The organism is Serratia sp. LS-1 (genome assembly GCF_003719595.1).
GTDB classification, from domain to species: Bacteria; Pseudomonadota; Gammaproteobacteria; order Enterobacterales; family Enterobacteriaceae; genus Serratia; species Serratia ureilytica.
The window spans coordinates 5,059,263-5,115,122 of record NZ_CP033504.1 but is presented as its reverse complement, the minus strand read 5'-3'; the positions used below and the strand labels follow the sequence as shown (position 1 = coordinate 5,115,122).

General features: G+C 62.5%; 57 protein-coding genes and 3 tRNA genes (2 of these 60 running past the window's edge). 13 read left to right on the top strand and 47 right to left on the bottom strand.

The window, feature by feature from the left end:
* Positions 1–30, bottom strand: partial view of a LysR family transcriptional regulator gene (locus EDY99_RS24380; protein ID WP_123062151.1) — the start only. The gene continues 882 nt to the left of window position 1, outside the view; 30 of the gene's 912 nt are visible here — the first part of the coding sequence; it begins with the start codon at positions 28–30; its stop codon lies off the left edge, out of view.
* A 97-nt stretch (positions 31–127) separates the two neighbouring features.
* Between EDY99_RS24380 and EDY99_RS24375 the strand changes: the two genes are divergently transcribed.
* Positions 128–1,129, top strand: coding sequence for a zinc-binding alcohol dehydrogenase family protein (locus EDY99_RS24375; RefSeq protein WP_033641800.1), 1,002 nt, complete (start codon positions 128–130; stop codon positions 1,127–1,129).
* 31 nt (positions 1,130–1,160) lie between these two features.
* Here the strand turns inward: EDY99_RS24375 and EDY99_RS24370 are convergent, their stop codons facing one another.
* The 4 genes from EDY99_RS24370 to serB form a co-directional block, all read right to left on the bottom strand.
* A complete protein-coding gene (locus EDY99_RS24370) occupies positions 1,161–2,594 on the bottom strand; it encodes a glycosyltransferase family 39 protein (RefSeq protein WP_123062150.1) in 1,434 nt (477 codons plus the stop codon).
* 133 nt (positions 2,595–2,727) lie between these two features.
* Entirely contained in the window at positions 2,728–4,002 is a 1,275-nt protein-coding gene (gene nadR / locus EDY99_RS24365; protein WP_033641798.1) for a multifunctional transcriptional regulator/nicotinamide-nucleotide adenylyltransferase/ribosylnicotinamide kinase NadR, read from the bottom strand.
* A gap of 58 nt (positions 4,003–4,060) precedes the next feature.
* Entirely contained in the window at positions 4,061–5,446 is a 1,386-nt protein-coding gene (radA, locus tag EDY99_RS24360; protein ID WP_004933048.1) for a DNA repair protein RadA, read from the bottom strand.
* Between the two features lie 19 nt (positions 5,447–5,465).
* Positions 5,466–6,443 carry a phosphoserine phosphatase gene (serB, locus tag EDY99_RS24355; protein ID WP_042783658.1) on the bottom strand — a complete coding sequence of 326 codons (978 nt, stop codon included), beginning with the start codon at positions 6,441–6,443 and terminating at the stop codon, positions 5,466–5,468.
* A gap of 110 nt (positions 6,444–6,553) precedes the next feature.
* Between serB and EDY99_RS24350 the strand changes: the two genes are divergently transcribed.
* A complete protein-coding gene (locus EDY99_RS24350) occupies positions 6,554–7,228 on the top strand; it encodes a YtjB family periplasmic protein (RefSeq protein WP_033651703.1) in 675 nt (224 codons plus the stop codon).
* A gap of 169 nt (positions 7,229–7,397) precedes the next feature.
* Here EDY99_RS24350 and deoD read toward each other — a convergent pair whose 3' ends face one another.
* The 13 genes from deoD to EDY99_RS24285 all read right to left on the bottom strand — a co-directional run bounded on the left by deoD (position 7,398) and on the right by EDY99_RS24285 (position 19,899).
* The gene (deoD, locus tag EDY99_RS24345) at positions 7,398–8,129 is read right to left on the bottom strand and encodes a purine-nucleoside phosphorylase (RefSeq protein WP_004933059.1); all 732 of its coding nucleotides are present in this window, start codon (positions 8,127–8,129) and stop codon (positions 7,398–7,400) included.
* Positions 8,130–8,295: 166 nt separating this feature from the next.
* Complete coding sequence (deoB, locus tag EDY99_RS24340) at positions 8,296–9,519, bottom strand: phosphopentomutase (RefSeq protein WP_123062149.1); 1,224 nt, start codon at positions 9,517–9,519, stop codon at positions 8,296–8,298.
* Between the two features lie 193 nt (positions 9,520–9,712).
* On the bottom strand, positions 9,713–11,038 hold the full coding sequence (deoA, locus tag EDY99_RS24335) for a thymidine phosphorylase (protein WP_033651704.1): 1,326 nt from the start codon (positions 11,036–11,038) through the stop codon (positions 9,713–9,715).
* A 66-nt stretch (positions 11,039–11,104) separates the two neighbouring features.
* Positions 11,105–11,884 (bottom strand): deoxyribose-phosphate aldolase, encoded by a 780-nt coding sequence (gene deoC / locus EDY99_RS24330; RefSeq protein WP_123062148.1) that lies wholly within the window; start codon positions 11,882–11,884, stop codon positions 11,105–11,107.
* 370 nt (positions 11,885–12,254) lie between these two features.
* Positions 12,255–13,532 (bottom strand): NupC/NupG family nucleoside CNT transporter, encoded by a 1,278-nt coding sequence (locus EDY99_RS24325; RefSeq protein WP_004933076.1) that lies wholly within the window; start codon positions 13,530–13,532, stop codon positions 12,255–12,257.
* A 184-nt stretch (positions 13,533–13,716) separates the two neighbouring features.
* The gene (locus EDY99_RS24320) at positions 13,717–14,499 is read right to left on the bottom strand and encodes a TatD family hydrolase (protein ID WP_123062147.1); all 783 of its coding nucleotides are present in this window, start codon (positions 14,497–14,499) and stop codon (positions 13,717–13,719) included.
* Positions 14,496–15,614 (bottom strand): patatin family protein, encoded by a 1,119-nt coding sequence (locus EDY99_RS24315; protein ID WP_033651706.1) that lies wholly within the window; start codon positions 15,612–15,614, stop codon positions 14,496–14,498. Before EDY99_RS24315 ends, EDY99_RS24320 begins: the two co-directional genes overlap by 4 nt.
* Positions 15,615–15,624: 10 nt before the next feature.
* Entirely contained in the window at positions 15,625–15,810 is a 186-nt protein-coding gene (locus EDY99_RS24310; RefSeq protein WP_004933086.1) for a hypothetical protein, read from the bottom strand.
* Between the two features lie 68 nt (positions 15,811–15,878).
* Positions 15,879–16,040 (bottom strand): DUF1328 domain-containing protein, encoded by a 162-nt coding sequence (locus EDY99_RS24305; RefSeq protein WP_004933089.1) that lies wholly within the window; start codon positions 16,038–16,040, stop codon positions 15,879–15,881.
* A 161-nt stretch (positions 16,041–16,201) separates the two neighbouring features.
* On the bottom strand, positions 16,202–16,816 hold the full coding sequence (gene osmY, locus EDY99_RS24300) for a molecular chaperone OsmY (protein WP_033641790.1): 615 nt from the start codon (positions 16,814–16,816) through the stop codon (positions 16,202–16,204).
* Positions 16,817–17,332: 516 nt separating this feature from the next.
* On the bottom strand, positions 17,333–18,922 hold the full coding sequence (gene prfC / locus EDY99_RS24295) for a peptide chain release factor 3 (RefSeq protein WP_033641789.1): 1,590 nt from the start codon (positions 18,920–18,922) through the stop codon (positions 17,333–17,335).
* A 151-nt stretch (positions 18,923–19,073) separates the two neighbouring features.
* Entirely contained in the window at positions 19,074–19,517 is a 444-nt protein-coding gene (gene rimI, locus EDY99_RS24290) for a ribosomal protein S18-alanine N-acetyltransferase (RefSeq protein ID WP_033641788.1), read from the bottom strand.
* Entirely contained in the window at positions 19,462–19,899 is a 438-nt protein-coding gene (locus tag EDY99_RS24285; RefSeq protein ID WP_033641787.1) for a DNA polymerase III subunit psi, read from the bottom strand. The genes rimI and EDY99_RS24285 overlap by 56 nt, the downstream gene beginning before the upstream one ends.
* A 146-nt stretch (positions 19,900–20,045) precedes the next feature.
* On the opposite strand from EDY99_RS24285, the gene rsmC reads away from it, so the two are divergent.
* Positions 20,046–21,086 carry a 16S rRNA (guanine(1207)-N(2))-methyltransferase RsmC gene (gene rsmC, locus EDY99_RS24280; RefSeq protein ID WP_122004215.1) on the top strand — a complete coding sequence of 347 codons (1,041 nt, stop codon included), beginning with the start codon at positions 20,046–20,048 and terminating at the stop codon, positions 21,084–21,086.
* Positions 21,087–21,137: 51 nt separating this feature from the next.
* Here rsmC and EDY99_RS24275 read toward each other — a convergent pair whose 3' ends face one another.
* Complete coding sequence (locus EDY99_RS24275; protein WP_047025178.1) at positions 21,138–22,130, bottom strand: aldo/keto reductase; 993 nt, start codon at positions 22,128–22,130, stop codon at positions 21,138–21,140.
* 118 nt (positions 22,131–22,248) lie between these two features.
* Between EDY99_RS24275 and EDY99_RS24270 the strand changes: the two genes are divergently transcribed.
* From EDY99_RS24270 to EDY99_RS24255, 4 genes are all read left to right on the top strand, one after another.
* Positions 22,249–23,193 (top strand): LysR family transcriptional regulator, encoded by a 945-nt coding sequence (locus EDY99_RS24270; protein WP_089195449.1) that lies wholly within the window; start codon positions 22,249–22,251, stop codon positions 23,191–23,193.
* Between the two features lie 72 nt (positions 23,194–23,265).
* Positions 23,266–23,352: transfer RNA gene (locus EDY99_RS24265), tRNA-Leu, on the top strand.
* 36 nt (positions 23,353–23,388) lie between these two features.
* Positions 23,389–23,475, top strand: a tRNA-Leu gene (locus EDY99_RS24260).
* Positions 23,476–23,517: 42 nt separating this feature from the next.
* Positions 23,518–23,604: transfer RNA gene (locus EDY99_RS24255), tRNA-Leu, on the top strand.
* Positions 23,605–23,693: 89 nt separating this feature from the next.
* On the opposite strand, the gene EDY99_RS24250 is transcribed toward EDY99_RS24255, so the two are convergent.
* Positions 23,694–23,978 (bottom strand): DUF1435 domain-containing protein, encoded by a 285-nt coding sequence (locus tag EDY99_RS24250; protein WP_116286794.1) that lies wholly within the window; start codon positions 23,976–23,978, stop codon positions 23,694–23,696.
* A gap of 259 nt (positions 23,979–24,237) precedes the next feature.
* Between EDY99_RS24250 and EDY99_RS24245 the strand changes: the two genes are divergently transcribed.
* Positions 24,238–25,317, top strand: coding sequence for a GGDEF domain-containing protein (locus tag EDY99_RS24245; RefSeq protein WP_123062146.1), 1,080 nt, complete (start codon positions 24,238–24,240; stop codon positions 25,315–25,317).
* A gap of 45 nt (positions 25,318–25,362) precedes the next feature.
* On the opposite strand, the gene EDY99_RS24240 is transcribed toward EDY99_RS24245, so the two are convergent.
* A complete protein-coding gene (locus EDY99_RS24240; RefSeq protein ID WP_123062145.1) occupies positions 25,363–25,959 on the bottom strand; it encodes a TetR/AcrR family transcriptional regulator in 597 nt (198 codons plus the stop codon).
* Positions 25,960–26,095: 136 nt separating this feature from the next.
* Here EDY99_RS24240 and EDY99_RS24235 point away from each other — a divergent pair, with 136 nt between their 5' ends.
* Complete coding sequence (locus tag EDY99_RS24235; protein ID WP_060659973.1) at positions 26,096–27,292, top strand: MFS transporter; 1,197 nt, start codon at positions 26,096–26,098, stop codon at positions 27,290–27,292.
* 10 nt (positions 27,293–27,302) lie between these two features.
* On the opposite strand, the gene EDY99_RS24230 is transcribed toward EDY99_RS24235, so the two are convergent.
* Positions 27,303–28,214 carry a LysR family transcriptional regulator gene (locus EDY99_RS24230; RefSeq protein ID WP_033651358.1) on the bottom strand — a complete coding sequence of 304 codons (912 nt, stop codon included), beginning with the start codon at positions 28,212–28,214 and terminating at the stop codon, positions 27,303–27,305.
* Between the two features lie 108 nt (positions 28,215–28,322).
* Between EDY99_RS24230 and EDY99_RS24225 the strand changes: the two genes are divergently transcribed.
* On the top strand, positions 28,323–29,525 hold the full coding sequence (locus EDY99_RS24225; RefSeq protein WP_123062144.1) for an MFS transporter: 1,203 nt from the start codon (positions 28,323–28,325) through the stop codon (positions 29,523–29,525).
* A gap of 1 nt (position 29,526) precedes the next feature.
* On the opposite strand, the gene fucP is transcribed toward EDY99_RS24225, so the two are convergent.
* The 7 genes from fucP to EDY99_RS24190 are packed head-to-tail and all read right to left on the bottom strand — an operon-like array spanning position 29,527 to position 35,688.
* Positions 29,527–30,756, bottom strand: coding sequence for an L-fucose:H+ symporter permease (gene fucP, locus EDY99_RS24220; protein WP_116286731.1), 1,230 nt, complete (start codon positions 30,754–30,756; stop codon positions 29,527–29,529).
* A 40-nt stretch (positions 30,757–30,796) separates the two neighbouring features.
* Complete coding sequence (locus EDY99_RS24215) at positions 30,797–31,156, bottom strand: L-rhamnose mutarotase (RefSeq protein WP_096242793.1); 360 nt, start codon at positions 31,154–31,156, stop codon at positions 30,797–30,799.
* Positions 31,153–31,929, bottom strand: a complete 777-nt coding sequence (locus EDY99_RS24210) for an SDR family oxidoreductase (protein WP_116286732.1) — start codon at positions 31,927–31,929, stop codon at positions 31,153–31,155. The genes EDY99_RS24215 and EDY99_RS24210 overlap by 4 nt, the downstream gene beginning before the upstream one ends.
* Positions 31,907–32,770 carry an amidohydrolase gene (locus EDY99_RS24205; RefSeq protein ID WP_060659977.1) on the bottom strand — a complete coding sequence of 288 codons (864 nt, stop codon included), beginning with the start codon at positions 32,768–32,770 and terminating at the stop codon, positions 31,907–31,909. The genes EDY99_RS24210 and EDY99_RS24205 overlap by 23 nt, the downstream gene beginning before the upstream one ends.
* Positions 32,771–32,784: 14 nt before the next feature.
* Positions 32,785–34,062, bottom strand: coding sequence for an L-fuconate dehydratase (locus tag EDY99_RS24200; RefSeq protein ID WP_123062143.1), 1,278 nt, complete (start codon positions 34,060–34,062; stop codon positions 32,785–32,787).
* Between the two features lie 14 nt (positions 34,063–34,076).
* On the bottom strand, positions 34,077–34,922 hold the full coding sequence (locus tag EDY99_RS24195) for a fumarylacetoacetate hydrolase family protein (RefSeq protein ID WP_049202360.1): 846 nt from the start codon (positions 34,920–34,922) through the stop codon (positions 34,077–34,079).
* A gap of 25 nt (positions 34,923–34,947) precedes the next feature.
* The gene (locus EDY99_RS24190; RefSeq protein ID WP_033641771.1) at positions 34,948–35,688 is read right to left on the bottom strand and encodes an SDR family oxidoreductase; all 741 of its coding nucleotides are present in this window, start codon (positions 35,686–35,688) and stop codon (positions 34,948–34,950) included.
* A 236-nt stretch (positions 35,689–35,924) separates the two neighbouring features.
* Between EDY99_RS24190 and EDY99_RS24185 the strand changes: the two genes are divergently transcribed.
* Entirely contained in the window at positions 35,925–36,683 is a 759-nt protein-coding gene (locus EDY99_RS24185) for a FadR/GntR family transcriptional regulator (protein WP_033641770.1), read from the top strand.
* Positions 36,684–36,808: 125 nt separating this feature from the next.
* Entirely contained in the window at positions 36,809–37,951 is a 1,143-nt protein-coding gene (gene ampH, locus EDY99_RS24180) for a D-alanyl-D-alanine-carboxypeptidase/endopeptidase AmpH (RefSeq protein WP_033651366.1), read from the top strand.
* Positions 37,952–37,984: 33 nt separating this feature from the next.
* Here the strand turns inward: ampH and hpaC are convergent, their stop codons facing one another.
* The 11 genes from hpaC to EDY99_RS24125 all read right to left on the bottom strand — a co-directional run bounded on the left by hpaC (position 37,985) and on the right by EDY99_RS24125 (position 48,644).
* Positions 37,985–38,500, bottom strand: coding sequence for a 4-hydroxyphenylacetate 3-monooxygenase, reductase component (gene hpaC, locus EDY99_RS24175; protein WP_016929186.1), 516 nt, complete (start codon positions 38,498–38,500; stop codon positions 37,985–37,987).
* Between the two features lie 16 nt (positions 38,501–38,516).
* The gene (gene hpaB, locus EDY99_RS24170; protein ID WP_043136111.1) at positions 38,517–40,079 is read right to left on the bottom strand and encodes a 4-hydroxyphenylacetate 3-monooxygenase, oxygenase component; all 1,563 of its coding nucleotides are present in this window, start codon (positions 40,077–40,079) and stop codon (positions 38,517–38,519) included.
* Between the two features lie 178 nt (positions 40,080–40,257).
* Positions 40,258–41,154: a 4-hydroxyphenylacetate catabolism regulatory protein HpaA gene (gene hpaA, locus EDY99_RS24165; protein WP_004933161.1), complete on the bottom strand. Its 897-nt coding sequence runs from the start codon at positions 41,152–41,154 to the stop codon at positions 40,258–40,260.
* 34 nt (positions 41,155–41,188) lie between these two features.
* On the bottom strand, positions 41,189–42,559 hold the full coding sequence (gene hpaX / locus EDY99_RS24160) for a 4-hydroxyphenylacetate permease (protein WP_116286734.1): 1,371 nt from the start codon (positions 42,557–42,559) through the stop codon (positions 41,189–41,191).
* Positions 42,560–42,562: 3 nt separating this feature from the next.
* Positions 42,563–43,357: a 4-hydroxy-2-oxoheptanedioate aldolase gene (hpaI, locus tag EDY99_RS24155; protein WP_033641769.1), complete on the bottom strand. Its 795-nt coding sequence runs from the start codon at positions 43,355–43,357 to the stop codon at positions 42,563–42,565.
* Positions 43,358–43,433: 76 nt separating this feature from the next.
* The gene (hpaH, locus tag EDY99_RS24150) at positions 43,434–44,237 is read right to left on the bottom strand and encodes a 2-oxo-hept-4-ene-1,7-dioate hydratase (protein WP_004933170.1); all 804 of its coding nucleotides are present in this window, start codon (positions 44,235–44,237) and stop codon (positions 43,434–43,436) included.
* 14 nt (positions 44,238–44,251) lie between these two features.
* Positions 44,252–44,638 carry a 5-carboxymethyl-2-hydroxymuconate Delta-isomerase gene (locus EDY99_RS24145; protein ID WP_004933172.1) on the bottom strand — a complete coding sequence of 129 codons (387 nt, stop codon included), beginning with the start codon at positions 44,636–44,638 and terminating at the stop codon, positions 44,252–44,254.
* Between the two features lie 50 nt (positions 44,639–44,688).
* The gene (gene hpaD / locus EDY99_RS24140) at positions 44,689–45,762 is read right to left on the bottom strand and encodes a 3,4-dihydroxyphenylacetate 2,3-dioxygenase (RefSeq protein WP_087762955.1); all 1,074 of its coding nucleotides are present in this window, start codon (positions 45,760–45,762) and stop codon (positions 44,689–44,691) included.
* A gap of 37 nt (positions 45,763–45,799) precedes the next feature.
* Positions 45,800–47,254 carry a 5-carboxymethyl-2-hydroxymuconate semialdehyde dehydrogenase gene (gene hpaE / locus EDY99_RS24135; protein ID WP_046688192.1) on the bottom strand — a complete coding sequence of 485 codons (1,455 nt, stop codon included), beginning with the start codon at positions 47,252–47,254 and terminating at the stop codon, positions 45,800–45,802.
* Positions 47,251–48,015, bottom strand: coding sequence for a fumarylacetoacetate hydrolase family protein (locus EDY99_RS24130; protein WP_049202355.1), 765 nt, complete (start codon positions 48,013–48,015; stop codon positions 47,251–47,253). The genes hpaE and EDY99_RS24130 overlap by 4 nt, the downstream gene beginning before the upstream one ends.
* On the bottom strand, positions 48,012–48,644 hold the full coding sequence (locus EDY99_RS24125) for a fumarylacetoacetate hydrolase family protein (protein ID WP_047572761.1): 633 nt from the start codon (positions 48,642–48,644) through the stop codon (positions 48,012–48,014). Before EDY99_RS24125 ends, EDY99_RS24130 begins: the two co-directional genes overlap by 4 nt.
* Before the next feature lie 328 nt (positions 48,645–48,972).
* Here EDY99_RS24125 and hpaR point away from each other — a divergent pair, with 328 nt between their 5' ends.
* Positions 48,973–49,425, top strand: coding sequence for a homoprotocatechuate degradation operon regulator HpaR (gene hpaR / locus EDY99_RS24120; protein WP_042783637.1), 453 nt, complete (start codon positions 48,973–48,975; stop codon positions 49,423–49,425).
* Between the two features lie 93 nt (positions 49,426–49,518).
* Here the strand turns inward: hpaR and EDY99_RS24115 are convergent, their stop codons facing one another.
* The 7 genes from EDY99_RS24115 to EDY99_RS24085 all read right to left on the bottom strand — a co-directional run.
* Positions 49,519–50,310 carry an SDR family oxidoreductase gene (locus EDY99_RS24115; protein WP_123062142.1) on the bottom strand — a complete coding sequence of 264 codons (792 nt, stop codon included), beginning with the start codon at positions 50,308–50,310 and terminating at the stop codon, positions 49,519–49,521.
* A gap of 4 nt (positions 50,311–50,314) precedes the next feature.
* Positions 50,315–51,112, bottom strand: a complete 798-nt coding sequence (locus tag EDY99_RS24110; RefSeq protein WP_089192546.1) for a molybdenum cofactor biosynthesis F family protein — start codon at positions 51,110–51,112, stop codon at positions 50,315–50,317.
* Between the two features lie 10 nt (positions 51,113–51,122).
* Positions 51,123–51,905: an SDR family NAD(P)-dependent oxidoreductase gene (locus EDY99_RS24105; RefSeq protein ID WP_043136148.1), complete on the bottom strand. Its 783-nt coding sequence runs from the start codon at positions 51,903–51,905 to the stop codon at positions 51,123–51,125.
* Positions 51,898–52,488, bottom strand: coding sequence for a DUF3156 family protein (locus tag EDY99_RS24100; RefSeq protein ID WP_089197653.1), 591 nt, complete (start codon positions 52,486–52,488; stop codon positions 51,898–51,900). Before EDY99_RS24100 ends, EDY99_RS24105 begins: the two co-directional genes overlap by 8 nt.
* The gene (locus EDY99_RS24095) at positions 52,463–53,956 is read right to left on the bottom strand and encodes an APC family permease (protein WP_089197652.1); all 1,494 of its coding nucleotides are present in this window, start codon (positions 53,954–53,956) and stop codon (positions 52,463–52,465) included. Before EDY99_RS24095 ends, EDY99_RS24100 begins: the two co-directional genes overlap by 26 nt.
* Positions 53,957–54,085: 129 nt before the next feature.
* Positions 54,086–55,270 (bottom strand): anaerobic sulfatase maturase, encoded by a 1,185-nt coding sequence (locus EDY99_RS24090; RefSeq protein WP_047572777.1) that lies wholly within the window; start codon positions 55,268–55,270, stop codon positions 54,086–54,088.
* On the bottom strand, positions 55,267–55,860 hold the final stretch of the coding sequence (locus EDY99_RS24085) for an arylsulfatase (RefSeq protein WP_089197651.1). It continues 1,119 nt past the right edge of the window; only the last 594 of its 1,713 coding nucleotides appear in the window; its start codon lies off the right edge, out of view — the gene reads right to left on this strand; it ends in the stop codon at positions 55,267–55,269. The genes EDY99_RS24090 and EDY99_RS24085 overlap by 4 nt, the downstream gene beginning before the upstream one ends.

Sequence of the window (55,860 nt, the reverse complement as noted above, 5' to 3'; positions counted from 1 at the left end):
CGCCATGTCCTGCAGCTGTTTGAACTCCATTGTTCACCTCTGACGAACACTCAGTTAGATATTGTCCATCTTATCACCCCACTGCCGCGGGTCTACACTGGGGACATCATTTGAAAGGAGCACAATCATGTCGATAAAAGCCATTGCCGTAGACCCGCAGAACCCCGCCGGTTTCATCGAAATCTCACCGGAGATGCCGGTGCCCGGCCAGTACGATCTGCTGGTGGAAGTGAAAGCGGCCTCGGTCAACCCGGTGGATACCAAAGTGCACGCCGGTCTGCAGAAAAGCGGCCTGCAGCAGCCGCGCGTCCTCGGCTGGGACGCCAGCGGCGTCGTGCTGGACGTGGGCAGCGGTGTCAGCGGCTTCAAGCCCGGCGATGAAGTGTGGTACGCCGGCGATATCACCCGGCCCGGCAGCAACAGCAGCCACCAACTGATCGACTCTCGCATCGCCGCGCACAAACCGCGCAGCCTGAACTGGGCGGAGTCCGCCGCCATGCCGCTCACCGCCCTCACCGCCTGGGAGGCGCTGTTCGAGCACCTGAACATTCAGGATGCGCCGGAGCACAAGACGCTGCTGATCATCGGCGGCGCCGGCGGGGTCGGCTCGCTGGCCATTCCGCTGGCCGCGCTGCGCAGCAAGGTGAAAGTGATCGCCACCGCGTCCAGGCCGGAATCCGCCGCCTGGTGCCGCGAGCGGGGCGCCGACCTGGTGGTGGACTACCGCGATTTGAAGGGCAACCTGGCGCAACACGGCATCGAGCAGGTGGATTACATCCTCTGTCTGAACGATACCGACGGCCACTGGCCGGCGATGGCCGAACTGATCGCGCCGCTCGGCCATATCTGCACCATCGTCGAGAACGCGCAGCCGTTGGATCAAAACGCGCTGAAGCTGAAAAGCGCCGCGCTGCACTGGGAATTCATGTTCACCCGCAGCATGTTCACCACCCCGGACATCGCGCAGCAAGGCCGGATCCTGCAGCAGGTGGCGCAACTGCTGGACGACGGCAAACTGAGCACCACGCTGAGCGAAACCCTGCACGGGCTGTCGGTAGACACGCTGACCGCCGCGCACCAACAGCTGCTCGGCGGCCATATGCAAGGCAAGCTGGTTATCGCTTACTGAGTTCGCATCGCGGCGGTGCTCTGCGCCGCCGTTACTGCGGGCGAACGAAGCCGACGCACAGCACCTGCTCGTCGCTCTGCGGATCGGCGCGGAAGGTCAGCGTCTGCTGCCAGTCGAGGCGCATCTTCGGCCAGTGGGCCAGTTCGCCGCCGAAGTCGCTGTGTGCGCAGTCTTCACCCAACCGACCGAACAAGGCGACGCCATGCCGCGCAATCTGCGGATAGCTGATGTTGACGTTGTAGATGTTCGGCCGCGTATGATTGGACCAGCGCGTAATGGTTTGCGGCCGGGAACCGGCATACACCGTCATCCACTGCGACAGGTATTCGCCGCCGACATAACGCAGACTGACGCCATACCGCTCCTGCCACAGCTGCTCCACTCCAGCGCTGAACGCCTTGATGCCCACCATTTTCTGACCGGCATTGCGCACGTTGCCCAGCATCACCGCGGCATACCCCAGATAGACCGCCAGCGCCACGCACATCAGCCCAATAGTCGCCGCCCGCAGCGAACGCACCGGCGGCTGACGCACGCAGCCGACCAGCAGCGCGGGGGCCAGCATGAAGAACGGCTGCAGCCACTCGGTCAAGCGGCCGCCGACGTTGAAGGAGAACCAGAAGGTGATGATGCCGAGCGGCAGCAGGTAGATCCACAGCAGCACCCGCATCGGCAAGGCTTTCGGCCAGGCCAGCACCGCCCCGCTGCGGCGCAGGATCCACCACAGCACCAGCGACGGATAGAACACCAGTAGCAGCGACTGCAGCATGTCGAGATTGAGCTGCATCTTGATCTGCGAATCCACCCACTTAAAGGCGGCGAAGTCGTGGTTCCACAGCCAGAATACGTTCGGCAACACCAGCGCCAGCCAGATCGCCACCGCCAGATAGAACTGCGGTTGGCGATAGCTGCGACGGATCTGCGGCACGAACAGCGTCGACAGCGCCGCGAAATAGACGAAGGCGAAGGTCGAATACTTCGCCATCATCGCCAGACCGGCGGCCAACGCGAAGGCCGGCCACCAGTTGGCCGAACGGGAAATCGCCATGTGGAAGAACAGCGCCATCCACGGCCACAGCATCACCAACAGGTAGTTGTCGTTGTAGGGAATGATGTCGAAATTGATGATGCCGGACAGGTTGAGCGTCAGCAGCGCCATCCAGGCCAGCGAAGTGCTGCCGCTCAGGCGTCGCGCCAACAGCCAGACGCCCAACATGCCGATGGCGATGGCGATGAAGTGCCCGCCGTACCAGTAAACGTTCAGCGGCAGCCACGACAGCCAGATCGCCGGCTGCATCGCCGCACCGACCAACCAAGGATTTTTCGGTGAGCCCCACTCGCCGTTGAGGCCCCAATTGAGCGCCTCGACGGCGTCGTAAGGCAGGGTAGGATCGAGATGAACGGTCAGCAGCGTCCAGGCTGCGGCATAGCAGATCAACCAGAGAGCGAGTAAGCGATAAGACATGTCTTCTTCTGAGCGTTATTGTAAAGAAAACCTTAACGTAGTCGCTACCGAATGAACCATGTTTAAACAGGCCTTTAAATGTGCGTCCGTGCGGCCGTTTCTGCCGCGCGATCGCACATTACGCTAATTTTTCTCAGCCTGCGGCGTGGCGCTGGGCGGGCGCATTCGCCAGCCGGCCGGCGTCCGCCGCCAGCAGCTGTTGCACCAGCTCGACACAGCGCAGGAAGCGCTCTTCGTAATCGCTAGACTCAACGTGCACGTACTCGATGTTGTTGGCGCGCAGCATCTCCTCCAGCAGGCGCTGGAACGCCAGGCGATCGGCGGTGCTGCCGAGACTGCGCAGGCCGTCCGCCACCCACGGCGTGTTGTTTTCCAGCAGGATCACCAGATCGAAGCGGTATTCGTCGATCAGCGCCTGCACGAAGGGATGCTCACGCCCTTCGTACTTTTTGCAAAACGCCTGGGTGGTGACGAAATCGGTATCGATAAACGCCACCTTGTTGGCGTACTTGACCGCGAAATCCACGTATTGCGCCTGCCCGAGGGCAATTTTGTCGTAGTCGGAGTACTGCAGCGCCATCTCGTCGCCGCCCAGGTGCGAGAACACGTAATCGCGGCCATATTCCCAGGCGCTGGTGGTGTTGAAGATGTTGGCCAGCTTGTTGACCAGCGTCGATTTGCCGCTCGACTCGCCGCCGAGGATCGCCACGGTGCGCACGAAGAACGGTTTCACCTCGGTCGGGATGTAATCCCAATAACGGAACGGATCCTGACGGATCTGATTGCCGCTGATGTTCATGAACGACCGTTCGGGATCGACCAAAATGGTTTCGATGCCCAGATGCTCGCGGTAGCGCGGCGCATCCTGCGCTTCGCTGGAATAGATGAAGCTCGGCACGATGCCTTTCTGTTCCATAAAGGCCTTCATGCCGTCGCTCCACACGTTCCAGCCGTGCGGGTACGGTTCGATGCCCTGCTCGTCGAACGAGTGGATATGGATGTTTTTCTGGTACTTGAAGGTCTGCAGCAGCCAGCGCAGGCGATCGCTGACCGTCGGCTGTTGCGACATCGAACTGTTCTCGAACAGCTCACGGTCGCGCGGCTCGTCGTGGCACAAGATAACGTGCAGCTCATCCACCTGGCTGCAGGCGCGCTGGATCAGATAGATGTGGCCGGTATGCAGCGGGTAAAATTTACCAAACACCACGCCGACTTTGACCTCTTTGCGCGGGAACTCAAGCCCGAGAAAACGGTGCAGCGCCTCGAGCTTTTGCGCGCTCGGGCTTTTGATCTTGTCGTTCAACAGCTGGCTGAGATAGCCTTTGGTCATGCCGCTGGCATCCGCCACCTGCTGCAACGTGCAGCCCTTTTGCTTGATGGACGTCTTCAGGTAATCAAATTGCGGCATGGCCACCTCCGTTTAATATGCTAAACAAAATAGCATATCTTTCTCGCCGTCGGCGACATTAATAAAACCCTTCCAGCACGTCCAGCGCGTCCGCCAGCTTCTTGACCCCGAACACCTGCATATTGGCCGGCGGCTTTTTCGGCATATTGCCGTGCGGCACGATGGCGCGTTTGAAACCGTGCTTGGCCGCTTCGGCGATCCGCTCCTGGCCGCTCGGCACCGGACGGATCTCACCCGCCAACCCCACTTCGCCGAACACCACCAAATCGTTCGGCAGCGGCCGATCGCGCAGGCTTGAGACCAGCGACATCAGCAGCGCCAGATCGGCGCTGGTCTCGCTGACCTTCACCCCGCCGACCACGTTGACGAACACGTCCTGATCCGACATCTGCAGCCCGCCGTGCCGGTGCAGCACCGCCAGCAGGATCGCCAACCGGTTCTGCTCCAGCCCCACCGCCACGCGGCGCGGGTTGGACATCATCGAATGATCCACCAGCGCCTGGATCTCCACCAGCAGCGGCCGGGTGCCTTCCCACACCACCATCACCGAACTGCCGGAGGTAACTTCGTCGCCGCGGCTGAGGAAGATAGCCGAAGGGTTGCTCACTTCGCGCAGCCCCTGTTCGGTCATGGCGAACACCCCCAGCTCGTTGACCGCGCCGAAGCGGTTCTTGTGGCTGCGCAGGGTGCGGAAGCGGGAATCGGCGTCGCCGTCCAGCAGCACCGAACAGTCGATGCAGTGTTCCAGCACTTTCGGCCCGGCCAGCGAGCCGTCTTTGGTGACGTGGCCGACCATCACGATCGCCACGCCGCGCGTCTTGGCGAAGCGCGTCAGATAGGCGGCGGTTTCCCGCACCTGCGCCACGCTGCCCGGCGAAGACTGAATGTCCGCCATGTGCATCACCTGAATCGAGTCGATCACCATCAGCTTCGGCTGTTCCTGCTCGGCGATCAGGCAGATCTGCTCGATGCTGGTTTCCGACAGCATGTTCAGGCCGCCGGTCGGCAGCCCCAGACGGTGGGCGCGCATCGCCACCTGCTGCAGCGATTCCTCGCCGGTGACGTACAGGGTTTTCATCTGTTCGGACAGTTTGCACAGCACCTGCAGCAACAGGGTGCTCTTGCCGGCGCCGGGGTTGCCGCCGATCAGAATCGCGCTGCCGGGCACCACGCCGCCGCCCAGCACGCGATCGAACTCGAGAAAGCCGGTGGTGAAGCGCGGCAGCGCCTCAAGGCTGATTTCCGACAGCTTCTGCACTTTGCTGACGCCGGCGTCGCCGGCATAGCCGCTGAGGCGATCGTTGCGCGCCGCAGCGGGCGACGCGGCCAAACGCACTTCCGTGATGGTGTTCCAGGCATGGCAGGCGCTGCACTGCCCCTGCCAACGCGGATAGTCCGCCCCGCACTCATTGCACACAAATGCCCGTTTTGCCGCTTTTGCCACGTCTTACCTCAATCTTTCGTTATCGCACTTCGTGTTTCAGGCTGCCGGTGAGAATACACAGCACGCCCATCAAATCCGCATGCCGGATCGCCACCTGCGCTTTTTCATACACTTTCGGTTTGGCGTGGTAGGCGATGCCCAGCCCCGCCGCCTGCATCATTTTCAAATCGTTGGCGCCGTCGCCGATGGCCACGGTCTGCGCCAGCGGGATCTCCAGCTTCTCCGCCAGCCGCAGCAGCGTATCGGCTTTGAACTGCGCGTCCACCACCGGCCCCAGCACTTCGCCGGTCAGCTTGCCGTCGCGGATCTCCAGCTCGTTGGCCGCCGCCGCCACCAGCCGCAGCCGGTTGCGCAGGTATTCGGCGTAGTAGGTGAAGCCGCCGGAGGCGATCGCCACATGCCAGCCCATCGCCTGCAGCTTGCCCACCAGGCTGGTCAGCCCCGGCATCAGCGGCAGCTCGTCGCGCACCTGCTTAAGGATGTTGGCGTCGGCCCCTTTCAGCGTACCGACGCGCTGGCGCAGGCTGGCGGTAAAGTCCAGCTCGCCGCGCATCGCGCGTTCGGTCACTTCCGCCACCTGCTCGCCGACGCCCGCCAGCTTGGCGATCTCATCGATGCACTCGATCTCGATCGCCGTTGAATCCATGTCCATCACCAGCAGCCCCGGCGTGCGCAGGTGCGGGATTTTGCCGAGCGGCGCCACATCCAGCCCGCTCTCCGCCGCCAGCAGCTTGGCGCGCGGCGTCAAGGTGCCCGCCAGCCGCACCACCTGATAGTCGTCCACGCCCCAGGCGGTGACGATCACCATCGCCGCGCCCAGCTTGCGTTGGAATTGGGTAATGCGCGCCTTGTCCAGCGCCCTGCCATATAACAGCCACCCGGTATTGCCCGCCCGGTAGTCCAGCGGCATCACTTCGTCGCCGCTGAGCGAAAGGGGAAGACCCGGCCATTGAGAGATCTCCGCCGGAAGATCGCAATAGGTCAGACTGTTTGACATCATTGACTCCTGAATGGACAAAAACGCTGCATGATAAAACGACGCATCAAGCTATCCTATCGCCAGCGGTTCTGGCAACATAAAGTGTCCCCGATGCCCAAGGAACCTGCATGGCTCGCGCTAAACTGAAATTTCGCCTGCACCGCACCGCTATTATCCTGATTTGCCTGGCTTTGCTGGTGCTGCTGATGCAGGGCGCCTCTTATTTTAGCCTGAGTCACCAAATGGCGCGATCCGAGCAGGTGGAAGAGCTGGCGCAGACGCTGACCAAACAGGTCGCCTACAGCCTGGCGCCGCTGCTGGACGACGACGGCAACAATCCGCGCATCGACGCCATCCTCAAGCAGCTCACCGATCACAGCCGCATTCTCGACGTCAGCGTGTATCAGCTGGACGGCACGCTGGTCTCCCACGCCGGGGAACAGATAAGTATACGCGATCGCCTGTCGCTCGACGGCAAACGCGCCGGCAGCTACTTCAACCACCAGTTGGTCGAATCCATTCAGGGCAAAGACGGCCCGATCGGCTTTATCCGCATCACCCTCGACACCCACGTACTGGCGACCGAATCCAAGCAGGTGGACAACACCACCAACCTGCTGCGCCTGATGATCCTGCTGGCGCTGGCGATCGGCATCATTCTGGCGCGTACCCTGCTGCAACACCGCCGCAGCCGCTGGCAGCAGTCGCCCTACCTGTTGACCGCCAACACACCACTGGAAGAAGGCAATACGGTGGAAGACGATGCGCCGGAGAAAAAACAGGAAGCGCCTAAGCAGGGGTAATTCAGGCCAAGCGTTGAATGCGTTCGTGCCGTTTTCTTGTCCTTTCGGTGAATAGATTGTCCGTAACAACGGGATCCACATCCAATTGAAAGGTAAAGCGTTAGCCAAAAACGGCCATGCGGAGTGAATGGATTGACGGGCGGGCGCCATGACGACGCCCGCCGCGGTATTACGCTTTGTCGCCCAGCAGCACGGATTCCAGCGCGATAACGATCATTTCGTTAAAGGTGGTCTGGCGTTCCGCCGCCGTGGTCGCTTCGTGACGCAGGATGTGGTCGGACACGGTGCAGATGGTCAGCGCCTTACAGCCGAACTCTTCGTACAGCTCCGCCGCCACGCCGTAGATGCCGGCCGCTTCCATTTCCACGCCCAGGATGCCGTACTTCTTCATCACCTGGAACATATCCGGATCCGGGGTGTAGAACAGATCGGCGGAGAAGATGTTGCCCACGCGCGCCGGGATGCCCTGCGCCGCCGCCGCGTCGACCGCGTTGCGCACCATGTCGAAGTCGGCGATCGCCGCGTAGTCGTTGTCCTTGAAGCGCAGACGGTTCACCTTGGAGTCGGTGCACGCGCCCATGCCGATCACCACGTCGCGCAGTTTGATATCGTCACGCACCGCGCCGCAGGACCCCACGCGAATGATCTTCTTCACGCCGAATTCGGCGATCAGCTCGCGCGCGTAGATGGAGCAGGACGGAATGCCCATGCCGTGGCCCATTACGGAGATGCGGCGGCCTTTGTAGGTGCCGGTGAAGCCCAACATGCCGCGCACGTTGTTCACTTCCACCGCGCCTTCCAGGAAGGTTTCGGCGATGTATTTTGCGCGCAGCGGGTCGCCCGGCATCAGTACTACGTCAGCGAAATCACCCATCTCAGCATTAATGTGCGGCGTAGCCATAATTTTCTTCCTTTAGAAATCTTATTTAATAGAAACGTCAAACATCCAAGCCTTGAATGTCGAGTTGCAGCCAGGCAGCTGGCGGGGGAATCCCCAGGAGCTTACTTGAGTAAGCGACTGGGGTTCACGCGTGAAGCTAACAACGCTGCGGCTTGAAAGACAGGGCTTAGAACAGGGTCTTACCGTAATCCATCGGCGACAGGCCAAAGTAATTGGCGACGGTCTGGCCGATGTCGGCGAAGGTCTCGCGGTGGCCCAGCGAACCCGGTTTCACTTTCGGGCCGTAAACCAGCACCGGAATGTGCTCGCGGGTGTGGTCGGTGCCGCTCCAGGTCGGATCGCAGCCGTGGTCAGCGGTGAAGATGATGATGTCTTCGTCTTTCACCAGCTTCAGCAGTTCCGGCAGGCGGCGGTCGAACAGCTCCAGCGCGGCGGCGTAGCCCGCCACGTCGCGACGGTGACCGTAGGAGGAGTCGAAGTCCACGAAGTTGGTGAACACGATGGTGTTGTCGCCGGCCTTTTCCATTTCGATCAGGGTCGCGTCTAACAGCGCGTCGATGCCGGTCGCCTTCACCTTCTTGGTGATGCCGACGTTGGCATAGATGTCGGCGATTTTACCGATCGACACCACTTCGCCGCCCTTCTCGTCCACCAGCTTTTTCAGCACGGTCGGCGCCGGCGGCTCTACCGCCAGATCGTGGCGATTGCCGGTGCGCTGGAAGTGGCCCGGCTTGTCGCCGACGAACGGACGCGCGATCACGCGGCCGATGTTGTAACCGCCTTCGGTCAGCTCTTCACGCGCGATTTCGCACAGCTCATACAGGCGCTCCAGGCCGAAGGTCTCTTCGTGACAGGCGATCTGGAATACCGAGTCGGCGGAGGTGTAGAAAATCGGCTTGCCGGTTTTCATGTGCTCTTCACCCAACTGATCGAGGATCACGGTGCCGGATGAGTGGCAGTTGCCCAGGTAGCCCGGCAGATTGGCGCGCTCCACCAGCTTATCCAGCAGCGCCTGCGGGAAGCTGTTGTGCTCGTCCTTGAAGTAGCCCCAGTCGAACAGCACCGGCACGCCGGCGATTTCCCAGTGGCCAGACGGCGTGTCTTTACCGGAAGAGAGCTCGCTGGCGTAGCCGTAGGCGCCGATGATGTCGGCGTTGCGATCCAGCCCCTGCGGGAAGTTGCCGGTCGACTCTTCCGCCGCTTTGCCGAGGCCCAGACGGCTCAGGTTAGGCAGCGTCAGCGGGCCCTGACGGCCCACGTTGGCCTCACCGCGCGCGCAAACCTCGGCGATGTGGCCCAGGGTGTCGGAACCCTGATCGCCAAAACGTTCGGCGTCTTCGCTGGCGCCGATGCCGAAGGAGTCCAATACCATAATAAATGTGCGTTTCATCTGTGCTCTCCTGCGTGTTCTCACGCTATTGCGACCGCAAAACTGCAATCGCCCTTATTCTCTAAATTTATACCCAATGGATTTCAAGTTGTAGCTAGGCGGCTAGCGCGTGTATCCCCAGGAGCTTACTCAAGTAAGTGACTGGGGTGCACGCGTGCAGCCAACAACGCTACGGCTTGAAAGACGAGGGTCATCACGCTTGAGTGATGCGCTTATACACCACCGGCGTCGCTTCCGGCGCCTTGTCGCTCAGCGTCATTGCGCTGCGCACCGCATCGGCCGCCTGCTGCCAGCTCTCTTCATCGTTGGCGTGGATCATCGCCAGCGGCTGCTGGGAATCCGCCGTATCGCCCAGGCGCGCCATCTCGGTCAGGCCAACGCTGTAATCGATGGCGTCGCTCGCCCGACGGCGGCCGCCGCCCAACGACACCACCGCCATGCCCAGCGCACGGGTATCCATGGCGCTGATGATGCCCGGCTTTTCAGCATACACCGGCTTGCTCAGCGTTGCCGCCGGCAGATAGCTATCGTAGCGTTCGACGAAGTCTATCGGCCCCTGCTGCGCCGCCACCATGCGGCCAAACACCTCCGCCGCCTTGCCGTTATCCAGCACAGCCTGCAGCTTGGCGCGCGCGTCGGCCTCGTCTTTCGCCAGGCCGCCGGACAACAGCATCTCTACGCTCAGCGCCAGCGTCACTTCCAGCAGGCGCGGGTTGCGGTATTCGCCGGTCAGGAAGCGCACCGCTTCGCGCACTTCCACCGCGTTGCCGGCGCTGGAAGCCAGCACCTGATTCATGTCGGTCAGCAGCGCGGTGGTCTTGCAGCCCGCGCCGTTGGCCACGCCGACGATCGCCTGCGCCAAATCTTGCGACAGGGCATAGGTCGGCATAAAGGCGCCGGAGCCGACCTTCACGTCCATCACCAGCGCATCCAACCCTTCCGCCAGCTTCTTGGCCAGAATGGAGGCGGTGATCAGCGGGATAGAATCCACGGTGGCGGTGATATCGCGGGTGGCGTAAAAACGCTTGTCCGCCGGCGCCAGCGAGCTGGTCTGGCCGATGATCGCCACGCCGACGTCCTGAATGATTTTGCGGAAGGCGTTATCGTCCGGGAAAATATTGAAGCCCGGAATGGCTTCCAGTTTGTCCAGCGTGCCGCCGGTATGCCCCAGGCCGCGGCCGGAGATCATCGGCACATAGCCGCCGCAGGCCGCCACCATCGGGCCGAGCATCAGCGAAGTCACGTCGCCCACGCCGCCGGTCGAGTGCTTGTCGACGATCGGGCCGTTCAGCGCCAAACTCTTCCAGTCCAGCACGGTGCCGGAATCGCGCATCGCCATGGTGAGCGCCACGCGCTCCGGCATGCTCATGTCATGGAAATAAATGGTCATCGCCAGCGCGGCGATCTGCCCTTCCGACACCACATTGTCGCGAATGCCGTTGATGAAAAAGCGGATTTCCGCTTCGCTTAACGGCTGGCCGTCGCGTTTTTTACGAATAATTTCTTGAGCCAGGAACAAGGCATCCCCCTGTGTCGCCGAGAGTCGGTGCAGACGGGCGCGCCTGGCGCCCGCCAACGATATCGATCAGTAGCCGCCGCCGGCGGTCTGGGTTTGGTGGCCCAGCGCGGCCAGCAAGCTGGCCAGCAGGCTGGAAGCGCCAAAGCGGAAATGCCGCGCGTCGGCCCACCCTTCGCCCAGAATACGATCGGCAAGTTGCAGATAATGCAGCGCGTCTTCCGCGGTGCGCACGCCGCCGGCCGGCTTGAAGCCCACCGTCTTCGCCACGCCCATATCGCGGATCACTGACATCATCAGCTCGGCGCTCTCCAGGGTGGCGTTGACCGGCACCTTGCCGGTGGAGGTCTTGATAAAGTCGGCGCCGGCCTTGATGGCGATCTCGGACGCCTTGCGGATCAGATCGGCCTGCTTCAGCTCACCGGTTTCGATGATCACTTTCAGCAGCACGTTGGCCGCCTGGCAAGCCTGTTTGCACTGTTTCACCAGCTCGAAACCGACCTGTTCGTTGCCGGCGATCAGCGCGCGGTAAGGGAACACCACGTCCACTTCATCCGCCCCATAGGCGATGGCCGCGCGGGTTTCCGCCAGCGCGATGTCGATATCGTCGTTGCCATGCGGGAAGTTGGTCACGGTGGCGATACGGATGTCCGGCGTGCCTTGCTCGCGCAGCGCCTTACGCGCCACCGGGACAAAACGCGGGTAGATGCAGATGGCCGCCGTGTGGCCGGCCGGGCTGTTGGCCTGACGACAGAGGGCGATCACTTTCTCGTCGGTGTCATCATCGTTCAGCGTGGTTAAATCCATCAAGTTCAGCGCACGTTGCGCTGCTGCGGTTAATTCGGTCATAAAACTCTCCAACTGAGTACCTGGGTGTTGGCGAGCGGACTTGGTTCCATGAAGATAGCGCAGGGGAACGGCGTTCCCGCGGCGGCAACTGAGATCCTTCTCACCGCACATGGCCACCCGCCTTGCGGCCGGCCAGTAATAGCTATTTGAACACGAATGCCGGGGGCGATTCGCGTTCATCGTCACACTATATGAAATAGCACTGTAACAGACCGGAATTATATGTGAAGAACATCACAAAATAACGCGATATCGTTCACAAATTCGCTAAAGAAGCGGCTGAAGATCGCGGATGCGGCAAGCACCCGCGTTGCTTAGAGTATAGGCGGAGTCCCGCGATCGGTCGCGCCGACGCGGGCTCAGCGAGGGCTTACAGCGCCAGGAAGAAGCCGGCGATGGTGGCACTCATCAGGTTGGACAGCGTGCCCGCCGCCACGGCCTTCAGACCGAAACGCGCGATGTCATGGCGACGGTTGGGTGCCATGCTGCCCAAACCGCCCAGCAGGATCGCCACCGAGGAGAGGTTGGCAAAACCGCACAGCGCAAAGGAGATGATCGCCTTGGTGTGCGTTGACAGCACCTGCAGGCCTTCCGCCGCCACCACATCGTCCGGACGCAGATAGGCGCCGAAGTTCATATAGGCGACAAACTCGTTGACGATGATCTTCTGGCCGATAAACGAACCGGCGGTCATCGCTTCACTCCACGGCACGCCAATCAGGAAGGCGATCGGCGAGAACACCCAGCCGAGGATCAGCTCGAGCGACAGCTGCGGGTAATCGAACCAGCCGCCGATGCCGCCGAGAATGCCGTTGAGCAAGGCGATCAGCGCGATAAACGCCAGCAGCATCGCGCCGACGTTCAGCGCCAGCTGCATGCCGGAAGCCGCGCCGGAAGCCGCCGCATCGATCACGTTGGCAGGACGATCCTCTTCGGCGATCAGTTTCATCGCATCGTCTTTATCGTGGGTCTGCTCGGTTTCCGGCACCATCAGCTTGGCGAACAGCAGCCCGCCCGGCGCGGCCATGAAGGACGCGGCGATCAGGTATTCCAGCGGCACGCCCATCTGCGCGTATCCCGCCAGCACCGAACCGGCCACCGAAGCCAGGCCGCCGCACATCACGGCGAACAGTTCTGACTGGCTCATGGTGGCGATATACGGACGCACCACCAGCGGCGCTTCGGTCTGGCCGACGAAAATGTTGGCGGTCGCCGACAGCGATTCGGTGCGCGAGGTGCCCAGCAACTTGTGCAGGCCGCCGCCCAGCACGCGGATCACCAACTGCATGATGCCGAGGTAGTACAGCACCGCAATCAGCGAGGAGAAGAACACGATCACCGGCAGGACGCGCAGCGCGAACACGAAGCCGCCGCCGCCAAACACCTCGAACATCTTGTCGGAAACCAGCCCGCCGAAGATGAACGAAATGCCCTGATTGCCGTAAGCGATAACGTTTGCCACGCCGTTAGACATACTGCCGAGGATGCTGCGGCCCAGCGGCACGTACAGCACCAGCGCGCCGATACCGACCTGAATGATGAACGCCCACACCACGGTGCGCAGTTTGATGGCCCGACGGTTGCTGGAGAGCAGCACCGCAATGGCGATCAGCACCGCCATCCCGACCAGACTCATGATGAGTTGCATGCAAAGTTTCCCTGTTGCAAAAAATAAAATACATCCCTGCTCATGAAGAGAGGTCTGCTATTGGAGAGTTTCGGGGGGGATTATACTGAGCGAGGTCACCCTCGCACCGATTTATGTCACAAATGTATACAACGAGACGCAAATGAAAATCTTATAACGTGACGCAAGTCACGTTATGCAGACCTCAATTCGGAATGGCGAACAGCGCTTGGGTATTGCGTTGCAGGTGGGCGGCTATCACGTCGGCCGGTTCCGGCCGCAGTTCACACAGCGCGTGAAACACCTCGGCGGCGCGCTCGGGGCGGTTCGGCTGCCCCTGATAGCCGACCAGCGGCATGTCCGGCGCATCGGTCTCCAGCAGCAGCGCCTCAAGCGGCAGCTGCGCCATCACGGCGCGCGTTTTCTGCGCCCGCTCATAGGTGATGGTGCCGCCCACGCCGATGTAATAGCCGAGGCGGATAAACGCCTGCGCCTGCGACAGGCTGCCGGCAAAGCCGTGCACCACGCCGCGGCGCGGCAGCTGCATGCGCCGCAGCGCGGCGGCCAACTGGTCGTGGGTGCGGCGCGAATGCAGGATCACCGGCAGGTCATGCTGTTTCGCCAGCTTCAGTTGGGCCAGCAGCACGCTTTGCTGCCGCTCGAACTGTGGGTTATCCATATACAGATCGAGCCCGATCTCCCCCACCGCCACCAGCTTGTGCGGCCGTTCGGCCAGCAGCGCCGCCAACTGTTCCAACTGCGGCTCATGATGCTGCGCGATATACAGCGGGTGCAGCCCCAGTGCGGCGAACAGCGGCGCATGCTCCTGCGCCAGCCGCAACACCCGCGCGAAGCGATCGGCGGTGACGGTCGGGATGATGATGCGCTTTACGCCGGCGCTTGCCGCCCGCGCCAGGCTCTCGGCCTCATGCCCGGTAAAGGGCGGGAAATCGAAATGGCAGTGGGTGTCGGTAAAGGCGTAACTCACAGCGCCCCCCCTTCACCCGGCGGCAGATCGCCCGGCAGGATGATTTTCGGCGCCGCTACCGCCGCCTCCGGCTGCGCCGCCCGCTCGGTGGGCATGGCGATGTCGGTCACGATCGGCGAAGGCATTCTGACGTTCTCCGGCTGGATCAGGCGGCGCGACAACGCTTTTCGCACCTTCATGCCGTCGGGTTCCTGCTGCGCCATCCACTGGCCGACGGTGGCCAGGAAGTAGCGGCCGCAGCGGCGCCCCAGGTGATAATCCTGATTGAGCGCCCCCAATCGGCTGCCCAGCGCATTGCTGGCCAGCGGCTTCGGCGGGAAGATCTCGAAGATGCGCAGCTTGCCCGGCGGCTTTTCGATAAAGCGCTGGATGCGGTGATAGCTTTGCTCGTGATGCTGCAGGATGCGCACCATCTGCTGCAGGCTGCTGTCGCTCAGCCAATGCTCCATGCGCTTCATCCACTGCGGGGTGTAGTACATTTGCGAAGGCACGGTGCGGATCACCACGATGGTGTCGGCGCCGCGGCGATAGGCCTCTTCCACCGGGATCGCATCGCTGATGCCGCCGTCCTGATAGCTGACGCCGTCCAACTCCACGCCCTGACGGTAGAAGCCGGGAATGGCGCTGGACGCCTTGATGGCCGGCAGCCAGCGTTCGCGCTGCGCCGGCAGATAGGTCGGTTCGAAATCGTCGCTGCGGCAGGCGCACAGCAGGAATTCGCGCCCGTCGGTAAAGTGCTGTTCCGCCACGTCCATCGCCAGTGGCATCTGCGCCGCCGCCGTATCAACCAGCCAATCGAGATCGATCAGATGCCCGCCGCGCACGAAGCGCAGCGGATTGAAGAACTGTGCCGAAGTGGTGTAACGGGTGATCACCCGGCGCGCGTAGCCCATCTGCCCGCAGATATAGGCAGACAGATTCTGAGCGCCGGCCGATGTGCCGATCAGCAGATCGAAAGGGTTAAAGCCCGCGCGCTGAAACTCGTCCAGCACGCCGGCGGTGAAAATGCCGCGCTGGCCGCCGCCTTCGCAGACCAACGCCATTTTTCCTGGTCGAAAAGGTTTAGACGCCAGCGGTTCTATATTGCCGAGCGTGATGGGTATTCTGTATCCCAACTTGGCATCCTCAGTGAGACGTTTTCTCCGAGGATACCGCGTCTCGCTCTCTTCCGTAATCCTCTTGCAGCACGCCGACGAGGAAATCATTGCTGCCGGCCAACCAGGCACCATCGCTGCCGGACCATTCGGCCCAAGCCTGCCATACCTGACCTTTCAGCTGTTTCCAGCGCCCGACGATGATGTCGCTGTTCATGGCCGGCCCTCCCCGACGTGAGAAAAGGAATTAAGCTTTGTTACAGTTTGCAGGAAAATGCCTGCCGGCTAAGGGCGCCGACGGCCGGTGAACAGACTGACCAGGAACAGGATGATGCCGACAACGAACACGACTTTGGCGGCCCAGGCGGCGGTGCCCGCCAGCGAACCGAACCCCAGTGCCGCAGCGATAAGCGCGATGACTAAAAAGATAATGCCCCAACGAAACATAAGCTTCTCCTTACCATTGTGAAAAAATTCGCTGCCGTCTACCGCCCCGACAACGGGACATCGACGGCAAATCAGTTTCTTTTTTTGGTGGTACACGTCGGGCCGCCTTGACGGCCCGACAGATGCGGCTTGTTGTTACTTGTTACGGGCGCCTGGCGGGATTACTGCTTGACCACCAGGTCGTTTTTCACGCTTTTCACGCCGTCGATAGCCTTGGCGATGCTTTCGGCACGCTCAGACTGCGCCTGCGTTTTCACTTCACCGGAAAGCTGCACCACGCCATCGGTGGTTTCCACTTTCACATTGCGCGACGGCACGATGTCATCGGCCAGCAGCTTGGCTTTCAGCTCGCTGGTGGTGGCGGTGTCGCCGGCATACGATTTGATCGACTGGTTGGCTTCATCTTTCACGTGCAGCTTGTCGCTGACGGTTTTGACGCCTTCCACCTTGCCGGCAACCGCAACCGCATGCTCCGCCTGCGCCTGGCTGCCGACAAACCCGCTCAGGATCACGGTGCCTTTTTCGGTTTTCACCGAAATGTCAGTGCTTTTGATGCTCTTATCGTCCACCAATGCACTTTTAACTTTAGCCGTTATCGCGCTGTCATCCATGTAACCGTCAACTTTTTTCATGGAGCTATCGATTTTGGCACCGGCACTGTCCGCGGCGTTAGACGCCTTGTTGAGCAGACTGTCTTCGGCCAGCGCAGTGCCGCTCACCAAAGCAGAACCCAAAACAACAGCCATCAGCGAGTGTGCAAATTTGGTCTTTTTCATCGATCTCTTCCTTTTGTTGGGGGCCCCAGCGCCAGAGCGCCGGAACCCTTCAGCCGCCTTCACGCGGCCTCTCGGTAAATACTTCATCATCGCTATACGATTAAGCGTTCACGACAGGAATATTGCAACCGCCGTGCCAACTCCATAAACACCTTAAAAATCAAACAAAAAAAGCGTTGAGTCGGATTTTTAATCAAAAAACTGTCGCCTATTGACGACAGACCAAGTGACACGAAACGGCAAAACAGTCATCTCATTGATATTTAAGGAAACAGACTGTCTCCTATCGGCAACACATCAGAATAACTCACCAAACAATCAGCGTATTACAGTGATTTACTCTCAAGCAATGTGCGGACATCTCGTTAAAGATAGACCATGCGGCGGAAAACGCAGGCCAATCGCGTCTCGCCTGGGCGACATCGATTCGCAGGATAAAATATGAGGAAGATTTATTAATTAGCGGAGTGAGAATACGGGGAACTGGCAGGGCGCACCAGGCGCCCTGCCGATGTATCAGTGTTCGCGGGTCTTGCGGAAGGTCACGTCAGGATAGCGTTCCTGCGTCAGGTTGAGGTTCACCATGGTCGGCGCGATGTAGGACAGGTTGTCCCCACCGTCCAACGCCAGGTTGATCTCGTTCTTGCGCTTGAACTCTTCGAACTTCTTCACGTCGTCGCACTCGACCCAGCGCGCGGTCGACACGTTGACCGACTCATACAGCGCTTCCACGTTGTACTCGCTCTTCAAACGCGCCACGACCACGTCGAACTGCAGCACGCCGACCGCGCCGACGATCAGATCGTTGTTGGCGATCGGGCGGAACACCTGCACCGCGCCCTCTTCCGACAGCTGCACCAGCCCCTTCAGCAGCTGTTTCTGCTTCAGCGGATCGCGCAGGCGAATGCGGCGGAACAGTTCCGGCGCGAAGTTCGGGATGCCGGTGAACTTCATGTCTTCACCTTGGGTGAAGGTATCGCCGATCTGAATGGTGCCATGGTTGTGCAGACCGATGATGTCGCCCGGATAGGCTTCTTCCACGTGCGAACGGTCGCCGGCCATAAAGGTCAGCGCGTCGGAGATCACCACGTCTTTGCCGGTGCGCACCTGACGCAGCTTCATGCCCTTCTCGTAACGGCCGGACACCACGCGCATAAAGGCCACGCGGTCGCGGTGCTTCGGATCCATGTTGGCCTGGATCTTGAACACAAAGCCGGTGAATTTCTCTTCCGCCGCCGTCACTTCACGGGTGTCGGTTTTGCGCGGCATCGGCGCCGGCGCCCAGGCCACCAGACCGTCCAGCATATGATCCACGCCGAAGTTACCGAGTGCGGTACCGAAGAACACCGGGGTCAGCTCGCCGCTCAGGAACGCCGCCTGATCGAACTCGTGGGAAGCGCCCTGCACCAGCTCCAGCTCATCGCGCAGCTGCGCCGCCAGATCTTCGCCTACGGCGACATCCAGCTCCGGGTTGTTCAGGCCCTTGACGATGCGCACTTCCTGAATGGTGTGGCCTTTACCGGTCTGGTACAGGTAGGTTTCATCCTTGTACAGGTGATAAACGCCTTTAAACAGCTTGCCGCAGCCGATCGGCCAGGTGATAGGCGAACAGGCGATTTTCAGTTCGCGCTCGACTTCGTCCATCACTTCCATCGGATCGCGGATGTCGCGGTCCAGCTTGTTCATGAAGGTCAGGATCGGCGTGTCGCGCAGACGGGTGACTTCCATCAGCTTGCGGGTGCGATCCTCAACGCCCTTGGCGGCGTCGATCACCATCAGACAGCAGTCCACGGCGGTCAGGGTGCGATACGTATCTTCGGAGAAGTCCTCGTGCCCCGGGGTATCCAGCAGGTTGACCAGGCTGTCGCGATACGGGAACTGCATCACCGAGGTGGTGATCGAGATCCCACGCTGCTTTTCCATTTCCATCCAGTCGGATTTGGCGTGCTGGCTGGAGCCGCGGCCTTTTACCGTACCGGCGGTCTGGATCGCCTGTCCGAATAGCAGCACTTTTTCGGTAATGGTGGTTTTACCGGCATCGGGGTGCGAGATGATGGCGAAAGTTCTTCTTTTGGAGACTTCGCGGGCAAATTCACTAGGAGACATGGTTTTCAGGTTCTACGGTTAGTCCGCCCTGCGACATCATCAGAACGCGCCGATCGCGGCGCCGGGCAAAGCGGTGAATAAAAGATAACAGCCGGGCATTTTCGCCGATTTGCCAACCGGTGACAATCAATGCTTTTTCCGGCCGGGCTGATTACCCCAGCGGCAACGCCATCACGATCGCGTCTTCGCGGCCGTGGGCGCTCGGGTAATAATTGCGGCGCACGGTGACTTCGTTGAAACCGAGATCTTCATACAGCGCGATCGCCGCCTGGTTGGAGGCACGGACTTCCAGCCACAGCGTGACCACGCCGCGGCTCTCCAGCTGTTCGATCAGCGCGTTGAGCAGCAGGCGGCCAAAGCCCCGGCGCTGGTGCTGCGGATGAATGGCGATGTTGAACAGCGTGGCTTCGTCCAGCACGATCTGCGTGATGGCGAACCCCGCCATCTCCCCATCGGCGCTCAGCTTCAGGTTAAGGTAGCGATCGCCCTGATTGCTGGCAAAGGTGGTTTCCGTCCAGGGGAAAGCGTGGCTGGCTTGCTCAATGTTGAAGGCCGTGGCCAGGTCGGCCGCCGTCAGGGTAGAAATCGTGTTCATGATGACAAATCTGCTGCCAGAGGGCGCGTTTGGCCCCCGCGTCTTGGGAAAGCTCGGCCAGCGCCGGGCTGTGTAGCTGCGCGCCGGCGACCGCGAGCGGTTCCGTCACGCCCAGCCGCCAACTGTTGCATGCGGTCTCTTCAGGCAGCATCGCCACCTGTTCCGGCGTCAGGCTGTAGGTTTGCGCCGGCGTCAGCCCCAGGCTGCGCAGCACGTCGCAAAACAGCGGATCGTCGGGCGCCGGCTGCGTCTGCGCCACCACCAGCAGGCGCGTCTCGGGCGGCAGACTGACCGCCACTTCGCCCTGCAACACGCCCGGGCGGCGCAATGTCCACTGCGTAATACCCAGTTGTTGTAACAGCCAGTCGCGTTTTGATGCCATGCCGATTCCTACCCGTTGTGGTGCGCCATGCCTGCCATGCGCCGCGCTATGCTAACAAACCCGCGCAGCCCGCGCCAACAAACCCGTCGAACATATCGCCACAAAGCTCTATAATCCCCGGTCTCATTTCCAGGAGCCAATATCTGATGTCTGCATTAACCCCCGCCAGTGAAGTCATGCTGCGCCACAGTGATGAATTTATCGAACGCCGCGTGCTGTTTGCCGGCGACCTGCAGGACAGCCTGCCGGCCCAATTCGAGGCCGCGGACGTGCGCGTCCACACTCAGCAATACCATCACTGGCAGTTACTGAACCGGACGATGGGCGATAACGTGCAGTTCGGTTTGACCGTCGATCCCGCTTTCGTCGCCGACTGCGACACGCTGGTTTACTACTGGCCGAAGAGCAAGCAGGAAGCGCAATTCCAGCTGTGCAACATCCTGGCGCTGCTGCCGGTGGGCGCGGACGTGTTCGTGGTCGGTGAAAACCGCAGCGGCGTGCGCAGCGCCGAGCCAACGCTGGAAGGCCACGTCACGCTGGTGAAAATCGACAGCGCGCGCCGCTGCGGCCTGTATCACGGCCGCCTGGACGCGCAGACCGAGTTCGACCTGAACGACTGGTGGGACAGCTATCAGCTGCACGATCTGGAAGTGAAAACGCTGCCGGGCGTGTTCAGCCGCGACGGTCTGGACGTCGGCAGCTCGCTGCTGCTGTCGACGCTGGAAAAACACATGAAAGGCAAGGTGCTGGACATCGGCTGCGGCGCCGGCGTCATGGCCTCGGTAATGTCCAAGCTGTCGCCGAAAGTCAAATTGACCCTCAGCGACGTCAACGCCGCCGCGTTGGAATCCAGCCGCGCGACGCTGGCCGCCAACGGCATCGAAGGCGAAGTGATCGTCAGCAACGTTTACTCCGACATCACCGGCCGTTTCGATATGATCATCTCCAACCCGCCGTTCCACGACGGGCTGCAGACCAGCCTGACCGCCGCCGAAACCCTGATCCGCGGCGCGGTGAAGCACCTGCCGATCGGCGGCCAACTGCGCATTGTCGCCAACGCCTTCCTGCCATACCCGGACATTCTGGACGCCACCTTCGGCAGCCACGAAGTGCTGGCGCAGAACGGCCGCTTCAAGGTGTACCAGGCGACCGTCGGCCGTCCGCCGCGCGCGCCGAAGAAGAAATAATTCGCCGTTGGCGGAAAACGACAGAGCGCGGCCTGCAGGCCGCGCTTTTTTTTAACCGTTGATGTAGGTCATCGACTCCGCGCCGTAGCGATCGCCGGCCGCCGCGCTCAGCGGGAACACCGCTTCAATCGCCGCCAGCTCAGCCGCGCTCAGCGTTATCTCCGCCGCCGCGACGTTCTCTTCCAGGTAACGACGGCGTTTGGTGCCGGGGATCGGCACGATGTGTTCCCCCTGCGCCAACACCCAGGCCAGCGCCAGCTGCGAAGGTTTAACGCCCTTCTGCGCCGCCAGCTCGCTCACCTTCTCCACCAGCGCCAGATTGCGGCTGAAGTTTTCCCCCTGGAAGCGCGGGTTGCTGCGGCGGAAGTCGTCCTCGGCCAGATCCTCCGGCCGCTGGATAGCGCCGGTGAGGAAACCGCGCCCTAACGGGCTGTAGGGCACAAAGCCGATGCCCAGGCGCTCGCAGGCCGCCAGCACGCCCTGCTCGGCGTCGCGGGTCCACAGCGAATATTCGGTCTGCAGCGCGGTGATCGGATGCACCTTGTGCGCCCGCTCCAGCGTGGCGACCGACGCCTCGCTCAGGCCGATGTGGCGGATCTTGCCTTCGCGGATCAGATCCGCCATCGTGCCCACGACGTCCTCGATCGGCACCTGCGGATCGACCCGGTGCTGATAATAAAGATCGATCTCCTCCACGCCCAAGCGCCGCAGGCTGCCCTCGACGGAGCGCCGGATATACTCGGGCCGGCTGCTGACGCCGCGCGCCGAAGGATCCGCCGGATCGCGCAGGATGCCGAACTTGGTGGCCAGGAACACCTGTTGCCGTTTGCCTTTGATCGCTTCCCCCACCAGCTCTTCGTTGGTGTGCGGGCCATACATGTCGGCGGTGTCGAGCAGCGTGACGCCCAGCTCCAGCGCCCGGTGCAGCGTGGCGATGGCTTCCTGCCGATCGGCGCCGGTGGAGTAGAAGTCGCTCATGCCCATGCATCCCAACCCCAGGGCGGAGACGACGGGACCGTGGGAACCGAGTTTACGTTGTTGCATTGTGCTGCCCTCATGCGGTGAATGGATAACGCAGCAAAGTCTGGTTGTTTACGCGACAAAGATAAATAATGCAGATTGCACATCACTGTTCAAAAATCACCAACAATCCGGAGTGGACATGGATCAGGTTCAAGCCATGCGCATTTTTACCCGCATCGTCGAACTGGGCAGCTTCAGCCGGGCGGCCGAACGCCTGCAGCTGCCGCGCGCCACGGTCAGCAACGCGCTGAAACGGCTGGAACAGCGGCTGGGCGTACGCCTGCTGATCCGCACCACCCGCCAGGTGCAGGTGACCAGCGAAGGCAGTCTCTACTATCAACGCTGCGTGCAGTTGCTGGGCGCGCTGGAGGAGGCGGACACGCTGTTCAGCCACCATAAGCTGCAGCCGTCCGGCAAAGTGCGCATCGATATGCCCCATTCGCTGGCGCGCGAGGTCGTCATTCCGGCGCTGGACGACTTCTACCGGCGCTATCCCGACATCACGCTGGCGCTGGGCGCCAACGACACCCACGTCGATCTGCTGCGCGAAGGCGTGGACTGCGTGCTGCGCGCCTGGGAAACCGAAGACGACAGCCTGGTGGCGCGGCGGATCGCCCAGCTGCCGCAGGTCACCTGCGCTTCCCCCGCTTACCTGCAGGCCCAAGGTACGCCGCTCGACATCGATAGCCTGGCGCCGCACCGCGCGGTGGGGTATTTTTCGCTGGCCAGCAACCGCGATTACCCGCTGGAGTTTTGCCGCGGCGGCAAGCTGGAACTACGCGAACTGCCCGCCCGGCTGAGCGTCAGCGGCGCCGACGCCTATATCGCCGGCGCGCGTGCCGGCATGGGATTGATACAGGCGGCGCGCTATTCGCTTGCCCCTTGGCTGGAACAGGGCGAACTGGTGGAAGTGCTGGCGGAAACGCCACCTCCGCCGATGCCGATTTACATCATGTATCCGCCCGGCCGTTTCCTGGCGCCGCGGGTCAGAGTGTTGATTGATTGGCTGATTTGGCTGTTTGACCAGCAGAAAAGCGGCGATATGGCTGTTTTTCCAGCAAACGCCCGCAAAGCGGGGAAATAACTGTTGACGTGTCCGCCAAAATCTCTAGAATTCGCCTCCGTGGTAACGTTACTCCGGTAATGTTTCTGGTACGCGAAGGTGGCGGAATTGGTAGACGCGCTAGCTTCAGGTGTTAGTGTCCTTACGGACGTGAGGGTTCAAGTCCCTCTCTTCGCACCAAATAACCACATGATTTATATTGCACTCAGCATCGATGCGAAGGTGGCGGAATTGGTAGACGCGCTAGCTTCAGGTGTTAGTGTTCTTACGGACGTGAGGGTTCAAGTCCCTCTCTTCGCACCACGCTGGCGACGTAATATAAATCAAAGCAACAACATCGACTGTGCGAAGGTGGCGGAATTGGTAGACGCGCTAGCTTCAGGTGTTAGTGTCCTTACGGACGTGAGGGTTCAAGTCCCTCTCTTCGCACCAATTGATGATCTCTCCGGTAGTTCCTTCGAAAAAATCCCAATGCATTGATGATAAACACGCCTAAGCGTGGTTTTGCCGTTTCCGGCGTTTCACCCGAAGCTGAAGTTGAGGCTGATTGCCGCCAGGCCGCCCGCCAGCGCCATACAGGAAGGCAGCAGCAGATAGTGGCGCAGCCGGCTGTTGAACAGCATCACCAGCGTGGCCAACATCGCTATCACGATCAGGGTGCGCAACTGCACCATATCCAGGTCGATCAAGGCCAGCAGCGGCATCAGCGCACAAGGCAGCAAAACGCCCCAGGCGCTGGCCAGGCGATCCCCGAGGCACCAACTGACGCCCCACAGCCCGCACGCGGCAATCATGGCGGTGAGCATGACAACCCCCTTCAAGTGATAATGATAACCAATATCATATAACACTTTTTTGGCCGCCGCATCATTTTCACTGCGCTGACCAAACCCAGATGACACCAGCATGAAAAAATGATAATTTGACATAAGAAAATTCCTAGTCCTGTTTGCATGATAATAATCACAATCCTCAACCATGCAATTCAAGTGGATATTCGCGCCAAAGGAATGCTTCTCAACCTTAATTATTCGACAGAACGACTTTGCAAAGAGTGACCTCCGTATGAACGCCCGTTCTTATCAGGAATTACTGAACAGCAAGCAGCGCCTGGCATTATTTCTTTTTCTGATAATGAATGCCGCCTCTTCCGTATTTACATTATTGTTCCCTTTTAGGGATACGCCCGCATTTACCCTACCTTTATTATGTATACCGCTATTTTGTTTGGTAGCGGCGCTATTGTCCCTGCAAACGCCACGCAAATACTTGTGCAAACTCAACCTGTTCGCCGGCGTGCTCGGCCTGCTCTGGGCCGCACATATTTACGTTAAAAGTCAATATTGCCTACCGAATAACCAAGATTTTTTATTAATTAGTTTGTTTAGCATCTTTTTTATCAGCGCTATTTCCCTGACGGACAACTTTACCGCCTTTTGTTTACACGCCGTGCCTTCCACAATGGTGATCCTGGCTTTAGACGGCATGCATAATACCCTGCGGATATTATTCACCACGCTATTACCTATTATCGCTTTCTCCATCCACCACCTGATGTTGAAACGCAGTGAAATCTTTACTCACGCGCTGGTGGCCAACCTGTATAACGAGCGGGATAAATTCAATAATTTGAGCATGATCGATCCTCTGACCGGCCTTTATAACCGGCGCGGGCTGGAGAATAAGATCACGATGCTGCTGGAACCGCAAACCGGCCATCATTACGTGCTGTTGCTGGATATCGACCACTTCAAGGTCTATAACGACAGCTACGGCCACGCCATGGGCGATCGGGCGTTGGTGCAGGTGGCGGTCGCCATCCGCGATGCGGTGCGTTCGCGCGACATCGTGGTGCGTTACGGCGGGGAAGAATTTTTGGTGCTGCTGACCAACGTGCACGAAGGCTACGCGGCGCAGCTGGCCGAACGGGTGCGCCAGCGGGTGGCGGAGCTGAACATCCCGCACGGCGCCAGTCCGCAGCACAGCGGCACGCTGACGCTCAGCGCCGGCATCTCCGCGTTGGAAAAACTGGACATCGAATCGGCGATAGGCGCGGCCGACGCCGCGCTCTATCTGGCGAAGCACAGCGGCCGCAACAATATTCAGCTGGCGCAAAACGTCGAGCCCGCTGCCGTTCACTCTTAAGCCGCCGTGGTAACGGCGCGGCGGCTGACATCAACACTTATACGGCTATACGGCGGTGGAACACAGCCCGTTCAGCAACAGGTTCAAACTGGCCAAGGCTTGTTCCAGCCCCACGTCTTTTTCCGGATGATGGGCGACCCACAGCGCGGCATCCATCAGGCCGCCGTTGATTAAATGCGCCAGCGCTTCCGGATCGGCAACGGCGATACGCCGCTGCGCCATCAATAACTCCAATGCGCCCGTCATCCAGCTGATGCACGCCAGCTTGCTGGCCCGCAGATATTCAGCTCCCAGCACCGAAGGTGAATCACGCAACAGAATGCGTTGCGCTTGCGGCTCCGTCATCATGATCAGATAACTGCGGCAACGCGCCGCAAAAGCCTCCCAGTCATCCGCAGTACTCGCGGTTATCTCAGCCAGATGCGCATCCATCTCCGCATCTATCGCCTGCACCACCGCCAGGAACAGCCCCTTTTTATCGCCAAAATGGTGATAGAGCGCGCCGCGCGTCAGGCCGGCCTGGGCGGTGAGATCATCCATCACCGTTTCGGCATACCCCACGTTGCCGAATTGCAGGCGGGCCGCCGCCACCAGCTTTTGTCGGGTTTCTTCAATCATTTCGGTACGCGCTTTACGTGCCATGGGTTCACTCCCGCCTCGTTATTGATGACGTTATAATTGACATACGCTATGTATGTCAATTAACGTAACATACGTGGCGTATGTCAATGATGGACATTGAGCGAATACCGAGCCGCAACATTCCGGAGCCCATTTTATGGCAAATCCTTATTTCAAACTGTTCACCGCCCCGGGCAGCAAGGCGTTTTCCTCTGCCGGGCTAATCGCGCGCCTGCCGGTCTCGATGACCGGCATCGGCATCATTACCATGCTCTCGCAGGTACGCGGCTCCTATTGGTTAGCGGGCGCGGTGGCGGCGACGTTCGCCTTTTCCATGGCGCTGCTCGCGCCGCAGATCGCGCGCGCAGCGGATCGCTTCGGCCAACGCCGAGTGCTGCCGTATGCCACCGGGACCAGCGCGATCGCCCTCTTGCTGCTGCTGATTTGCACTCGCTGCCAGGCACCGGATTGGGCGCTGTTCGTCTTCGCCGCGCTCGCGGGCGGCATGCCCAGCATCTCCGCGATGGTCAGAGCTCGCTGGAGCGAAATTTATCGCGGCACGCCGCAGCTGCACACGGCATTTTCATTCGAGTCGGTGTTGGACGAAGTCGCCTTTATCATCGGCCCGCCGATCGCCGTGGGGCTCAGCGTTTCACTTTTCCCAGAAGCCGGCCCTCTGGTGGCCGCGCTGCTTCTGGTGGCGGGCGTCACGGCATTCGCCTTGCAAAAAAGCACACAGCCCCCGGTTTACACCCGCAACAGCGAGCGGCAGCGCGCCATCCTGGCTATGCCGTCAATGCAAATTCTGGTGCTGGCGCTGATCGCCCTGGGCACCATTGTCGGCACCGTGGACGTCATCAGCGTGGCCTTCGCCGAGCAGCAAGGCCAGCCGGCCGCCGCCAGCATCGTGCTGTCGGTTTACGCGTTTGGCTCCTGCCTCGCCGGGCTGATTTTCGGCGCAATGAAGATCCCCGTCCCCTTGCCCCGCCTGTTCTTATACGCGGCGTTCGCCACCGCATTCACTACCCTGCCGCTGCTGTGGGTGCACAATGTCTTGACGCTGGCGGCGGCGATGTTTGTCGCCGGACTGTTTTTCGCGCCGACCATGATCATTGCCATGGGGCTGGTTGAAAACATCGTGCCCCCCGCCAGGCTGACGGAGGGATTGACCTGGATGGTCACCGGTCTGGGGATAGGCGTGGCGTTCGGCGCAGCCCTGGCGGGCCTGGCGATCGACGCTGCGGGGATAACGGCCGGCTTTGGCGTCACGCTCACGGCCGGCCTGGTCGTACTGCTGGTGGCGGCCGGCGGCTATCGCCTAATGCGGCGAACGCTGGCCTTGAAAGCGGCGTGAACCGCCTGCGCTAAACGGTTTCCCAAATCGCCTTGCCCTGCCAGCGCCGTTCGATCGCCGCCAGAAACAGTTTCACTTTGGGGGAGAGATGGCGTCGGCTGGGATAGACGGCGCAGATCGGCGGCCCCGGGCGACAATAGCGTTCCAGCACCGGCACCAGCGTGCCGGCCGCCATCTGTTCACCGACCAGAAACGCCCCTACCTGACACAGACCGGCCCCGGCGACGGCTGCATCCCGCAATGCCTCGACGTTGTTGAAACGCATCCGGCCGCGCACCGGCTGTTCGTGCAGTTGGCCGTTAACCCGATAGCGCCAGGGCGCCGGCAATCCCTGGTGGCTGAAGACCAGCGTCTCGTGATCGCCCAGCGCCTCCGGTGTCGCAGGCGTGCCGTAGCGCGCCAGATAGTCCGGCGCCGCGCAGGTGATCAGGCGGTGCGGCGCGAGCACCCGCCGCACCAGCCGACTGTCGTCGCTGCCGCCGACGCGGATCGCCACGTCGATACCGTCGCGCACCAAATCGCTGTAATCGTCGGAGAAGCTGACGTCGGCGTCCACCTCCGGCCACTGCGCCAAAAATTCCCGCAGAATCGGCAAAATATGCAACCGCCCCAAAGAGACCGGCACATCCAGCCGCAGCCGCCCGCGCGGGGTTTGCCGCCGCGTATTGAGCGCCGTTTCCGCCTCTTCGGCCTGCGACAGGATGCGCTGCGCATATTCGTAAAACACCGCGCCGTCTTCGGTCAGGCTGACGCTGCGCGTGGTGCGTTGCAGCAGCCGGGTCGCCAATCGCGCCTCCAATCGGTTCACGCATTTGCCCGCCGCCGATCGGGAGATGCCCAGTCTCTCGGCCGCCAGCGTGAAGCTGCAGGCGTCGGCGACGCGAATGAATACCAGCAGGTCGGTCAGGTTATCCAACGGCATAGACGGTATATTAGCCACGATTTGTCCCCAATGTTGCGCATTCAGGCCAGTTTATCAGCCATTTTGGCGCGGATACACTGAGGTTCTTCATCTGTTGGGAGAGTCATTATGAGTGCCTTACACGCCGACGGCGGCGCAAAAGCGTGGCTGGCGACCTTCGCGGTCGGCCTGTCCACCTTTACCGTCGTCACCGCAGAAATGCTGCCCGACGGGCTGCTGACCCCGATCGTCAGCACCCTGAACGCATCGATCGGCCGCGCCGGGCTGCTGATTTCCCTGCCGGCCCTGTTCGCCGCGCTGTTCGCCCCGCTGGTGGTGCTGGGCGCCCGGCGCACGGACCGCCGCAACCTGCTGGCGGGCTTTCTGCTGCTGCTGATCGCCGCTAACCTGCTGACCGCCGCCGCCACCTCCCTGGCGCTGCTGTTCGCCGCGCGCATCCTGCTGGGTTTTTGCATCGGCGGTATCTGGGCCATCGCCGGCGGGCTGGCGGAACGCCTGGTGCCGCCGGCCTCCGTCGGATTAGCGCTGTCCATCATCTTCGGCGGCGTAGCGGCGGCCTCGGTGTTCGGCGTGCCGCTCGGGGTATTCCTCGGCGAAGCGCTGGGCTGGCGCATGGCGTTTCTGGCGGTCGCCGTTCTGGCGGCGCTGACCCTGCTCCTGCTGGTGTGCGTGCTGCCGCCGCTGCCGGTCACGCAGGCGATCGGCTGGCGGTCGTTCACCGCGCAACGCGCGAATCGCCGGCTGCTGACCGGGCTGCTGCTGACGTTTCTGCTGGTCGCCGGTCACTTTATGGCTTACACCTTTGTCCGTCCGCTGCTGCAGACGGTCTCCGGCATCGAGAGCCGCTGGGTGGGGCCGCTGCTGTTCACCTACGGCATCGCCGGCCTCGTTGGGAATTTTATCGCCGGCCAGGCCGCCGCCAAACGACTGCGCCGCACCCTGGCGCTGATCGCCCTCGGGCTGGCGCTCGCCGTCCTGCTGCTGCCGCTGCTAGGCCACACGCCGCTGAGCGGCGGCGCCTTCCTGCTGCTGTGGGGCATCGCCTACGGCGGCGTTTCCGTTGCGCTGATGGCGTGGATGCTCAAGGCGGCGCCCGATGCGGCCGAGGTCGCCTCTTCACTGTATATCGCGCTGTTTAACCTGGCGATTTCCTGCGGTTCGCTCGTGGGCGGGCTGGTGGTGGATACCGGCGGCCTGACGATAAACGGCGCGCTGTCCGGCCTGGTGCTGCTGCTGGCGTTGGCCATCCTGATGGGGACCCGGCGGCAGATGCCGAAAACGGTGGCGAAAGCCGATTCGCCGCCGGGGTGAATCAGGCGCGGCGCTGCCGCAGGCCGTAGACCAACACCACCGCGAAGCACAGCAGCGGCAGCAGATAAGAGAGCGCGGTGCTGTAACGGTCGGCCAGCGCCCCCATAAAGTACGGCATGATGGCGCCGCCGACGATCGCCATGATCATGAACGAGCTGGCGCGCTTGGTGTGCTTGCCCAGATTTTTCACCCCCAGGGCGAAAATGGTCGGGAACATGATCGACATAAAGAAGAACACCGCGATCAGCGCCACCACCGAGATACCGTCTACGCTCAGCATTACCACGCCGCACAGCGCGATGTTGATCAGCGCATAGACCGCCAGCAGCGTCGCCGGTTTGACCCGTCCCATCAGCCAGGTGCTGAAGAAACGTCCGACCATAAAGCAGATCATGGCGATCGACAGCAGGTAAGAGGCGCTCTGGTTAGACACCTCGCGCCAGTGCTCGGTGGCGTAGTTGATGAAGAACGCCCCCACGCCCACCTGCGCCGCCACGTAGAAAAACTGCGTGATGACCCCGCCGACGAAATGCGGATGCTGCCACAACCCCTGCGCTATCACGCCGTGCACCGGTTTTTCCTCTTCGCGGATCGCCGGCAGCCGGGTGCGGCTGAACAACAGCGCGATCAGCAGCACCAGCGCGGCGATCGCCACATAGGTCATCTTCACCGCGCTCTGATCGCCGCCGCCGACGGACTGGCCGGCGGAGAAGAACAGCGTGCCGCCGATCAGCGGGCCGATAAACTGCCCGAGGCCGTTGAACGACTGGGCCAGGTTGAGCCGCCGTTCGGCGCCCTGCGCGTCGCCCAGCACCGTGGCGTACGGGTTGGCCGCCGTTTCCAGGCAGCCCAGGCCGCTGGCGATAACGAACAGCGCGAACAGGAATACGCCGAAGCTGTTGGCCGACGCCGCCGGCACGAACAGCAGCGCACCCAGTGCATACAGGCACAGCCCGACCAGAATGCCCGCCTTATAGCCCTTGCGATCCATAAAGTACCCGGCGGGCAGCGCCACCAGGAAATAGGCGCCGAAGTACGCCGCCTGCAGCAGCCCCGACTGCGCCTTGGTGACGTGCAACGTCTCCTGAAAATGTTTGTTCAATACGTCCAGCAGGCCATAGGACAGCCCCCACATGAAGAACAGGCTGGTGACCAGGATAAAGGCCCAGCGCAGATTGGCGGTCACGGGGACGCCCGGCTGCGCGGAGGCCGCACTTTTTTCAGCAAGCATGGTGATACCCTCGTATCGTCTGGCGATGATGATGTTGGCGTTATTGCTGTTGCAGAGAGAAAATCCGCGCCATTTCCACCCATTTTTCGCCCTGCGGCGTCCAGGGGGTGGCGGCCTGGTAGTGCCACATCAGCGCTTCCCATCGCTGTACTTCGGGGTTGTTCAGGCTGGCGGCGTCAAAACGCGCGGCGTCGAAATCGGCGCTGACCTCCACGATCATGAACAGCCGGGTGCCCAACCGGTAAATCTCCATGTCCAGAATGCCGTGCTCGCGCAAATGCACGGCGATGCCCGGCCAAATGCGCTGATGATGCTGCTGGTACTCCGCAATCAGCGCCGGTGAGTCAATCAGATCGAGCGCCTGGCAGAAACGGCGCCGCCCTGCCGCCGCGCCGCTCACGTCAGCGCCCGATCGAGATGCAGGTAGCCGCCGTCCACCGACAGCCACTGTCCGGTGGTGTGTGATGACCGCGACGACAGCAGAAACGCCACGGTATCGGCGATCTCCTGCGGCGTCGTCATGCGCTGCCCGAGCGGAATGCGCGCGGTGATCTTCTCCATCTGCCGCTGCGGGTCGGCGAAGGTGTTGAGCCAGCGCTGGTACTGCGGGGTGATCACCTCCGCCGGCACCACCGCGTTCACCCGCACCCCGTCATGGCGCAGCGACACCGCCCATTCGCGCGTCAGCGCCAGCACCGCGCCCTTGGCGGCGGTGTAGCCGCTGGTGCCGCCCTGGCCGCTGAGCGCGGTCTTGGAGGCGATGTTTACGATGGCGCCCCGGCTCTCCCGCAGCGCTGCCTGGCACAGGTGCGCCATCAGGTAGTAGTGCACCAGGTTCTTTTCCAGCGAGCCGACGAACGCTTCACGCCCCGCCTCCAGCCCGACGCCGTCGTTGACCCCGGCGTTGTTCACCAGCCCGTCAATGCGGCCGAAGGTCGCCAGCGTCTGGCTGACCGCCCGGCGGCAAGCCGCCTCGTCGCACAATTCGGTGAGGATCACCCCGGTGCGCGGCTGCAGCCGCTGCAAATCGGCCAGCAGCGCCGCCTCCGGCGCGGCGTTGGTGACCAGCACCGGGATCGCCCCCTCTTCAGCCAGCACATGAGCAATCGCCGCGCCGATGCCGGCACCGCCGCCGGTGACCAGCACCACCTTATCTTGCAGATACAGATCCATAACCAGACTCCGTTAACCCGTAAATTCGCCGGGCGGTATCGCCCCAAATCGCCGCCTGCTCGGCAGCCCCCAGCGTCGACAGCGCCCGTTCGCACAGTTGCACCACCTGGCGGTAGTCGCCGGCCAGCAGGCACACCGGCCAGTCGGAGCCGAACATCAGCCGCTGCGGACCGAACGCCTCCAGCGCGGCGTCGAAGAACGGCAGCAGTTCCTCCGCCCGCCACCGGCCACCCGGCGCCTCGGTGCTCAGCCCCGAGAGCTTGCAGGCCACGTGCGGCAGCGCCGCCAACGGCCGGATTTGCTGCGCCCAGTGCCGCGCGCCGCGCGCGATGTCCGGCTTGCCGAAGTGATCCAGCACCAGCCAGTGTTGGTCGTGGCGGCCGGCAAACGCCGCCGCGGCCGCCAGATCCCGGTGCGTCACCAGGATCTCGTACACATACCCGGCACGCTGCAGCATTTGCATGCCGCGTTCCACCTCGGGCCGCGCCAGCCAGGCCGCCGGATCCGCTTCGTCCTGCACCTGATGGCGCACCCCGCGCAGCGCGCTGTAAGGTCGCCAGGCCTCCAGACGCTGCGCCAGCTGTGGCGCGGTGATATCCAACCAGCCCACCACGCCGCATACGCCCTCGCTCTGCTCAGCCAGCGCCAGCAGGGCCAGCGTCTCGTCCTCGCTGGGGCGCGCCTGCACCGCCAGCGCGCCGTCGAAGCCGTGTTCCTGCAACAGCGGCCGCAGCCGGGGCGGATCGAAATCCTGTCGCAGCACGCGCATCCGCTCGTCGATCCACGGGTAGTGCTGCGGGTGGTAGCGCCAGTAGTGCTGGTGAGCGTCGATGCGCGGCATGCGATCCTCCCGCCTCACCCGCGGAACCGATACTGCTCGATCGACGACGGATGCATCTCGATCGAGTAACCGGGACGGCTCGGCGGCATGTAGGCCGCGCCCTTGATCACACAGGGATCGACAAAGTGTTCATGCAAATGATCGACGTACTCGATCACCCGCCCTTCGTGGGTGCCGGCGATGCACAGGTAGTCGATCATCGACAGGTGCTGCACGTATTCGCACAGCCCGACGCCGCCAGCGTGCGGGCAGACCGGCAGCTGGTATTTGGCCGCCATCAGCATCACCGCCAGCACTTCGTTGACGCCGCCGAGACGGCAGGCGTCGATCTGCACCACGTCCACCGCGCCGCGCATGATGAACTGCTTGAACATGATGCGGTTCTGGCACATCTCACCGGTGGCCACCTTGACCGGCGCCACCCCTTCGCGGATGCGGCGATGCCCCTCCACGTCATCCGGGCTGGTCGGTTCTTCGATAAACCAGGGGTTGGCGAACGCCAGATGTTTCACCCACGGAATGGCCTCGCCCACCTCCCACACCTGGTTGGCGTCGATCATCAGCCGGCGATCCGGGCCGATCACCTCGCGGGCGATGCGCACCCGGCGGATGTCGTCTTCCAGATCGCGCCCGACCTTCAGCTTCAGGTAGGAGAAACCGGCGTCGACCGCTTCCTGGCACAGGCGGCGCAGCTTGTCGTCCGGGTAGCCCAGCCAGCCGGCGGAGGTGGTGTAGCAGGGATACCCCTCCTGCAGCAGCCGCTCCAGACGCTGCTCTTTGCCCTCGGCCCGCTGTTTCAGCAGCGCCAGCGCTTCCTGCGGCGTGATGCAGTCGGTGATGTAACGGAAGTCGATGCAGCGCACCAGCTCCTCCGGCGTCATCTCCGCCACCAGCCGCCACACCGGCTTGCCGACCGATTTGGCCCACAGATCCCACACCGCGTTGACCACCGCGCCGGTCGCCAGGTGAATGGCCCCCTTGTCCGGCCCGATCCAGCGCAGCTGGCTGTCGCTGGTGAAACGCCGCCAGAAGGCGCCCATGTCGGCGGCGATATCCTCCAGCCGCTCGCCAACGATCTGATGCTCCAGCGCGCGGATCGCCGCGCAGCAGATCTCGTTGCCGCGGCCGATGGTGAACGTCAACCCGTGGCCGCTGAGATCCGCGCGATCGGTCTCCAGGATCACGTAGGCGGCGGAATAGTCGGGATCCGGATTCATGGCGTCGGATCCGTCCAGCCCCAGCGACGTGGGGAAACGAATGTCTTCAACCCGCAGTGCGGTAATGGTGGTCATGGCGGCGCTCCCGGTTAGGCCTGTACGGTTTGCTGGCGCTGTTCGCCCAGCCCTTCGATGCCCAGACGCATCGTCTGGCCCGCCCGCAGATAGATAGGCTGCGGTTTCTGCCCCATGCCGACGCCCGGCGGCGTGCCGGTGGAGATCACATCGCCCGGCTGCAGGCTCATGAAGCGGCTGAGGTAGCTGACGATCTGCGGAATGCGGAAGATCATGGTGCTGGTGTTGCCGTCCTGATAGCGCTTGCCGTCCACCTCCAGCCACAGGTTCAGACTGTGCGGATCGGCGATCTCGTCGGCGGTCACCAGCCAGGGGCCGATCGGCCCGAAGGTGTCGCAGCCTTTGCCCTTGTCCCAGGTGCCGCCGCGCTCAATTTGATATTCGCGTTCTGAGACGTCGTTGATCACGCAGTAGCCGGCGACGTGGCGCATCGCGTCTGCTTCGCTGATGTAGCGTCCGCCCTGGCCGATCACCACGCCCAGCTCCACTTCCCAGTCGGTTTTCTGCGAGCCGCGCGGGATCTCCACCCGATCGTGGGGGCCGATCACCGCGCTGGTCCATTTGTTGAACACCACCGGTTCCTCAGGAATGGCGGCACCGGTCTCCGCCGCGTGATCGGCGTAGTTCAGGCCGATGCAGATAAACTTGCCGATGCCGCCGACGCAGGCGCCGAGGCGCGGCTGCCCTTCGACCAGCGGCAGCGTGGCACTGTCCAGCGCGCGCAGTTTGGCGAGCGACGCCGGCAATAACGCGGCGCCCCCCACGTCGGCGATATGCTGCGACAAATCGCGCAGGCGGCCTTGCGCATCCAACATGCCGGGGCGCTCTTGCCCGGGTTGCCCGTAACGTAAAAGTTTCATGCCTTCCTCTCTCAAAAATGGCGGCTCAGTTGCTCCAGCCGCCGTCGATGATCTGCACCGTGCCGGTGGTGTACGAACTGGCGTCGGAGGCCAGATACAGCGCCAACTGGGCAATTTCCTCGGTGGTGCCGATGCGCCCGATCGGCTGGCGGGCGACGAACGCCTGATACACCTCTTGCTCGCTACGCCCCTGCTCGCGCGCCTGCTCGGCGATGCGCTGACGCAGCGACGGCGATTCCACCGTGCCGGGGCAAATGGCGTTGCAGCGGATGCCCTGGGTGACGTAATCCGCCGCCACCGAGCGCGTCAGGCCAATCACCGCCGCCTTGCTGGCGCCGTAGGCGAAGCGGTTCGGCACCCCTTTCACGCTCGAGGCCACCGAAGACATGTTGATGATCGAGCCTTTGCCGCGCGCCAACATGCCCGGCAGGAAGGCGCGGATCATGCGGAACATCGCAGTGACGTTGAGATCGAGCGCGAACGCCCACTGATCTTCGCTGCAATCGAGGATCGATCCGCTGTGCACCACGCCGGCGCAGTTGAACAGCACGTCGATCGGGCCGATCGCTTCCGCCGCCGCCGCGATGGCGGCCGGATCGGTGACGTTTAGCGTCAGCGCGCGGATCCCGGCGCAGTCCTGCAGGCGCTCGAGGTTGATGTCGCTGGCGATCACGTCGGCGCCGGCGGCGGCGAACAGCCTGGCGGTGGTGAATCCGATCCCTTGCCCGGCGGCAGTGATCAGTACGCGTTTCCCGGTTAAATCCATCTTGACTCCTCGGCCTAAAGGTCTAATGGTCAGGCCACTAAAGGCGGTTAAAGGTCAGGCCTCTAACATGACAAAAGACGCTTTACGCGTTATCGTTGGGGGAAGAAGTTAATAAAAACAGCCTTGAAACTGCATTTCAATTAACCATTTTTTTACACTTGAATAACGATTACTCAAGCGCCTTGTCGCATAATTGTGCGCCAAATCACTGAACGCCGAATCGTCAAAGGTCAAAAATGCCGATTACCCGACTGGAAAACCCAAGGATTTACAGACAGATAGCTGACCAGCTCAAACGTCTTATCGAGAACAACGAATTTCCGCCGGGCAGCCGCCTGCCCTCGGAGCGCGATCTTGCCCAGCAGTTGCAGGTCAGCCGCGCGTCGGTGCGCGAGGCGCTGATCGCGTTGGAAGTGATTGGCCTGGTGGACGTCAAGGTGGGCAACGGGGTGATCGTGCGTTCGCAAACGCCGCCGCCGGCGTCGCAAGAACCGGTCATGGCCCAGGCCGGCCGCAACCAGTGGGCGGAAATCGACGACGAACTGAATATCGAGCTGGATTTCAACGCCGAGCTGCCGCCGTTTTCACTGCTGCAAACCCGCCTGTTGATCGAACCGGAGACCGCCGCGCTGGCCGCGCGCCACGCCACCGACGAAGAGCTGGCGGGCATCCGCGCCGCCTATGAGCAGAACTGCCGCGATAACCGGGCCGGCTCCGCCACCCACCCCGGCGATCGGCTGTTCCACATCCGCATCGCCCAGGCCAGCGGCAACCCGGCCTATGCGTTCATCATCGGGCACCTGCTCGGCCACCGTTACGGCAGCATGTTCCGCGTGCTGCAGCGCCACTATACGCCGGACGACATGCCGCACCGTTCCGAGCTGGAACACCGGGCGATCCTGGCGGCGATCGAAGCGCGCGACGTGCGCGGTGCCCGCAAGGCGATGAAGGCGCACCTGGACGAAGTGATCGCCATTTTCGCCCGCGCGCAATAGGCCGCGGCGGTTAAAAATTTTTATCGCCACCGCTCTTTTTTCTACATGCAGCAGGGGCCTCGGGGCATTACACTGGGCGACGAATAACGCCCTTTCCCGCTGCATTGTTAAATGGATAACGACCGTTGAAGAACTCTGTCTCCGCTTTATTGCTGGCGCTGGGCCTGTGCGCCGCGCCGCTGGCCGTGCAGGCCGCGCCCCCGCAGCTGGCTTCGCAAATCGTCGACCAGTATGCCGAACATATTTTCTACAACAGCGGCGCCACCGGCATGGCGCTGGTGGTGATCGACGGCAATCAAGTGGTTAACCGCAGCTTTGGCGACACCAAGCCCGGCAACAACCTGCGCCCGCGCCCGGATTCGCTGATCCGCATCGCCTCGATCACCAAGCTGATGACCAGCGAAGTGATGGTGAAGATGGCGGCGGAAGGCCAGGTCAAGCTGACCGACCCGCTGCGCAAATATGCCCCCAAGGGCGCCTATGTGCCGGCTTACAACGCCGGCCAGCCGATCACCTTATTGAACCTGGCGACCCACACCAGCGCGCTGCCGCGCGAGCAGCCGGGCAAGAAGCCGCCGAAAACGCCGGTGTTCACCTGGCCGACCAAGGCCCAGCGCTGGCAGTGGCTGGCGCATGCCAACATCACGACGCCGCCGGGCGTGCACGCCGCGTATTCCAACCTGGCGTACGATCTGCTGGCCGATGCGCTGTCGCGCGCCGCGGGCAAGCCATACAACGCGCTGCTGAAAGAGAAAATCACCGCGCCGCTCGGCATGGTCGACACCACGCTGACGCCGAGCCCTGAACAATGCTCGCGCCTGATGGTGGCGGCGGCCGGCCCAAGCGCCTGTCGCGACACCACCGCCGCGGCCGGCAGCGGCGGCGTCTACTCCACCCCGCGCGACATGCAGCGCTGGATGCAGCAGTTCCTCTCCTCCAGCGCCAGCGGCCCGCGCAAAGCCACCGCCGCCAGCGAGCAAACCATGTACTTCCAGCGCCACGATCTGGTGTCGCTGAAGGGCATGGACGTGCCGGGACAAGCGGATGCATTGGGATTGGGCTGGGTGTATATGGCGCCGAAGGACGGGCTGCCGGGCATCATTCAGAAGACCGGCGGCGGCGGCGGATTCATCACCTACATGGCGATGATCCCGGCGAAAAACGTCGGGGTGTTCGTGGTGGTGACCCGTTCGGAGCTGAGCAAGTTCACCAACATGAGCGATCCGGTCAACCGACTGGTGAGCGATCTGGCGGCCAACAAGAGTTGAGATGGGGGGCGCAGCTGGCTGCGCCCCCAGGCGTCAGGCCGGCACCGCCATCTGATGAATCACCGGATGGAAGTTACGCTTGAAGTAGATCAGGCCGTTGCCCGCTTCGCTCAGCGCGATCTGCTTGATCTGCACCAGGTACATCTGGTGGGTGCCGATGCTCTGGATCTGCTCGATCTCCCCTTCCAGGCTGGCCAGGGTATTGCGCAGCACCGGCTGCCCCAGCGCGCCGAGCTGCCACTCTTCCAGCCGGAAACGATCTTCCATGCTGACGCCGGTCATGCCGGCGAAGTGGCGCGCCATCAGCTCCTGCTCGTGGTTAAGCACGTTGACGCACAGCCTGCGGTTTTCCTGAAACACCGGGTTCATCGCGCTGTTGCGGTTGATGCACACCAGCAGCGTCGGCGGCGTATCGGTCACCGAACACACCGCCGTGGCGGTGATGCCGCAGCGCCCCGCCGGGCCGTCGGTGGTGACGATATTCACCGCCGCCGACAGGCTGGCCATGGCGTCGCGAAAGCGCAGCCGCTGTTCATTTTCCTGAGACATACAACCTCCTCCTGAATTACTTCAGCAGATTATCCAACTGATTAATATCGTCATTGTTCCGCAGGTGCGGCACCTTCCAGCCGTGCTGATCGTAATCGGCCAGGCACTTGTCGACCATCTGCATCATGCGATCCATGTTGCCGGATCCCTGCGCGTGGCGCAGGCACTGCAGGCGGATCTCATCCTGGCTGCCGGCGTAGTTGATCTCATACAGCTCGTGGCGCCCGCCGAACTCGCTGCCGATCGCATCCCACATCAGTTTGAGGATCTTGATGCGCTCGACGTGATCCATGCCGTCCGATCCGCGCACGTAGCGCGCCAGGTACTTGTCGATCTCCGGGTTGTTCATGTCGCGCACGCTGGACGGCAGATAGATCAGGCCGCTGGTGACGTTCTTCTCGATGATGTGTTTCACCTTGGTGTAGGCCATCGGCGCCATCACGCGGTAGGTTTGCAGCGCGGCGGAATCCGGCAGGTAAGCGCCGTTTTCCCATTGAGTAGCTTCGGCGCACATCGCGTCGCTCAGCGACCAGAACAGGTTGCGCCAGGCCACCACTTCACCCAGATCGGCCTGTACGCCGCGGAACTCCAGCACGCCGGTGCACGAGAGGCTCTTTTGCAGCAGCGCGGTGATGAAATCCATCTTCACCGCCAGGCGCACGCAGGCCTGCAGCGGGAACAGCCGGGCGAAACCGCCCTGGGTGCTCCAGCGGCGACAGCGGTCGAAATCGCGGTAGATCAGCACGTTTTCCCACGGGATCAGCACATGATCCATGATCAGGATCGCGTCGTTCTCGTCGAAGCGGCTGGTCAGCGGGTAGTCGAACGGCGAACCGGTCGCGCCGGCCACCAGCTCGTAGGAGGCGCGCGAAATCAGCTTCACCCCTTCGGCGTCCATCGGCGCCACGAACATCAGCGCGAAGTCCGGGTTATCGCCCATCACCTGCGCCGAACCGAAGCCAATGAAGTTGTAGTGGGTCAACGCCGAGTTGGTGGCCACCACTTTGGCACCGCTGACCACGATGCCGGCGTCGGTCTCTTTCTCCACCTGAATGTAGACGTCCTTCACCTCATTGACCGGCTTGTGGCGGTCGATCGGCGGGTTGACGATGGCGTGGTTGAAATAGAGCCCGGTTTCCTGAATGCGTTTGTACCAGTGACGCGCGTTATCGGCGAACTGGCCGTAGAACTCCGGATAAGCGCCCAGCGCGCAGCCGAAGGCCGCCTTGTAGTCCGGCGTGCGCCCCATCCAGCCGTAGCTTTGGCGTGACCAGTCGGCGATGGCGTCGCGCTGCTGGCGCATCTCTTCCGGGCTGCGGGCGTAGCGGAAGAATTTGTGGGTATAGCCGCCGTTGCCGGTGTCGGTGTTCCAGCACAGGCGATCCTGGCTGGCCGGATCGTGCAGCGCGTCGTACAGCTGGCCGACTGACGCCGCCGCGTTGCGGAACGCCGGGTGCGTAGTCACGTCTTTCACGCGCTCGCCGTAAATGTAGATTTCGCGGCTGTCCTGCAAACTTTTCAGGTATTCGGCGCCGGTGAACGGGCGTTTGCTGTCGGCACGAAAGTCTTCTGGTTTCATCGGGTCTTCCTCGTCATCGGCATTTTTCAGGCCGTGGAGCCGGCCATTTGTTAAAATAATGTTTTCTTTTGGTTGCTTAATTGAAGCTGCCAAAGCCGGTTTCGAGAAGAGACTTTTGCGGCAATCGCCGGTACTTTTCAGGTCAGTTTGCCGCTTTCGCGGCAAACTGTGATCGCGGTTACGAAAGGGCGTGTTGCGCCGCGCGGTAGGTTGAAGGGGAACAGCCTTCCAGCCGATTGAAAAAACGGGCGAAATAGGCCGGATCCTTGAAGCCGAGGCTGTAGGCGGTTTCATGCACCGTGCAGGCGCTGAACAGCAGCATGCGCTTGGCCTCGCGCAGCAGCCGATCGAAGATCAGTCGCTTGGGCGGCCGGTTGGCGAAGCGCCGACACAGGTCGTTGAGCCGCGATTCGGTCACGCCCAACGCCTGCGCATACTCCGGCACCGGCAGATGCTCGCGGAAACGCTCGTCCACCATCTTGTTGAAGCGTTGAAACAGCTGCAGTTCGCCGCGCACGCCGCTGTTGGCGCTGTCTTCCAGCGCGGTGTTGCGCAGCAGCAACGTGAACACCGCCTGCGCCAACAGCGCCAGCGTCTGTTCGCGCCCGGCCAGGTTCTGCGCGAACTCGCGGCGGATCAGCGCCCAATAATGGCTGAGCGCCGTCAGCTCCTGCGGCGCATCGGCCAGCGACAGGCAGATGCCCGGCATGTCCAGCGCCAGATTGCTGCCGGGATACAGGCGCTCCAGCAGTGGCCAAATCAACTCCTGACGCACCGTCAGCACGTGGCCGTCGCTGTCCGGTTCGGTGAAAAACGCATGCGGCACCGACGGCGGCGTGAGGATGAACAGCGGCGCCTGCACCGAATAGTGCTGATCGTCGAGCTGCAGCTCTATCTTGCCGGTCTCCAGAAAATGCACCTGGAAGAAGCAGTCGTGCCAGTGCACCTGCATGTCGCGGCCGAAGAACGCCGCCAGCCCGGCGAAGGTTTCGTAGTGCACCTCGTCGGCGGCGTAGCGCGCGTCATACTCTTTGCAAATATCGATGTTGGCGATAAAACCGGTACTTTTCCGCACCTCATTACCTCCTGCAATCCTGCCTATCTGCGTATCAAGGCGTCGCTCTCGGGCGCGAATCCTTCATCGGGATGCGCCACACCAGCACGGCGCCGACGATCAACAGCGCCGAGACGAAATACAGCCCGGAGTTGAAGCTGCCGGTCATGTCCTTGAACCAGCCGATCAACAGCGGGCTGAGCGCCGATCCGATATTGCCGGTGGCGTTGATCACGGCGATCCCCACCGCCCGCGCTTCCAGGCTGATCGACTGATCCGGCGTGGTCCAGAAGATCGCCATGGCGGTAAAGGAACCGACCGACGCCATCACGATCCCCAGCAGTTGGATCAGGCTGTGATCGGTGGCGGAAGCCAATAGCCAGCCGGCAGCGGCGAACAGATACGGCAGCGCGGTGTGATGCTTACGCTCCTGCAGCCTGTCGGATCGTTTGCTCCACCACACCATGCCGGCGATGGTGCAGATCTGCGGGATCGCCGCCAGAATGCCGATCGTCACGTTGCTGCTGCCCTGGTTGAAGCTCTGCAGGATCTGCGGCGTCCAGATGTTGATCGCGCTCAGGGTGTTGGTCAGACAGAAATAGGCCAGCGTGTACATCAACACGATCGGCGTGAAGATCTCGCGCCACAGGCTGCGCTGCTGCAGCGCGCGGTGGCTGCTCGGCCCGTTGGGTTGCACCAGCTGCAGCTTGTCGGCCTCCATCATCGCCTTCAGGCTGGCTTTTTCATCGTCGGTCAGCCACTTGGCCTTGGCCGGGGTGTCGTCGAGGTAGAACCACACCACCACGCCCAACAGCACCGACGGGATCCCTTCCAGCAGGAACAGCCACTGCCAGCCCTTCAGGTTCATCACCCCGTCCAGCGCCAGAATATAGCCGGAGACCAGCGAACCGATCGCCATGGTCACCGGCATGGCGATCATGAACAAGGCGTTGGCCCGGGCGCGGTAAAACGCCGGGAACCAGTAGGTGAGGTACACCAGAATGCCCGGCAGGAAGCCGGCCTCGGTGATGCCGACGATCATGCGCAGCACATACAGGCTGGTCGGCCCGGTGGCGAACATCGTGCAGGTGGAAGCGATGCCCCACAGCACCATGATGGTGGCGATCCAGCGCCGCGCGCCGACCCGGCTCAGCATCATGTTGCTCGGAATGCCGAAGATCACGTAGGTGGCGTAGAACAGCGTCGCCGCCAGCCCGAACATGGTCGAGCTGAGGCCGAGATCCTTGCCCATCGTCAGCCCGGCGAAGCCGATGTTGATGCGGTCGAGGAAAGAGAAAACAAACAACACGAACAGGAAAATAATCAGGCGCCGAAACAACTTTTTAATCACCGATTGCTCGGCGGCGGTTAACGCTTTATGTTGCTGCGCCGGGTTGGCCGGCGGCAGCGAATCGACGTGGTTCATGGTTCAGTAGACTCCCGATGAAGGCGCTTGCGCCCCGCCCTGTTTGAACTCGTTCGCCAGGGCTTCCGCCGCCCGCGCCAGCAGGGTGGTATCCACCCCTACCGCGACGAACAGCGCGCCGGCTTCCAGATAGCGCTGCGCCAGCGCCTTGTTGGCCATCAAAATGCCCGGCGCCTTGCCGGCAGCGCGGATGCGCGCAATGGCGTCATCGATGGTGCGCTGCACCTCCGGATGCTGCGGATTACCGGCGAAGCCCATGTCGGCGCTGAGATCCGCCGGGCCGATAAACACGCCGTCCACCCCTTCCACCTGCAGGATCGCCTCCAGGTTTTTCACCGCCTCGCGGGTTTCAATCTGCACCAGCACGCACATCTGCTCGTCGGCCTGCTGCAGGTAATCGGGCACTCGGTTCCAGCGCGAGGCGCGCGCCAGGGCGCTGCCGACGCCGCGCACCCCGTGCGGCGGGTAGCGCGTGGCGCGCACCGCGTCGCGCGCCTGTTCGGCGTTCTGAATCATCGGGATCAATAAGGTTTGCGCGCCGACATCCAGCAACTGCTTGATGATCACCGCGTCGTTCCACGGCGGCCGCACCACCGGCTGGCTCGGGTAAGGGGCGACCGCCTGCAGCTGCCCGAGCACCGTCTGCACGTTGTTGGGCGCATGTTCGCCGTCGATCAACAGCCAGTCGAAACCGGCGCCGGCCAACAGTTCGGCGCTGTAGCTGCTGCACAGCCCGAGCCACAGCCCGATCTGCGGGCGTTTTTCCTGCAGCGCTCGCTTGAAGTGGTTGGTTAACATCGCATTCTCCCTGACAAGCGGGCGCGGCGCGTGGCCCCCGCCCGGTTATTGCGGCTCGGTTCGCCGAGCCTGCTTATTAGACGAAGCGGCAGCTGATGCAGCCCATCGGGCCGTAATCGACGTGGAAAGTATCGCCGCGCCGCGCCGGCACCGGCCGGGTGAAAGAACCGCCGAGGATCACCTGCCCCGCTTCCAGCTCCACCTCATACGGCGCCAGCTTGTTGGCCAGCCAGGCCACGCCGTTGGCCGGATGATTGAGCACCGCCGCCGCCACGCCGGACTCTTCAATCACGCCGTTGCGGTACAGCAGCGCAGAGATCCAACGCAGATCCAGCGCATCCGGCTTGATCGGCCGCCCACCCATCACCACCCCGGCGTTAGCGGCGTTGTCGGAGATGGTGTCGAACACCTTGCGCGGCCGCTGCGTCTCGGGATCGACGTTATGGCTGCGCGCGTCGATGATCTCCAGCGCCGGAATGACGTAGTCGGTGGCGTTGTAGACGTCGAACAGCGTGCAGTTCGGCCCGCGCAGCGGCTTGGCCAACACGAAAGCCAGCTCCACCTCCACCCGCGGCACGATAAAGCGATCGATCGGAATGTCGCTGCCGTCGTTGAAGAACATGTCGTCCAGCAGCGCGCCATAGTCCGGCTCGGTGATCTGCGAGCTGACCTGCATGGCGCGTGAGGTCAGGCCGATCTTGTGGCCTTTGAGCGTGCGCCCCTCGGCGATCTTCAGTTCCACCCACTGCCGCTGAATGGCATAGGCGTCTTCAATGGTGATCTCGGGATGATCGAGCGACAGCGCGCGGATCTGCTCACGACTCTTTTCCGCCTGATGCAGGCGCTGCACGGCGCGGTTAACCTGCTCTTTATCCAGCATGTACGACCCCTTATTCACGCTTTATTGAACAGCGCGTGGACATTGTTCTGTTTGTAATTCAGCACCGGATCCAGCTCTTCCATGGTGAAAGAGAGCGCCAGGTAACGCTGCGCCATCAGCGCGGCGAAGTGTTCCTTGATCAGCGCAAACAGCATCTCGCCCACCTGCTGACGGCTTTCCAGACTGCGGCCGTGGCCGATTTTCAACGTCATGTGCACGAAGGCGTAATCCTGCTTGCCGTCAGCCATCTGCCAGGTATCGAGCCAGATGGCCCGGCTGCGCACGCCGGCCAGCGGGAAGATGCCGGTCGCCGCCAGCGCCTCGTTGACCTTGGCGAACAGGGTGGGCAAATCCGCCTCGCGGCGGATGTTGTCGGTACATTCAGCGTAAAAATGGGGCATAGCGTTCTCCAGACGGCAAATATGCGCGGGCGCGGCCCGCGCAGCGGCATTTACAGCGTATTGCCAAGCTTGAAACCTTTTTCCGTATCGCCCTCACGGGTATAGGAAAAACCGTCTGCGCCGATGGTGACGGCCATTTCGCTGGGCGCACTGCGCTCGATGACCGGCTGTGGCTGCCCATCGAGATCCAGCACCAGCGATCCTTCGGTATACCAGCTCGGCACCACTGGATTGCCCCACCAGTCGCGGCGCTGGTTGTCATGCACGTCCCAGGTCACGGTCGGGTTGTCCGGATCGCCGGTGTAGTAATCCTGCGTGTAGATTTCCACGCGGTGGCCATCGGGATCGCGCAGGTAGAGGTAGAACGCGTTAGAGACGCCGTGACGGCCGGGGCCGCGTTCGATCAAATCGGATTTGCGCAGCGCGCCGAGCTTGTCGCAGATGGCCAAAATATTGTGCTTTTCATGGGTGGCGAAGGCGATGTGGTGCATGCGCGGCCCGGCGCCGCCGGTCATTGCGGTATCGTGCACCGTCGCCTTGCGGCGCATCCAGGCGGCGTAAACCACGCCGTCTTCATCGCGGATGTCTTCCGTTACGCGGAAGCCCAGCCCCTGGATGTATTCCACAGCGCGCGGCACGTCAGGGGTGATTTGGTTAAAGTGGTCGAGGCGCACCAGCGCGCCCGGCGTATACAGATCGTAGCGCCAGGCCAGGCGCTCGACGTGCTGCACGTCGTAGAAAAACTCATACGGGAAACCGAGCGGATCCTCTACCCGCACCGCATCGCCGATGCCTTTGGCGAACCCGTTCACCCGCCGCTCGGTACGGCAGCCAAGCGCCTTGAAATACGCTTCGGCGCGATCGACGTCTTCCGGCGTGCGCACGCGGAAAGCAAACGCCGCCACGGCGGCGACCGGGCCTTCGCGCAGCACCAGGTTATGGTGAATGAACTCTTCCATCGAACGCAGGTAGAGGGTTTTGTCATCTTCGGCGGTCACGACCAGGCCGAGGATATCGACGTAAAATTCGCGTGCGGCTTTAAGGTTCGTGACCTGAATTTCCATGTAGGCACAGCGCACGACGTCGGGAGCAGGGACAGCATCAGTGGTAAGTTTTGTCGTCATTGTTCTCATCTCTTTCGTTATTATTGTGGCCTGAGGCTCAAACGCCCCATTTCGGGATCGGGTGGTTGCCCATGGAAATGCACACGTTCTTCATTTCGGCGAACACTTCGAAGCTGTATTCGCCGCCTTCGCGGCCGGTGCCGGAGGCTTTCACGCCGCCGAACGGTTGGCGCAGATCGCGTACGTTTTGGGTGTTGACAAAAACCATGCCCGCTTCAATGCCGCGGGCCAGGCGCAGAACCTTGCTCACATCCTGCGTCCAGATGTACGACGCCAGGCCGTACTCCACGTCGTTGGCCATGCGCAGGCCGTCTTCTTCTGATTTGAACGGCAACAGGCAGGCCACCGGCCCGAAGATCTCCTCCTGCGCCACGCGCATCCGGTTGTCGACATCCGCCAGCACCGTCGGGCGCAGGAAGTTGCCGTGGCTTAAGCCGGCCGGTTTGTCCGGGCCGCCGGCCAGCAGGGTCGCCCCTTCTTCCACCCCGAGGCGGATATAGCCGGAGACTTTTTCCCAGTGCTGCGGGCTGATCAGCGCCCCCACCTGGGTGTTGGGATCTTGCGGATCGCCCACGCGCAGGCGGTTGGCGCGCTCGGCGAAACGTTTGACGAATTCCGGGTAGATGCTCTCCTGAATGAAGATGCGCGAACCGGCGGTGCAGCGTTCGCCGTTGATCGAGAAGATGGTGAACAGCGCGGCGTCGAGCGCCCGCTCGATGTCGGCGTCTTCAAAGATCAGCACCGGCGACTTGCCGCCGAGCTCCATGGAGAATTTCTTCAGCCCGGCGCTTTCGATGATGCGTCGGCCGGTGGCGGTGCCGCCGGTGAAGGAGACCGCGCGCACATCTTTATGGCGCACCAATGCGTCGCCGGCGGTGGCGCCGTAGCCCTGCACCACGTTCAGCACCCCGGCCGGAATGCCGGCTTCCAGCGCCAGCTCGCCCAGGCGATCGGCGGTCAGCGGCGACAGTTCGGACATTTTCAGCACCGCCGTGTTGCCCAGCGCCAGGCAAGGCGCGGTTTTCCAGGTGGCGGTCATGAACGGCACGTTCCACGGCGACACCAGCGCGCATACCCCCACCGGCTGCACCAGCGTGTAGTTGAGCATCTTGTCGTCCACCGGGTAGGTCTTGCCGTTCATCTGCTGGCACACCTCGGCGAAGAACTCGAAGTTGTGCGAAGCGCGCGGGATCAGCACGTTTTTGGTCTGATGGATCGGCAGGCCGGTGTCGGCGGTTTCCAGTTCGGCGATCTGCGGCACGTTCTGGTCGATCAGCTCGCCCAGGCGGCGCATCAGGCGCGCGCGCTCTTTCATCGGCGTGTTGGCCCACTTGGGGAACGCCTCTTTCGCCGCCGCCACCGCCTGGTCTATCTCCAGCTGGCCGCCGGAGGCCACCTCCGCCAGCACCTCGCCGTTCGCCGGGTTGGTGGTGGTGAAATACTCTTTGCTGGCGACGTTCTTGCCGTTGATCCAGTGGTTGATGGTTTTCATCGCAGGCTCTCCTCGTAATCTTTTTCACTGATAATGTGGTTAACCAGACGGCCGATGCCCTCGATTTCCACCACCACTTCGTCGCCCGGCTGCACGTCGGCCAGCCCTTTCGGCGTGCCGGTGGCGATCATGTCGCCCGGCTGCAGCGTCATGAATTCGCTCAGGTAGGCGACCAGGAACGGAATGTCGAAAATCATGTCGGCGGTGCTGCCGCGCTGGCGCAGCTCGCCGTTGACGTAAGTGCTGAGCGCCAGGCGGTGCGGATCGGCGACGTCGTCGCGATCGACGATGTAAGGCCCGATCGGCGTCAGGGTGTCGCGGCTCTTCACCCGCAGATTCGGCCGGTAGTAGTTTTCCAGGTAATCGCGAATGGCGTAGTCGTTGCACAGGGTGTAGCCCGCCACATACTCCATGGCGTGCTCGCGGCTGACGTTGCGCGCGGTCTTGCCGATCACTGCCACCAGCTCGGCTTCGTAATGCATGTACTCCACGCCGGCCGGGCGCACCGACACCTGGCGGTGACCGGTCAGGGTGTTCGGTGCCTTGAGGAACACCAGCGGCTCTTCCGGCGCCTTGAATTCCAGCTCGCTGGCGTGGTCGGCATAGTTCAGCCCCAGGGCGAACACCGTGCCCTGCGCCGGCGGCAGCCATTCCACTTCGCGCTCCTGCAGCACCTCGCCGTTCGGCAGCGTGACGCGCAGCTGCTCGTCCACCTGCACGTTGAAGATCTGGCCATGATGGCGAATACGGGCATGTTTCATGATGCGGCTCCTGCCTGGGTGACGCGGTTGGTCAGCGTGGGCAGGCCGGCGGCGCGCACCGTCACCTCATCCCCCGGTTTGATCTCCACCCGCTGGTGCGGGGTGCCTATCAGCACCGCATCGCCCGGCTGCAGGGTGATAAAGTCGCTGATGGCGGCGATCAGCTCCGGCACCGAGCGCACCAGATCGGCGGTGGACCAACGATCCTGCTCCACGCCGTTGATCTCGGTGACGATCTCCAGCCGATCGGCGTTCTCCAACTGCCCCATCTCCCCCAGCGGGCAGAAGCCGTCGCGGCATTTGGCCTTGATCGCCGGGCGATAGAAGCTGCTCTCCGGCAGGCTGACGTCGTTGGCCAGCGCGTAACCGGCCAGATAACGGCTCACCTGCGCCGCCGGCACCTTGCGCGCGGTGTCGCCGATGATCACCGCCAGCGTGCCGCCGCTCTGCACGGTTTCACCGGCCGGAAACGGGATCGCCCCGCCGTTGGCGAGGTGGGTATTGCGCGGTTTGATAAACCACACCGGGGTTTTGGGCGGGGTTTGATACGGCGGCTGGTGAAACGCCTGATCCCAGGCGTCCAGTTGGCTGCGGTGGTTCAGCGCAACGGAAAATACGGTGCCTTTCATGCGAACTCCTCCAATGGCAAAAACATGACAACCGGCATTCATTAATATATTAATGATTACTTTTATACGCTGTGCAGCTTTTACGCAACGCGCTTGGAGTGATTTGTGATCGTGATAACAAAATATTCACAAATTACGAACATTAGCGTGATTATTCAATGCATTAACCATTTTTCACGCCATTTTTAGCTGCGCCTCGCATTTTTGCTTTATCCCTACGGGTAACTTTGGCTACTATTAAGTTATTAACAAAATCGGGCTTTGCGGGGCAGGCGCCCCCATAACGAGCGCCGTAACAACGAACACCTTGATAGCTAAGGCCAAACTTATGCATGAATCGTTAACCATCGCCCTGCTGCAGGCGCGTGAAACCGCCATGGGGTTCTTCCGCCCGATCCTGAAAAGCCACAATCTCACCGAGCAGCAGTGGCGCATCATCCGCGTGCTGGCCAACAGCCGTTCGATCGAATTCCACGAACTGGCGGCGGAAACCTGCATCCTGCGTCCCAGCCTGACCGGCATTCTGTCGCGCATGGAGCGCGATAAGCTGATCTTCCGCCTTAAACCGGTCAACGATCAGCGCAAGCTGTACGTGTCGCTGACCCAGCAGGGTCAGGAGCTGTATGAAGTGGCGCGCCATCAGGTGGAACAAGGCTACGCCGAGATTGAAGCCGCCTTTTCACGGCAAAAAATGGACCAGCTGATGACGTTGCTGGACGAGCTGATCACCCTGGGCGACAGCCTGCCCGCCAACGTCACCGCGCATCCCGCCAAGAAGTGATTTAACCCACCGGAATTCTCACATTAATTGGTGTTGCCAAGGCGTAAATCCCCAGTCGCTTACTCAAGTAAGCGACTGGGGTACGTGGCTGCGTCAAGTAAGCAGAGAATTCGTTTCCGGCAACAGCGCGCCGCCGTCCACCACCAGCGTCTGGCCGGTGATGTAGGCCGCCACCGGCGAGGCGAGAAACACCATCGCCGCGGCGATGTCTTCCGGTTCCCCCAGCCGCCCGAGCGGTACCGAGGCGGCGATCGCCTGATTCACCTGCGCGTCGCCCAGGTTGGCCATCGCCGGCGTGCGGATCATCCCCGGCTCCACGCCGTTGACGCGAATGTTCTCCGCCGCCAACTCCAGCGCCGCCGCGCGAATAAAGCCGTTTACCCCGGCCTTGGAGGCGGCGTAATGCGCCAGTCCCGGATACGCCACCCGCGGGCCGGTCACCGACGAGGTCACCAGCAGGCTGCCGCCGCCGGCGCGGCGCATCCACGGCAGCGCCGCCTGCGCCAGAAAGAACGGCGCCATCAGATTGACGCTCAGCGTGCGTTGCAACAGGGCCGCGTCGATGGCGGTAAACGGCGTCAGCGGAAAATAGGCGGCGTTGTGGATCACCACGTCCAGCCGTTGGTGCCGCTCGCCCACCGCCGCCACCAACTCGGCAATCTGCCCCGGCTCGGCCAGATCGCAGGCCAGCGCCTGTACGTTCCACCCTTCGCCCCGCAGCGTTTGCGCCGCCGCCTGCGCCTGCGGCAGCTGCACGTCCGCGATCGTCACCTCGGCGCCCAGCCGGGCAAAGGCGCTGACGATCGCCAGCCCAATGCCCTGCGCGCCGCCGGTCACCAGCACCGCCTGCCCGGCGAAGGCCTCGGCCGCATAGGTTGCGCTCATCGGCCTATCCTCGCGGGTGGCGCGTGGTGTTCAGCACCTGTGCGTGGGCGCCCACCGCAAAGTTGCTCAGCGCGCTGAAATCGCTGCCCTGATAACCGAGGATCTTGCCGTCGGTGCGCATGCCCTGCAGATCGATCATCACCACGCCCAGCGTCGGAATGATCTTCTCGCGCCAGACGAACAGATAAAGCTGCTCCGCCACCTTCACGTAGTGGCAGCGATCGACGTCCGCCAGCCCCTTCTCCACTCCGTCCAGACACTGCCAGGCGTAGAAGTTGTCGTTCAGGTAGATGTGCTCGTACCGTTCGGTCGGGCTGTAGGTGTACATGTTGCGCATGCCGATCAGCTCATCGGTAAAGCCCGGCGGCGCCACGTCGGCGTCATCCAGCGTGCCGAAGCGGAATTCGGCCTCGACCGCGGTCAGCGGCAGCCCCTGCTCCACCCGGCTAAAGGCGTCGAGCCGCGCCTGCGCTTCGTCCGGCAGTTGGCCGTATACCGCAGTGAAGTTGCCCTGATTGCGGTCGCACACCAGCGTAATGCTGGCGTTGGCGCGGGCGGGATCGAGAAAATCGATGAACAGCACGCCGGGGCGAATGCTGGTGGCGCGATAGGCGATACCGCGCCGCTCCCCCCACTCCAGCGTCTGCGCATCGGTAAACCGACAGCGCTGCGTCGCGCCGTCGCTGAAACGCAGCGTCAGCGTGGTGCCCGCCAGGCCGTGCTGGCGTTCCAGCGTATTGCTGTGCGGCGCAAAGCCTTCCGCCAGCGCGCCAACCTGAATGAATACCGCTTCTGAACTCATGGAATGCTCCTTATAGGGAAGTGAAAGCCAGGGTCGGCACATCTACAATGGTGGAGCCGCCGTCGGCCACCAGCGCCGCGCCGGTAATGATTGAAGCTTCGCTGGAGCAGAGGAAACGGCAGACGCGGGCGATCTCCTCGGCGCTGGCCGGCCGGCGCAGCGGCACGTCGCGGCAGACCATCTGGTAAGCCTGCTCCAGCGAAATCTGATGGGCGTCCATCAGCAGTTGCATCTCTTCGTCCGCCATCGGCGTGGTCACCCAGCCCGGGCACACCGCGTTGGCGCGCACGCCCAGCGGGCCATAGTCGCGGGCGATGGAACGCATCAGCCCGATCAGCGCATGTTTGGCGGTAACGTAGCCGCAGACCTCCGGCCCGGCGGCCAGCGAGGCGATCGAGGCCACGAACAGCAGGTTGCCGCCGCTTTTAATCAGCTCCGGCAGGCAGGCACGCGCGCTGGCGAAAGCGCTGTTGAGGTTGCTGTCCATCGCCCCTTGCCACTGCGCGTCGGTCATCTCGGTGATGCGCTTGAAGCCCATGCCGCCGGCGCTGCCGATCAGACAGTCGATGCGTCCGGCGTCGCGCAGAATCGCCGGCAGCAGCGTGTGGTTCCAGCTCTCGCCGCTGGCGGCGTCGCCCACCAGCGCCTGCGCGCCGATCTCTTGCGCCAGCGCCGCCAGCGGTTCCGGGCGGCGGCCGATGATGAACACCCGATCGCCCTGCGCCGCCAGCAGGCGGGCGCAGGCGGCGCCGACGCCGGTACCGCCGCCGGTAATCACAACCACTCTATTCATGATTCAGCTTCTCCATCAGTTGGCCGATCATCAGCAGGCTGCTCAACAGCAGCCGCCGCTGTTCGGCATCCAGCCGCAGATAGCGGCGGCCGGCCGGTAAACGGCTGACCACCTCCGACGCGGCAAAATGTTCGATATCCACCTGCCAGCGCCCGTCGTTCACCGTCAGCCGCACGCGGCGAAAATCCAGCTGCGCCAGCGTCTCACCGATCTGCGGGTAGCGCTGCAGGCCGTCCAGCACCCGCTGCGCGGCCGCATGGCGCTGGCGCAACAGATAACGCACCCCGCGCCGCCGCAGCCAGCCGCCGGTCACCACGTCCAGCGTCAGCGGAGGCTGCGCTGCGCACGTGCCCTGCAACCGAAAGCGGTGGCTGACGATATGCGCCATAAACAGCCCCTGCACCTGTTCGCCGATCTCGATCTGCGGCCCCTGCGGCAGCGTCAGCCGCAGCAGGCCCGGCGCCAGGCGTTCGCACGCGTAGGGTTCCAGATTGCGCGCCAGACGATCCAGCGCGGCGCCCGGCCGATAGCCCGACGGCGCGCGCCGCCAGGCGCGATTAAGTGAGGGAAGTAAGCCGATCAAACTGCGCCTCCTCGTTTTCACCCTTGGCAAATGCGTTCTCCAGCACCTGCTCGACCGGCACCGGCTTGAACGGGTTCACTTTCTGCACGCACAGCGTCCAGAACAGCGCATAGGCGGCGGTCAGGCCGATCATCCAGCCGAAGGGAATGTAGATGTCGCTCGGGTTCATCCCCGGCGGCGTGATGTAGACGATGGCCAGCACGATGCCGACGCTGGAGACGATTTGCGGCAGCGGGAACCACGGCGATTTATAGGCGCGCGGCAGGTCGGGGCGGCGCACGCGCAGCAGCACCACCGAACAGGTCACCAGCAGGTAGGCCACGCCCCAGGCGCACACCGCCGCCAGCACCAGCGGAATGATCCTGTCGAGGTTGCCCTGAATGGCGAAGGCGTGTACGCAGGGGATCAACACCGCCACCAGTATGCCGACCACCGGCGTTTTAAAGCGCGGGTGCAGATAAGCGAACATGCGCGGCAGCGCGCCGTCCAGCGCCATGCCGTACAAAATGCGCGGCACCGCCGCCATCAGCGTGTTGATGGTCGCCGCGCCCGCCAACAGCAGGCCAACGCCCAGCCAGTATTTGCCGAACTGGCCCATCACCTGGCCGGCGAACGCCGGGATGGCCATCGGCGTTTCCAGCAGGCGCGTGCCGCTGGCGGCGTCGATCACCACGTTTTCCACCTGATGGCTGAGTGCCGCGCCATACAGCGCCATGCACACCGCCACGCCGCACAGCCCGAGCGCCATCGCGCGCGGGATCACCCGATCGCAGCGTTTGATCTCCGGCGCCATCGGCGTCACCAGCTCACAGCCAACGAACATAAACATAGCCATGCCGATCAGGCTGAACACCGCGAACGGATCGTTCAGGCTCAGCGTGCTGCCGAACCAGCCCTCGAGCGGCACCGCATGCGGCGACAGCAGCCCGACGATGCCGAAAATCACCAGCGTGCTCCACATGGCGAAGGTCAGCACGATCTCCGCCTTGCCGAAGGCCTCGATGCCGAACGCGTTGAGCAGGCCGAACACGACAACCAGCCCGACGCCGACCATCCAGGAGGCATTGTGGCTTTCCATCAGGGTGTTGAGGTGCTCGAAGTTCACCAGCGCCATGATGCCGGAAAGAATGGTCTCGGCGGTGCCGGCGAAGATGTGCACGATCAGGTAGGCCGACAGCGCGCCGGTGATGGCGAAAAAGCGCCCCATGCCGCAGGAGATGTAGTCGTAAACCGAACCGGAGGTCGGCAGCAGCGACGCCGCTTCAGAGAAGGTGGTGAGCTGCGCCTGCATCATGATGAAGGCGATCAGCATCGCCAGCGCGAAGGTGTCGCCGCCGATGCCGAAGCCGCTGGTGACCGTCAGAATCACCGGGCTGGCCATGATCACCCCGACCGAACTGGCCAGGGTGGTGGGAAAGCCGACCTTGCCTCGAGCCAGGTGGGCGTGCAACCGCGACGACAGGTTCATGGTTATTTCCTCTTATAGTTTTGGCCTGATGCATGCAGGTGCTTGCAGGTTTTTCACCGCCAGCGGCGGTCATCTCACTATAGAGAGGAAAGGAAAATGCTGACTATCGTCCTTAAGGACGAGACGGTTTCAACCTGCGGCCGCGCTCACGGCGGCGCGCCACTGCCTCGCTCCCTGCGGGCTGCGCGGGTAGGCACGCAGCGGCGCCAGCAGCGCGGAAAAGAAGGCGTAATAGCCGGCGCACAGCCGGTTGTAGCGATCTTCGCCCACATGCGCCGGGCAGCCGCCCTGGCAGACGCTTTTCACGCTGCAGCGTTGGCACTCGCGGCGCAGGCTTTTGTTTTTACCGAACGGCATCTCCGCCGCACTGGCCGCCAGGGTGGCGAGGGGCGTTTGCCGATCGGCATGGCCGAGCAGGTGCTGCGCGTTGATCAGGTGATCGCAGGCGTAGACTCGGCCGTCCGGCTCCATCACCAGATTGCCGCCGCAGCGTTCGGCGTGCACGCAGCTGGGGCTGACATGGGTGAAATACTGCGCGTAGACCTGTTCGATGTTCATCACGAAGACCCGGCCAACGTGTCCGCGGCTACGCCAGCGGCGGTACACCGCCAGCATGAAGCGCCCCCAGTTGGCGGCGCTCAGTCCGTAACCGGCGGTGGGCGCATCCCCTTCCAGCATCAGCGGCTGAAACTGCAGATAACGCGCCCCGATCGCCACCGCATGATCGTAGATCGCCTCGGCGCGATCCGCGACGCCGTCGTGCACCACCATCAGCAGGTTGAAGTCGATCTGATGGCGCTGCAACAACGCAATGCCGCGCAACGCGGCGTCATAGCTGGCGCCGCCGCGCTTGTCCGGCCGGTGGGCGTCCTGCACCTCGCGATCGCCGTCCAGGCTGACGCCGAGGATAAAGTGATGCTGCCGGAACAGCCGGCACCAGGCGTCGTTCAGCAAGGTACCGTTGGTCTGCAGGCTGTTGCTGATCCGCACGCCCGGCGGCGCGTAGCGGCGCTGCAACGCCAGCGCCCGCTTGTAAAAACCGATCCCCGCCAGCAGCGGCTCACCGCCCTGCCAGACGAAGTTGATCTCGCGGCTGTAACGCGGCTGGGCGGCGATGTAGCCGCGGATAAATTCCGCCAGCAGGTCGTCGTCCATCTTGCGCGTCCGCTCCTGCTGGCGCTGCGGGTAGTAGCAGTAGCGGCAACCCAGGTTGCAGCCGGCGCCGATCGGCTTCACCAGCAAATGAAAAGGCGCCGCCGCGCGCGGTTCGCTCTCTACCGGGATCTGCTGCGCGCGCAGCTGGGCCAGGTTCATGGTGCCGCCTGCGGTAACGGTTTGTGGGTCTGCGGATCCAAGCCAATGTAGTCGCCGGTGCTGGCGTCTACGCCGAGGTAGTCGATCGCTGCGCCTTTCGCTTCAATGACCATGCCCTGCAGCGCAAAGCGGCGATACGCCTCGCTCAGCCGTTTGACTTGATCCGGGTTGGCGGCGGCCAGATCGCGCGTCTCCAGCGGATCGTCATGCAGGTTGAACAGCCCCCACGGCGCCATCTGCGCCGTCGGCCCGGCCTTCACCAACCGCCGCAGCTTCCAGACGCCGTCCACATAGGCGGCCTGGTTATGCAGCTCCACGCCGTAGGTCGCGCGCGGCACGCCGTCGGCCTCGCCGCTGAAATAGCGCTTGAAGCTGACGCCGACCATCGGCAGCGTCGGTTTGGCCTTCAGCGGTTTGTTGGCGTCGATGCCGGCATAGTCGTACAGCGTCGGGGCGATGTCATATACCGCCATCGGCGTGCGGTCGATGCCGCCGCGCCCCTTCAGCCGCGGCGCGGAGATGATGAAATCGGTATTGATGCCGCCCTGTGCGCTGGTGGTTTTGTGGTAGTTGGCATACGGCGCATTGCT

Bases quoted from the DNA above. Each gene is read 5' to 3' on its own strand.
- deoC (WP_123062148.1), bottom strand. From the start codon at position 11,884: ATGACCGAATTAACCGCAGCAGCGCAACGTGCGCTGAACTTGATGGAT.
- EDY99_RS24375 (WP_033641800.1), top strand. From the start codon at position 128: ATGTCGATAAAAGCCATTGCCGTAGACCCGCAGAACCCCGCCGGTTTC.
- EDY99_RS24305 (WP_004933089.1), bottom strand. From the start codon at position 16,040: ATGTTTCGTTGGGGCATTATCTTTTTAGTCATCGCGCTTATCGCTGCG.
- EDY99_RS24200 (WP_123062143.1), bottom strand. From the start codon at position 34,062: ATGACCACCATTACCGCACTGCGGGTTGAAGACATTCGTTTCCCCACG.
- hpaX (WP_116286734.1), bottom strand. From the start codon at position 42,559: ATGAACCACGTCGATTCGCTGCCGCCGGCCAACCCGGCGCAGCAACAT.
- hpaC (WP_016929186.1), bottom strand. From the start codon at position 38,500: ATGTCTCAGGAAAATGAACAGCGGCTGCGCTTTCGCGACGCCATGGCC.
- EDY99_RS24210 (WP_116286732.1), bottom strand. From the start codon at position 31,929: ATGGATCTGTATCTGCAAGATAAGGTGGTGCTGGTCACCGGCGGCGGT.
- hpaI (WP_033641769.1), bottom strand. From the start codon at position 43,357: ATGTTAACCAACCACTTCAAGCGAGCGCTGCAGGAAAAACGCCCGCAG.
- EDY99_RS24250 (WP_116286794.1), bottom strand. From the start codon at position 23,978: ATGCTCACCGCCATGATTGCCGCGTGCGGGCTGTGGGGCGTCAGTTGG.
- EDY99_RS24285 (WP_033641787.1), bottom strand. From the start codon at position 19,899: ATGGCATCAAAACGCGACTGGCTGTTACAACAACTGGGTATTACGCAG.
- deoD (WP_004933059.1), bottom strand. From the start codon at position 8,129: ATGGCTACGCCGCACATTAATGCTGAGATGGGTGATTTCGCTGACGTA.
- EDY99_RS24195 (WP_049202360.1), bottom strand. From the start codon at position 34,922: ATGAAACTTTTACGTTACGGGCAACCCGGGCAAGAGCGCCCCGGCATG.
- EDY99_RS24350 (WP_033651703.1), top strand. From the start codon at position 6,554: ATGGCTCGCGCTAAACTGAAATTTCGCCTGCACCGCACCGCTATTATC.
- EDY99_RS24130 (WP_049202355.1), bottom strand. From the start codon at position 48,015: ATGAAACATGCCCGTATTCGCCATCATGGCCAGATCTTCAACGTGCAG.
- EDY99_RS24205 (WP_060659977.1), bottom strand. From the start codon at position 32,770: ATGCCGCGCATCGACGCTCACCAGCACTACTGGCGCTACCACCCGCAG.
- EDY99_RS24325 (WP_004933076.1), bottom strand. From the start codon at position 13,532: ATGCAACTCATCATGAGTCTGGTCGGGATGGCGGTGCTGATCGCCATT.
- EDY99_RS24185 (WP_033641770.1), top strand. From the start codon at position 35,925: ATGCCGATTACCCGACTGGAAAACCCAAGGATTTACAGACAGATAGCT.
- hpaB (WP_043136111.1), bottom strand. From the start codon at position 40,079: ATGAAACCAGAAGACTTTCGTGCCGACAGCAAACGCCCGTTCACCGGC.
- EDY99_RS24230 (WP_033651358.1), bottom strand. From the start codon at position 28,214: ATGCCGTTGGATAACCTGACCGACCTGCTGGTATTCATTCGCGTCGCC.
- EDY99_RS24370 (WP_123062150.1), bottom strand. From the start codon at position 2,594: ATGTCTTATCGCTTACTCGCTCTCTGGTTGATCTGCTATGCCGCAGCC.
- EDY99_RS24235 (WP_060659973.1), top strand. From the start codon at position 26,096: ATGGCAAATCCTTATTTCAAACTGTTCACCGCCCCGGGCAGCAAGGCG.
- hpaE (WP_046688192.1), bottom strand. From the start codon at position 47,254: ATGAAAACCATCAACCACTGGATCAACGGCAAGAACGTCGCCAGCAAA.
- EDY99_RS24105 (WP_043136148.1), bottom strand. From the start codon at position 51,905: ATGAATAGAGTGGTTGTGATTACCGGCGGCGGTACCGGCGTCGGCGCC.
- EDY99_RS24245 (WP_123062146.1), top strand. From the start codon at position 24,238: ATGAACGCCCGTTCTTATCAGGAATTACTGAACAGCAAGCAGCGCCTG.
- EDY99_RS24090 (WP_047572777.1), bottom strand. From the start codon at position 55,270: ATGAACCTGGCCCAGCTGCGCGCGCAGCAGATCCCGGTAGAGAGCGAA.
- EDY99_RS24110 (WP_089192546.1), bottom strand. From the start codon at position 51,112: ATGAGTTCAGAAGCGGTATTCATTCAGGTTGGCGCGCTGGCGGAAGGC.
- hpaD (WP_087762955.1), bottom strand. From the start codon at position 45,762: ATGACGACAAAACTTACCACTGATGCTGTCCCTGCTCCCGACGTCGTG.
- EDY99_RS24145 (WP_004933172.1), bottom strand. From the start codon at position 44,638: ATGCCCCATTTTTACGCTGAATGTACCGACAACATCCGCCGCGAGGCG.
- EDY99_RS24095 (WP_089197652.1), bottom strand. From the start codon at position 53,956: ATGAACCTGTCGTCGCGGTTGCACGCCCACCTGGCTCGAGGCAAGGTC.
- nadR (WP_033641798.1), bottom strand. From the start codon at position 4,002: ATGCCGCAATTTGATTACCTGAAGACGTCCATCAAGCAAAAGGGCTGC.
- deoB (WP_123062149.1), bottom strand. From the start codon at position 9,519: ATGAAACGCACATTTATTATGGTATTGGACTCCTTCGGCATCGGCGCC.
- fucP (WP_116286731.1), bottom strand. From the start codon at position 30,756: ATGCTTGCTGAAAAAAGTGCGGCCTCCGCGCAGCCGGGCGTCCCCGTG.
- hpaH (WP_004933170.1), bottom strand. From the start codon at position 44,237: ATGCTGGATAAAGAGCAGGTTAACCGCGCCGTGCAGCGCCTGCATCAG.
- osmY (WP_033641790.1), bottom strand. From the start codon at position 16,816: ATGAAAAAGACCAAATTTGCACACTCGCTGATGGCTGTTGTTTTGGGT.
- EDY99_RS24270 (WP_089195449.1), top strand. From the start codon at position 22,249: ATGGATCAGGTTCAAGCCATGCGCATTTTTACCCGCATCGTCGAACTG.
- rimI (WP_033641788.1), bottom strand. From the start codon at position 19,517: ATGAACACGATTTCTACCCTGACGGCGGCCGACCTGGCCACGGCCTTC.
- rsmC (WP_122004215.1), top strand. From the start codon at position 20,046: ATGTCTGCATTAACCCCCGCCAGTGAAGTCATGCTGCGCCACAGTGAT.
- EDY99_RS24240 (WP_123062145.1), bottom strand. From the start codon at position 25,959: ATGGCACGTAAAGCGCGTACCGAAATGATTGAAGAAACCCGACAAAAG.
- EDY99_RS24115 (WP_123062142.1), bottom strand. From the start codon at position 50,310: ATGAGCGCAACCTATGCGGCCGAGGCCTTCGCCGGGCAGGCGGTGCTG.
- hpaR (WP_042783637.1), top strand. From the start codon at position 48,973: ATGCATGAATCGTTAACCATCGCCCTGCTGCAGGCGCGTGAAACCGCC.
- EDY99_RS24225 (WP_123062144.1), top strand. From the start codon at position 28,323: ATGAGTGCCTTACACGCCGACGGCGGCGCAAAAGCGTGGCTGGCGACC.
- serB (WP_042783658.1), bottom strand. From the start codon at position 6,443: ATGTCAAACAGTCTGACCTATTGCGATCTTCCGGCGGAGATCTCTCAA.
- EDY99_RS24310 (WP_004933086.1), bottom strand. From the start codon at position 15,810: ATGAACAGCGACATCATCGTCGGGCGCTGGAAACAGCTGAAAGGTCAG.
- EDY99_RS24190 (WP_033641771.1), bottom strand. From the start codon at position 35,688: ATGGATTTAACCGGGAAACGCGTACTGATCACTGCCGCCGGGCAAGGG.
- EDY99_RS24275 (WP_047025178.1), bottom strand. From the start codon at position 22,130: ATGCAACAACGTAAACTCGGTTCCCACGGTCCCGTCGTCTCCGCCCTG.
- EDY99_RS24125 (WP_047572761.1), bottom strand. From the start codon at position 48,644: ATGAAAGGCACCGTATTTTCCGTTGCGCTGAACCACCGCAGCCAACTG.
- prfC (WP_033641789.1), bottom strand. From the start codon at position 18,922: ATGTCTCCTAGTGAATTTGCCCGCGAAGTCTCCAAAAGAAGAACTTTC.